The sequence below is a fragment of the Stenotrophomonas sp. DDT-1 genome, from assembly GCF_001580555.1.
Lineage (GTDB): Bacteria > Pseudomonadota > Gammaproteobacteria > Xanthomonadales > Xanthomonadaceae > Stenotrophomonas > Stenotrophomonas sepilia.
Genome location: NZ_LEKR01000035.1, coordinates 1 through 49,599, shown reverse-complemented (window position 1 = coordinate 49,599; position 49,599 = coordinate 1). Strand labels below are relative to the sequence as shown.

43 protein-coding genes and 2 pseudogenes are annotated in these 49,599 nt (G+C 66.4%); 13 read left to right on the top strand and 32 right to left on the bottom strand.

The features are described from left to right. From AB839_RS15670 to AB839_RS15645, 6 genes are all read left to right on the top strand, one after another. Window positions 1-619 (top strand): amidohydrolase family protein (locus tag AB839_RS15670; RefSeq protein ID WP_156476679.1); only part of this gene is annotated, 619 nt, incomplete at its 5' end. Then, complete coding sequence (hutH, locus tag AB839_RS15665; protein WP_061480070.1) at window positions 616-2,157, top strand: histidine ammonia-lyase; 1,542 nt, start codon at window positions 616-618, stop codon at window positions 2,155-2,157. The genes AB839_RS15670 and hutH, both read left to right, overlap by 4 nt. Then, a complete protein-coding gene (gene hutG, locus AB839_RS15660; protein WP_061480069.1) occupies window positions 2,154-3,008 on the top strand; it encodes an N-formylglutamate deformylase in 855 nt (284 codons plus the stop codon). Before hutH ends, hutG begins: the two co-directional genes overlap by 4 nt. After that, window positions 3,005-4,672, top strand: coding sequence for a urocanate hydratase (hutU, locus tag AB839_RS15655; RefSeq protein WP_061480068.1), 1,668 nt, complete (start codon window positions 3,005-3,007; stop codon window positions 4,670-4,672). Before hutG ends, hutU begins: the two co-directional genes overlap by 4 nt. Window positions 4,673-4,835: 163 nt before the next feature. After that, window positions 4,836-6,272, top strand: coding sequence for a serine hydrolase domain-containing protein (locus AB839_RS15650; protein WP_061480067.1), 1,437 nt, complete (start codon window positions 4,836-4,838; stop codon window positions 6,270-6,272). A 191-nt stretch (window positions 6,273-6,463) separates the two neighbouring features. Then, on the top strand, window positions 6,464-8,572 hold the full coding sequence (locus AB839_RS15645) for a TonB-dependent receptor (RefSeq protein WP_061480066.1): 2,109 nt from the start codon (window positions 6,464-6,466) through the stop codon (window positions 8,570-8,572). 46 nt (window positions 8,573-8,618) lie between these two features. Here AB839_RS15645 and AB839_RS15640 read toward each other — a convergent pair whose 3' ends face one another. The 4 genes from AB839_RS15640 to AB839_RS15625 form a co-directional block, all read right to left on the bottom strand. Continuing rightward, entirely contained in the window at window positions 8,619-9,137 is a 519-nt protein-coding gene (locus AB839_RS15640; RefSeq protein WP_061480074.1) for a hypothetical protein, read from the bottom strand. A gap of 195 nt (window positions 9,138-9,332) precedes the next feature. Continuing rightward, a complete protein-coding gene (locus AB839_RS15635) occupies window positions 9,333-10,112 on the bottom strand; it encodes a hypothetical protein (protein WP_061480065.1) in 780 nt (259 codons plus the stop codon). A 153-nt stretch (window positions 10,113-10,265) separates the two neighbouring features. Continuing rightward, window positions 10,266-10,649: a nuclear transport factor 2 family protein gene (locus AB839_RS15630; protein WP_061480064.1), complete on the bottom strand. Its 384-nt coding sequence runs from the start codon at window positions 10,647-10,649 to the stop codon at window positions 10,266-10,268. A 53-nt stretch (window positions 10,650-10,702) separates the two neighbouring features. Continuing rightward, window positions 10,703-11,278: a TetR/AcrR family transcriptional regulator gene (locus tag AB839_RS15625; protein ID WP_061480063.1), complete on the bottom strand. Its 576-nt coding sequence runs from the start codon at window positions 11,276-11,278 to the stop codon at window positions 10,703-10,705. Window positions 11,279-11,347: 69 nt separating this feature from the next. Here AB839_RS15625 and AB839_RS15620 point away from each other — a divergent pair, with 69 nt between their 5' ends. Beyond that, complete coding sequence (locus tag AB839_RS15620; protein WP_061480062.1) at window positions 11,348-11,893, top strand: thioesterase family protein; 546 nt, start codon at window positions 11,348-11,350, stop codon at window positions 11,891-11,893. A 3-nt stretch (window positions 11,894-11,896) separates the two neighbouring features. Here the strand turns inward: AB839_RS15620 and AB839_RS15615 are convergent, their stop codons facing one another. Further along, window positions 11,897-12,574, bottom strand: coding sequence for a hypothetical protein (locus AB839_RS15615; protein ID WP_061480073.1), 678 nt, complete (start codon window positions 12,572-12,574; stop codon window positions 11,897-11,899). 112 nt (window positions 12,575-12,686) lie between these two features. Further along, window positions 12,687-13,817, bottom strand: a complete 1,131-nt coding sequence (locus tag AB839_RS15610; RefSeq protein ID WP_061480061.1) for an agmatine deiminase family protein — start codon at window positions 13,815-13,817, stop codon at window positions 12,687-12,689. A 104-nt stretch (window positions 13,818-13,921) separates the two neighbouring features. On the opposite strand from AB839_RS15610, the gene AB839_RS15605 reads away from it, so the two are divergent. Then, window positions 13,922-14,806, top strand: a complete 885-nt coding sequence (locus AB839_RS15605; RefSeq protein ID WP_061480060.1) for a LysR family transcriptional regulator — start codon at window positions 13,922-13,924, stop codon at window positions 14,804-14,806. Here AB839_RS15605 and AB839_RS15600 read toward each other — a convergent pair. Further along, window positions 14,781-15,563, bottom strand: a pseudogene (locus AB839_RS15600) (SGNH/GDSL hydrolase family protein). The gene AB839_RS15605 and the pseudogene AB839_RS15600 overlap by 26 nt on opposite strands. A gap of 49 nt (window positions 15,564-15,612) precedes the next feature. Continuing rightward, entirely contained in the window at window positions 15,613-16,578 is a 966-nt protein-coding gene (locus AB839_RS15595) for a DUF2268 domain-containing putative Zn-dependent protease (RefSeq protein ID WP_061480059.1), read from the bottom strand. 138 nt (window positions 16,579-16,716) lie between these two features. On the opposite strand from AB839_RS15595, the gene AB839_RS15590 reads away from it, so the two are divergent. Further along, a complete protein-coding gene (locus AB839_RS15590; protein WP_061480072.1) occupies window positions 16,717-17,700 on the top strand; it encodes a hypothetical protein in 984 nt (327 codons plus the stop codon). A 13-nt stretch (window positions 17,701-17,713) separates the two neighbouring features. Here the strand turns inward: AB839_RS15590 and AB839_RS15585 are convergent, their stop codons facing one another. The 11 genes from AB839_RS15585 to AB839_RS15535 all read right to left on the bottom strand — a co-directional run bounded on the left by AB839_RS15585 (window position 17,714) and on the right by AB839_RS15535 (window position 29,429). Further along, the gene (locus AB839_RS15585) at window positions 17,714-18,034 is read right to left on the bottom strand and encodes a hypothetical protein (protein WP_061480058.1); all 321 of its coding nucleotides are present in this window, start codon (window positions 18,032-18,034) and stop codon (window positions 17,714-17,716) included. Window positions 18,035-18,160: 126 nt separating this feature from the next. After that, the gene (locus AB839_RS15580) at window positions 18,161-19,408 is read right to left on the bottom strand and encodes an FtsX-like permease family protein (RefSeq protein ID WP_061480057.1); all 1,248 of its coding nucleotides are present in this window, start codon (window positions 19,406-19,408) and stop codon (window positions 18,161-18,163) included. Then, window positions 19,405-20,721 carry an ABC transporter permease gene (locus tag AB839_RS15575; RefSeq protein WP_229298468.1) on the bottom strand — a complete coding sequence of 439 codons (1,317 nt, stop codon included), beginning with the start codon at window positions 20,719-20,721 and terminating at the stop codon, window positions 19,405-19,407. Before AB839_RS15575 ends, AB839_RS15580 begins: the two co-directional genes overlap by 4 nt. A gap of 10 nt (window positions 20,722-20,731) precedes the next feature. Beyond that, window positions 20,732-21,508: a class I SAM-dependent methyltransferase gene (locus tag AB839_RS21750; RefSeq protein WP_185807429.1), complete on the bottom strand. Its 777-nt coding sequence runs from the start codon at window positions 21,506-21,508 to the stop codon at window positions 20,732-20,734. Further along, on the bottom strand, window positions 21,492-22,364 hold the full coding sequence (locus AB839_RS21745) for a hypothetical protein (protein WP_061480055.1): 873 nt from the start codon (window positions 22,362-22,364) through the stop codon (window positions 21,492-21,494). Before AB839_RS21745 ends, AB839_RS21750 begins: the two co-directional genes overlap by 17 nt. Further along, the gene (locus tag AB839_RS15560; protein ID WP_185807428.1) at window positions 22,361-23,341 is read right to left on the bottom strand and encodes a hypothetical protein; all 981 of its coding nucleotides are present in this window, start codon (window positions 23,339-23,341) and stop codon (window positions 22,361-22,363) included. The genes AB839_RS21745 and AB839_RS15560 overlap by 4 nt, the downstream gene beginning before the upstream one ends. Before the next feature lie 329 nt (window positions 23,342-23,670). Beyond that, the gene (locus AB839_RS15555; protein ID WP_061480053.1) at window positions 23,671-23,973 is read right to left on the bottom strand and encodes a hypothetical protein; all 303 of its coding nucleotides are present in this window, start codon (window positions 23,971-23,973) and stop codon (window positions 23,671-23,673) included. A gap of 22 nt (window positions 23,974-23,995) precedes the next feature. Next, entirely contained in the window at window positions 23,996-24,286 is a 291-nt protein-coding gene (locus AB839_RS15550) for a hypothetical protein (protein ID WP_061480052.1), read from the bottom strand. 205 nt (window positions 24,287-24,491) lie between these two features. Further along, window positions 24,492-24,836, bottom strand: coding sequence for a helix-turn-helix transcriptional regulator (locus tag AB839_RS15545; RefSeq protein WP_061480051.1), 345 nt, complete (start codon window positions 24,834-24,836; stop codon window positions 24,492-24,494). A 132-nt stretch (window positions 24,837-24,968) separates the two neighbouring features. After that, window positions 24,969-26,786, bottom strand: coding sequence for a M3 family metallopeptidase (locus AB839_RS15540; RefSeq protein ID WP_229298568.1), 1,818 nt, complete (start codon window positions 26,784-26,786; stop codon window positions 24,969-24,971). Between the two features lie 180 nt (window positions 26,787-26,966). Further along, the gene (locus AB839_RS15535) at window positions 26,967-29,429 is read right to left on the bottom strand and encodes a prolyl oligopeptidase family serine peptidase (protein ID WP_061480049.1); all 2,463 of its coding nucleotides are present in this window, start codon (window positions 29,427-29,429) and stop codon (window positions 26,967-26,969) included. Window positions 29,430-29,577: 148 nt separating this feature from the next. Here AB839_RS15535 and AB839_RS15530 point away from each other — a divergent pair, with 148 nt between their 5' ends. Beyond that, window positions 29,578-30,351: a DUF6602 domain-containing protein gene (locus AB839_RS15530; protein ID WP_156476678.1), complete on the top strand. Its 774-nt coding sequence runs from the start codon at window positions 29,578-29,580 to the stop codon at window positions 30,349-30,351. A 122-nt stretch (window positions 30,352-30,473) separates the two neighbouring features. On the opposite strand, the gene AB839_RS15525 is transcribed toward AB839_RS15530, so the two are convergent. Continuing rightward, entirely contained in the window at window positions 30,474-30,803 is a 330-nt protein-coding gene (locus tag AB839_RS15525) for a hypothetical protein (protein ID WP_061480047.1), read from the bottom strand. A gap of 240 nt (window positions 30,804-31,043) precedes the next feature. Between AB839_RS15525 and AB839_RS15520 the strand changes: the two genes are divergently transcribed. Further along, window positions 31,044-31,820, top strand: a complete 777-nt coding sequence (locus tag AB839_RS15520) for a HipA family kinase (protein ID WP_061480046.1) — start codon at window positions 31,044-31,046, stop codon at window positions 31,818-31,820. Beyond that, a complete protein-coding gene (locus tag AB839_RS15515; protein ID WP_061480045.1) occupies window positions 31,798-32,205 on the top strand; it encodes a DUF3037 domain-containing protein in 408 nt (135 codons plus the stop codon). The genes AB839_RS15520 and AB839_RS15515 overlap by 23 nt, the downstream gene beginning before the upstream one ends. 294 nt (window positions 32,206-32,499) lie before the next feature. Here AB839_RS15515 and AB839_RS21965 read toward each other — a convergent pair whose 3' ends face one another. The 10 genes from AB839_RS21965 to ligA all read right to left on the bottom strand — a co-directional run bounded on the left by AB839_RS21965 (window position 32,500) and on the right by ligA (window position 45,326). Next, a complete protein-coding gene (locus tag AB839_RS21965; protein ID WP_061480044.1) occupies window positions 32,500-32,784 on the bottom strand; it encodes a hypothetical protein in 285 nt (94 codons plus the stop codon). Window positions 32,785-32,831: 47 nt separating this feature from the next. Continuing rightward, window positions 32,832-33,257 (bottom strand): hypothetical protein, encoded by a 426-nt coding sequence (locus AB839_RS21960; RefSeq protein WP_241776794.1) that lies wholly within the window; start codon window positions 33,255-33,257, stop codon window positions 32,832-32,834. A gap of 81 nt (window positions 33,258-33,338) precedes the next feature. After that, entirely contained in the window at window positions 33,339-33,725 is a 387-nt protein-coding gene (locus AB839_RS21955) for a hypothetical protein (protein ID WP_241776793.1), read from the bottom strand. A gap of 32 nt (window positions 33,726-33,757) precedes the next feature. After that, window positions 33,758-36,286, bottom strand: a complete 2,529-nt coding sequence (locus AB839_RS15500; protein ID WP_061480043.1) for a membrane-bound PQQ-dependent dehydrogenase, glucose/quinate/shikimate family — start codon at window positions 36,284-36,286, stop codon at window positions 33,758-33,760. A 131-nt stretch (window positions 36,287-36,417) separates the two neighbouring features. Continuing rightward, window positions 36,418-39,132, bottom strand: coding sequence for a DNA gyrase subunit A (gene gyrA, locus AB839_RS15495; protein WP_061480042.1), 2,715 nt, complete (start codon window positions 39,130-39,132; stop codon window positions 36,418-36,420). Window positions 39,133-39,393: 261 nt separating this feature from the next. Continuing rightward, window positions 39,394-40,458, bottom strand: coding sequence for an S-methyl-5-thioribose-1-phosphate isomerase (gene mtnA / locus AB839_RS15490; RefSeq protein ID WP_061480041.1), 1,065 nt, complete (start codon window positions 40,456-40,458; stop codon window positions 39,394-39,396). A 47-nt stretch (window positions 40,459-40,505) separates the two neighbouring features. Continuing rightward, on the bottom strand, window positions 40,506-41,234 hold the full coding sequence (locus AB839_RS15485) for a DUF3011 domain-containing protein (protein ID WP_061480040.1): 729 nt from the start codon (window positions 41,232-41,234) through the stop codon (window positions 40,506-40,508). A gap of 138 nt (window positions 41,235-41,372) precedes the next feature. After that, window positions 41,373-42,329 carry an EF-P lysine aminoacylase EpmA gene (epmA, locus tag AB839_RS15480; RefSeq protein ID WP_061480039.1) on the bottom strand — a complete coding sequence of 319 codons (957 nt, stop codon included), beginning with the start codon at window positions 42,327-42,329 and terminating at the stop codon, window positions 41,373-41,375. Further along, the gene (locus AB839_RS15475) at window positions 42,326-42,811 is read right to left on the bottom strand and encodes a GNAT family N-acetyltransferase (protein WP_061480038.1); all 486 of its coding nucleotides are present in this window, start codon (window positions 42,809-42,811) and stop codon (window positions 42,326-42,328) included. The genes epmA and AB839_RS15475 overlap by 4 nt, the downstream gene beginning before the upstream one ends. Window positions 42,812-42,860: 49 nt before the next feature. Then, window positions 42,861-45,326, bottom strand: a complete 2,466-nt coding sequence (gene ligA, locus AB839_RS15470; protein WP_061480037.1) for an NAD-dependent DNA ligase LigA — start codon at window positions 45,324-45,326, stop codon at window positions 42,861-42,863. Between the two features lie 259 nt (window positions 45,327-45,585). Between ligA and AB839_RS15465 the strand changes: the two genes are divergently transcribed. After that, a complete protein-coding gene (locus tag AB839_RS15465) occupies window positions 45,586-46,710 on the top strand; it encodes a pyridoxal phosphate-dependent aminotransferase (protein ID WP_061480036.1) in 1,125 nt (374 codons plus the stop codon). A gap of 93 nt (window positions 46,711-46,803) precedes the next feature. Here the strand turns inward: AB839_RS15465 and zipA are convergent, their stop codons facing one another. Together zipA and AB839_RS15455 are read right to left on the bottom strand one after the other, a co-directional pair. Next, the gene (zipA, locus tag AB839_RS15460; protein ID WP_061480035.1) at window positions 46,804-47,544 is read right to left on the bottom strand and encodes a cell division protein ZipA; all 741 of its coding nucleotides are present in this window, start codon (window positions 47,542-47,544) and stop codon (window positions 46,804-46,806) included. Window positions 47,545-47,590: 46 nt separating this feature from the next. Continuing rightward, a pseudogene (locus AB839_RS15455) lies at window positions 47,591-49,599 on the bottom strand (chromosome segregation protein SMC); the annotation flags it as partial.

Genomic DNA, 49,599 nt, shown 5'->3' with positions numbered 1-49,599 from the left:
CGAAGCGGTGGATGTGTTCTGCGAGAACATCGCCTTCTCGCCGGCGCAGGCGCGGCAGGTCTTCGAAGCGGCACGCGCCAACGGGCTGGCGGTGAAGATCCACGCCGAGCAGCTGAGCAACCAGCATGGCGCCGAACTGGCGGCCAGCTTCGGTGCACTGTCGGCCGACCATATTGAACATCTGGATGACGCCGGCATCGCCGCGATGGCCGCTGCCGGTACCGTCGCCGTGCTGCTGCCCGGTGCTTTCTATTTCACCCGCGATACCACCCTGCCGCCGATCGCCGCGCTGCGTGCGGCCGGCGTGCCGCTGGCGCTGGCCACCGACAGCAACCCGGGCACCTCGCCGCTGACCAGCCCACTGCTGGCGATGAACATGGGCGCCACCCTGTTCCGCCTGACCGTGGATGAGTGCATCGCCGGCTTCACCCGTGAAGCGGCGCGCGCACTGGGCCACGGCGAGCGCATCGGTCGCCTGGCCGTGGGCATGGACTGCGACCTGGCGATCTGGGACATCGATGCGCCCGCCGACCTAGTCTATCGCATTGGATTCAACCCGCTGCACGCGCGCGTGGTGCGCGGGCAGCCCGACCTGCCTGCCTCCTGGAGCAACACATGAGCAACACCCTGGTTCTTCGCCCCGGCCATGTCACTCTCGCCCAGTGGCGGCAGGTCTATCGCGGTGCGCCGCTTGCACTGGACCCGGCCGCGCTGCCGGTGGTGCGCGCCAGCGCTGCGGCGGTGGCCGCCATCGTCGCCAAGGGCGCGCCGGTGTATGGCATCAACACCGGCTTCGGCAAGCTGGCCAGCGTGCGCATCGAGCGCGAAGACCTGGCCACCCTGCAGCGGAATATCGTGCTCTCGCATGCCGCCGGCGTGGGCGAGCCGATGCCGGCCAGCGTGGTGCGCCTGATGATGGCGCTGAAGCTGGTCAGCCTGGCGCAGGGTGCTTCGGGCATCCGCGAGGAAACCCTGCTGCTGCTCGAAGCGATGCTGGTCAAGGGCGTGCTGCCGGTGGTGCCCGCACAGGGCTCGGTGGGTGCCTCGGGTGACCTGGCGCCGCTCTCGCACCTGGCCAGCGTGATGCTGGGCGTCGGCGAAGCCTTCATGGGTGACGAGCGCCTGCCGGCGGTCGATGCACTGGCACGTGCCGGCCTGCAGCCGATCGAACTGGGAGCGAAGGAAGGCCTGGCGCTGCTCAATGGCACCCAGTTCTCCACCGCGTATGCGTTGGCCGGTCTGTTCGAGATCGAGACCGTGTTCCAGGCGGCGCTGATCACCGGCGCGCTGTCGGTGGAAGCAGCCAAGGGCTCCGACACGCCGTTCGACCCGCGCATCCACGCCATCCGCGGCCAGCGCGGGCAGATCGCCACCGCGGCCACCCTGCGCACGCTGATGCAGGGCTCGGACATCCGCGAGTCGCATCGCGACAACGACGTGCGCGTGCAGGATCCGTACTGCCTGCGCTGCCAGCCGCAGGTGATGGGCGCAGCGCTGGACATCCTGCGCCAGGCCGCGACCACGCTGGAAATCGAAGCCAACGGCGTGTCCGACAATCCGCTGGTGTTCACCGATACCGGCGAAGCACTGTCCGGTGGCAACTTCCACGCCGAGCCGGTGGCCTTCGCGGCCGACATGCTGGCGATGGCGGTGTGCGAGATCGGCTCGATCAGCGAGCGCCGCCTGGCGATGCTGGTCGACCCTGCGCTGTCCGGCCTGCCTGCATTCCTGACCCCGCGCCCCGGCCTGAATTCCGGCTTCATGATTCCGCAGGTGACCGCCGCCGCGCTGGTCTCGGAGAACAAGCAGCGCGCCTACCCCGCCAGCGTTGATTCGATCCCGACCTCGGCCAACCAGGAAGACCATGTGTCGATGGCCGCGCATGGCGCGCGCCGCCTGATGCAGATGGCCGAGAACGCCGCCAACGTGATCGGCATCGAGCTGCTGGCCGCTGCGCAGGGCTGCGACTTCCACGCCCCGCTGCGCTCCAGCGCCGCGCTGGAAACCGTGCGCGCCACCCTGCGTGCGCAGGTGCCGACGCTGGAAGAAGACCGCTACTTCCATCCGGACATGGTGACCGCCACGAATCTGGTGCGCAGTGGCGCGCTGGCGCAGGGCCTGACCGACCTGCTGCCAACCGTGGAGCCGCAGGCATGAATACCCATCCCGAATGGCTGACCGTGCACGAGGGCGACGCCCCCCTCATCGTCAGCTTCCCGCATACCGGCAGCGAGCTGCCGCACGACCTGATCGGCGACTACCACTCGCCGTGGCTGGCCCGTCGCGATGCCGACTGGTGGGTGCACGAGCTGTACGACTTTGTGCGCGGCATGGGCGCGACCACGGTGCGCTCGGCGATCTCGCGTTCGGTGATCGACCTCAACCGTGACCCCAGCGGGGTCTCGCTGTACCCTGGCCAGAACACGACCGGCCTGTGCCCGCTGACCACCTTCGACAACCAGCCGCTGTACCACGCCGGACGCGAACCGGATGACGCCGAGATCGCGCGGCGTCGCGACACGTATTTCCTGCCCTACCACGATGCGCTGACCGCGCAGATCACCCGCCTGCGCGCGCAGCACGGTACGGTGGTAGTGTACGACGCGCATTCGATCCGCTCGCATATTCCGCACCTGTTCGACGGCGAGCTGCCGCAGTTCAACCTCGGTACCGCCGGGCCGTCCGGCGCACCCGACACGTCCTGCGACAACGCCTTGAGCGATGTGGTGGAAAACCTGCTGAAGATCAGTGGCATGAGCCAGGTGCGCAACGGCCGCTTCAAGGGCGGCTGGATCACCCGCCACTACAGCAACATCGCCGGCGGCGTGCACAGCCTGCAGATGGAGCTGGCCTGCCGTGGCTACATGCACGAACCCCTGCCGGACCAGGTGGACGAACACAGCTGGCCCACCCCGCTCGACCCCGACCACGCCGCACCGCTGCGCCACACCCTGGCGCAGGTGCTCAATGCCTGCCTTGAATTCGCTACGAACCGGAGCGCCGCATGACCCGCAACGACCCGTCCCGCACCATCGCCGCGCCGACCGGCACCACGCTCAACGCCAAGAGCTGGCTGACCGAAGCGCCGTTGCGCATGCTGATGAACAACCTGCACCCGGACGTGGCCGAGCGGCCGCAGGAGCTGGTGGTGTACGGCGGCATCGGCCGCGCCGCGCGTGACTGGGAGAGCTTCGATGCCATCGTCGAAACGCTCAAGCGCCTGGACGACGACCAGACCCTGCTGGTGCAGTCGGGCAAGCCGGTGGGTGTGTTCCGCACCCATGCCGATGCACCGCGCGTGCTGATCGCCAATTCCAACCTGGTACCGCGCTGGGCCAACTGGGACCACTTCAACGAGCTGGATAGGAAGGGCCTGGCCATGTATGGCCAGATGACCGCCGGCAGCTGGATCTACATCGGCGCGCAGGGCATCGTGCAGGGCACCTACGAAACCTTCGTGGAAATGGGCCGCCAGCATTTCGGTGGTGACCTGACCGGCAAGTGGCTGTTCACCGGTGGCCTCGGCGGCATGGGCGGCGCACAGCCGCTGGCCGCGGTGATGGCCGGCGCCTCCTGCCTGGCCGTCGAGTGCCGCAAGAGCAGCATCGACATGCGCCTGCGCACCGGCTACCTGGATACCTGGACCGACAACCTGGACGAAGCGCTGCGCCTGATCGACGAGTCGTGCAAGGCCGGTACGCCGAAGTCGGTGGGCCTGCTCGGCAACGTCGCCGATGTACTGGCCGAACTGCTCAAGCGCGGCGTGAAGCCGGACCTGCTGACCGACCAGACCTCCGCGCACGACCCGGTGAACGGCTACCTGCCGCAGGGCTGGACCGTCGAGCAGTGGGACGAAAAGCGCGTGTCCGCGCCGAAGGAAGTGGAGAAGGCAGCGCGCGCGTCGATGGCCAACCATATCCGCGCCATGCTCGGCTTCCACGCACTCGGCGTACCGACCGTGGACTACGGAAACAACCTGCGGCAGATGGCGCTGGAAGAAGGCGTGGCCAATGCGTTCGACTTCCCCGGTTTCGTGCCGGCCTACATCCGCCCGTTGTTCTGCCGCGGCATCGGCCCGTTCCGCTGGGCGGCACTGAGCGGCGACCCGGAAGACATCGCCAAGACCGATGCCAAGGTGAAGGAACTGATTCCGGACAACCCGCACCTGCACCGCTGGCTGGACATGGCCGCCGAGAAGATCAAGTTCCAGGGCCTGCCTGCACGCATCTGCTGGGTCGGTCTGGGCGACCGCGATCGATTGGGCCTGGCCTTCAACGAAATGGTCGCCAACGGCGAACTGAAGGCGCCCGTGGTGATCGGCCGTGACCATCTGGACAGCGGCAGCGTCGCTTCGCCGAACCGCGAAACTGAAGCGATGGCCGACGGCTCCGATGCGGTATCCGACTGGCCGCTGCTGAACGCCCTGCTCAACACCGCCAGCGGCGCGACCTGGGTGTCGCTGCACCACGGCGGTGGCGTCGGCATGGGCTTCTCGCAGCACGCCGGCATGGTGATCGTCTGCGACGGCACCGAGGCCGCGGCCAAGCGGATTGGTCGCGTGCTGTGGAACGACCCGGCCACCGGCGTGATGCGCCATGCCGATGCGGGGTATGACATCGCGATCGACTGCGCGAAGGAAAAGGGACTGGATCTGCCGGGGATCCTGGGCTGATCGCAGGGTGCCGGCCAGCGGCCGGCACTACCCGAAAGCACCTGTAGAGCCGAGCCATGCTCGGCTCATTTTTCCGGGTGCATGATGCCTGGCCCGAAGGCAGCCGAGCATGGGCTCGGCTCTACATGCCAAGATGCGCCATCACCGCTGATGGATCACCGCGATGTACCGCACGCTCGCTGCCGCATTGCTCTGCACGCTATGGGTGATTCCGCCTGCTTCGGCGCGTGACGTACCCACCGCTCTCTCTACCCGGCTCGACGCCCAACTGCAGGCCAACCGCGAACGCTACGGCATCGCCGGCCAAGCCGTGCTGGTCGCTCACAACAGTCAGGTGCTGTACCAGGGCGCCAGCGGTGAACGTGATCCCGCTACCCATGCGCCCGCCACCGTCGAGACCATCTTCGCCGCGCAGTCGATGGCCAAGCTGCTGACCAGCACGCTGGTGATGCAACTGGTCGATCAGGGCAAGGTGGATCTTGATGCGCCGGCCAGCCGCTATGTGCCGGACCTGCCGACCGCATGGCAGGCGATCCACGTACGCGACTTTCTCAACCACAGCTCGGGCATCGGCGAATACTACGATCGTGTCGACAACCGTTGGGTTAGCAAGGGCTACCCTGGTGTAGCCCCTGACCTTGGCACTGCGCTGAAGGTGGCCGGCGCTGCACCGATGCAGTTCGCCACCGGCAGCCGCGTGCAGTACACCCAGGCCAACTACCTGGTGCTGACCGCGTTGCTGGAAGCGCATTACCGCAAGCCCTACCCGGCCATCGCGCGCGAACGCATCCTGCAGCCATTGAAGATGGCCAGCACCTCGTGGGGCGTTGCCAGCGTGCCAGCCAAGCGCGCGGCGGTGCCTTACATCGGCAAGGACGGCCAGCTGCAGCCGGCCAATGAAGATCCCTGGCCGGACTACGGCTGGGGCCATGCCGATCTGCAGACCACCGTGGGTGACATGAACCGTTTCCTGCAGGCGCTGGCGACCGGCAAGCTGCTGCACACGGCAACCCTGGAAAAACTCTGGCAGCCGCAGAAACTGAGCGGTGGCGGCAGCAATTTCTTCTCCACCGGCTGGGACACCACCCGCAGCGACGGCTACACCCAGGTCGGCCATGATGGCGGCACCCGTGTACGTGCGCGGCTGGCGTACAAGGGCACGCTGGCCGACGGCTACTGGGTGTTCGTGTACCTGACCAACGGCAGCGCCCGCAATGTCTGGTCCAGCACGCTGGTGGAGAGCACGATGGCGGTCGCGGCGCCGCAGGCGTTTCCGCACGCGGTGCTGTCCGAGCGGCTGGTCGCGTATGCGCTCGATGATGATGCAGGCGCTGCCGAGGCGATACGCAGTTGGTTGCGCGATAACAACCGGGTGACGGGCAGCGAGCTGGAACGAGCGATCAACGCCAGCGGCTATGCCATCCGCGAGAGTCTGGGTGCCAGCAAAGCACTGAAAGTGTTCACGCTCAACACCGAGCTGTATCCGGATTCAGCCAATGTGTGGGACAGCCTGGCCGAGTGTCATGCGGCATTGGGCGAAAGGGAAGCGGCTGATCGGCTGTATGCAAAGGCCAAAGCGCTGGCCAAGCCCTCGCCGTAACCTGCTGTAGAGCCTAGCCCATGCTCGGCTGCTCTTCGTTTCGAGCGAAGGAAACCCGCGCTGCGCGCGATAGCCGAGCATGGGCTCGGCTCTACATGGATGTTGCGGGCGGCCATACGCCGCCGGTGGGTGACGTGGCGCCACCGACCTGTTAACTTGCGCGCCACTTTACTGGTTTACAGCATTTCCGCATGTCGCTCTCGTCGTACCGCCCCATCCCCTCGCTGCTGTCTCTGGCCGTTTCCCTTGGCCTCGCCTCCACTGCCGCTGCAGTCCCGCAGGCCACCACGTTGGATGCCGTACAGGTCACTGCAGCCGATGCCAGCGCGCAGGCGCGCGAGGCGTTGAAGCGGGTGCCCGGCGCCAGCAACGTCATCGACGTGGCCAAGGCCCACAGCCGGCTGTCCAGCAATGCCGATGTGCTGGCCTACCAGCCGGGCATCAGCGCGCAGTCGCCGGGCAACGAGGGCACCAAGATCTCGATCCGTGGGTCGGGCATCAACCGGGGGCCGGGCGCGCATGCCTCGGGCATTGCGGTGTCGATCGACGGCCTGCCGCTGACCGGCCCAGGTGGCACGCCCTACGAGCTGCTGGAACCGCTGTGGCTGTCGCGCGTGGAAGTCCTGCGCGGCGCCAACGGTTTCGAGCGCGGCGCGTTGGCGCTGGGCGGTGCCATCGACTACGTCAGCCGCAGCGGCCGTGATTCGGCGGGCGTGCAGCTGCACTACGAAGCCGGCAGCCGTGGCTACCAGAAACGCGGCATCAGCTGGGGCGGTGTCAACGGAGATCTCGATTACTTCCTGGCCTACACCGATACCGAGTTCGATGGTTATCAGCGCCATGCGCGCGGCGACGGCAAGGGTGCGATGGCCAACATCGGCTGGCAGATCACCCCCGATCTGCAGACGCGCTTTTTCGTGCGCTACCGCGAAACCAATCACGAAACACCCGGTCGCCTGACCCGCGATCAGATCCGCAACGATCCACGTGCCGCGAACGCGGCCAACCTGGCCATCGATGCGCGTCGCCCGCAGCCGGGCAGCACCTGGGTGGGCAATGTCACCACGCTGCAGATCGATGAGGACTCGTCGCTGCAGGCCGGGCTGGTCTACCACTCCTACCCGATGGACTTGAACGAGAGCCTGTACCGCCAGCAGCTGGACTACGCCAACCTCAACGCCACGCTGGACTACCGCCGCCGCCACCGGCTGTTCGGGCTGGACAGCGAGACCACGGTCGGCCTGCGCGTCACCCATGACCTGGATGCCGATGTGCGCGAGTCGCTGCGCTTTGCCAGCAACGGCTACGCTGCCGGCACGCGCACGCGTGACTTCCGCCACCACGGCACCGACAGCACGCTGCACGTCAGCAACACCCTCGCCTTCAATGACCGCCTGCGCATGCAGGCTGGGCTGGCACTGATCAACACCCGCCGCGATGTGCAGGTGACCTGGCCGAGCAGCGGCGGCCGCCTACGCGAGCAGGACTGGGACTATGCGCCGCGACTGGGCTTCACCTGGCAGCACAGCGCGCAGACCCAGTGGTTCGGCAACCTCAGCCGTTCGGTGGAGGCACCGCACCCATGGTCGATGATCTGGGGCTCGAACCAGTACTTCGGGCCGGGCAATGGCCCGTCTACCGGCCGCCAGCGCGCGCCGGTGCCGATGCAGAACCAGACCGCCACCACGCTGGAACTGGGCGCGCGCGGTGACGCGGCGCTGGGCCGCTGGGAACTGACCGGCTACTACGCCCACGTGAACCACGAACTGCTGAGCGTCGAACTGCAACCGGTGCCGAACCTGTTCATCGCCGAGAACAATGCCAGCCCCACCGTGCACCGCGGTATCGAGGCCGGATTGGACAGCACGCTGTGGCAGGCTGCACCGGGCCGCCTGTCGCTGCGCCAGGCGTATACCTTCAGCGATTTCCGCTACCGCCACGATGCACGTTTCGGCAGCAGCCGCCTGCCCGGCCTGCCGCGCCACGCCTACCAGGCCGAGCTGCGCTTCGATCATGCATCCGGCCTGTACGCGGCGCTCAATACCGAATACGCCTCGCGTATCGCCGTGGACTACGCCAACAGCTACTGGGCTGACAGCCATGTGATCTTCGGCAGCCGCATCGGCTACGACGCACCCGGTGGCCGCTGGCAGGCCTGGGCGGAGATGCGCAACCTCGGCAACCGCCGCTACGCCGCCACCGTCACGCCGGGCTATGACGACGCCGGCAAGGATGTCGCGCGTTCGACGCCGGGCGAAGGCCGCGGCGTCTACGCGGGCGTGCGCTGGCGCTTTGAGTGATTGCTGCAGGCGGCGCCGGGTCTGACCCGGCACCGTCGTTCCAGGGTCAGCCGATACGCCAGGGCGGCAGGCGCTCGCTGCGCTTCCAGATGGAAGGCGCGAAGCCGACCAGCACCAGTGCCGCCAGCCACTTCGGCGACGTACTCAGCAGCGTCGAACCGAGCGAGCCGCCGCCGGGTGCGAGCGGCTCCTGCCACGGGTTGTAGCCCAGGTAGACGACGCTGCCAGCCCACCACAACAACGCCAGGCCGATGCCCACCAACAGCAGGGCCAGGGTACGGCAGGTCCAGCGCTGCGAGGTGGTTCCCCACTCGCGGGACACCGCTACCAGCAGACCCACCACCAACAGCGACACCAGTGCCACCAGGCCGATATCGATCTTCGGTCCAATGCGCTCATAGGCGCAGGCACGGCATTGCGTCTCTTCCGCGGCAGTGCCGGCTTCAGCGCCATCGCCCTGCCCGGCTGCCGGCTGCGCCAGTGCTGCAAACGGCAACAACACCGCCAGCAGCGTCACCATGATCCAACGAAACAACGTCCTGTTCCTGCGTGCAGCGACATCCATGCGCTCTTCCTCGTCAGTGGTTGTGTGTCTCAGTGGGCGTTCGGCCATCCAGCGCCCCGGTTCCCGATGCAGTACGACAAGCTCCGGATAGGTGAAACCGCCAGGACACGAATCCTCGGCGACCGCGATCATAGCCCACTGTTCATTGCGGCTGAAAACCGGTCGGGACCGGGCCATATGAAGGAAGCAACCGCATTACAGCCCCTGGATGACCTGCAGCAGATGGCTCGCACCTGGCTCGAGTTCCTGAGCAAGCCAGCCCAGTACCGCGAAGAACAGCAACAGGCCGATCAGCGGCCAGGCCGTGTGCGACACGCATACCCGCCACCATCCCTGCTCGTGCATGCCCTGCATGCGCCGGTACAGGCCGCCGGCGATCGCCGCGTCCACCAGCAGTTCGGCCATCAGCACCGGCGCCGACCACACCACCCACACGCTGGCCAGCAGGACGGTCGCCACCAGCGCGACGATGCCGAGGATGGCCAGCAACGGCAAGCCCGCTTCGTCTTCAGCGAGCCCGGCCAACGGCAGCTCTCCGGCGTCGCCACTGCTCACCGATGCCGGCTCGTTCCACGAGGCCGACGCACCGCCACCGCCGGAACGGCCGCCGGCGCCGCTCCACGGTGATTCCACGGCACTGCCGCGAGGGGATGGGCTGCCACCGCCCACATCCGGCGACAGGCCATCCAGTACGTTGTCCCAACGCCAGCGGATCCAGATCCACATCAGCAGCAGGAACACGCCGTAGGCCAGCACGACGGCCATCGGGTAGCGAAACCACATCGCGTCGATACCGGCCAGGCGCAGCAGGTGCGAGGCAAGGAAACCGGCCGCACCGGTCAGGGCGACGATCAGTGCCATCTGCAGGCGTGGCCAACCGCGCTGCTGCAAGTGCCTGCGCGCACGCACGACTTCGCTGCCGCGGTTCATCGGCAATGTCAGTGGGCTGCGTGAAAAATGGCGCGAGCGCTTCATGCCGCCGCCAGGGGGCGGGAGGCATCGCGGCCAGGGACCTCGGGAACCTGATGCTGCATGCGGACATCCTTGCCGGGCACGCGTAGGCGGTGTTGGGCGGATTCTACCGCGGGCAGCTCCGCTGTCCAGACGGCGGTTCCAAGCGACCGATCCTCAGCTGCGATCAATGATCCGTTCGATGCGGCCACCCGCGAACACGAACTCGCTCTGGCCCTGCAGTTCCAGCTCAGTGCCCGCACGCGGTCCATCGGGAACATCCTGCGCGAACACGCCGCGCCAGCCAATCGTCGCCGTCGCCCGATCACCATCGAGCACCAGCGCCAGCAAGCGCTGTTCGCGCTCGCGGAACAGGCGCGCAGATTGGCGTGCCAGTTCGCCAAAGGCATCGACGCCTTCGGTGACCATCGTCAACTGGCCGCCACTGTGATTCTCGAAGCGTACGTTGTGCGCCAGCACGGCCAGCATGGCGTCGATATCGAAGCGGTTGTAGGCCTGCAGGTAGTGCTCGATCAACTGACGATGGTGCAATTCGTCCATGGCGGCATCCAGTCGTGGGCTGCTGGCGAGTCTGGCCTGCCCGCACCGGCCGATCAAGGCCGCGTGGCCGCCTTCAGCAACTGCGCGGCCACCTGGTCGAACGGGGCAATGTCCTGCAGAGCGCGGCACATCGCCACCGCACCTTCCACGCTGGCGATCACCAGGCTGGCCAGTTCACCCGCCGCTGCCGGGGCATGCCCTTCAGCGACGAACGCCGAGGCGAGATGGCCGTGCCAGCGCGCGAACACCTCGGCCGCCGCCGCGCGGGGTTGGCTGGGCGTCGCCTCCACCGGCTCCTCCACGGCAGCGGCCAGCACCGGGCAGCCGGCGCGGAATTCTGAGCGCAGCAGACGCTCGCGCCACATCGCAAGGAACTGCTGCAGGCCCTGTACCGCCCCATCCTTCAACAGCTCCATCAGCAGCGCCTCCACCTTGTCGCCAGCCATGTGGGTGGCGCGCGCCAGCAACTCCTGCTTGCCGCCGGGAAAGTGGTGATAGGTGGAGCCCAGCGGTGCCTCGGCCAGCTTGGTCACCTCACGGATGCTGGTGGCATTGAGGCCTACCCGCGCCAGCATCTGTGCCGCAGCATCAATCACGCGTTGTGGCGCATCAGAGGGTCGCGGGCTCACGGCGGTCTCCTTGCTAAGACAGTCGTCATAGATTAGCGTACCGGCCGCTCTATAACAGTCGTCATAGTCATGAATCTCTGGTTCCGCCTGCTCCACCTGCTGCTGTGCAGCCTGTTCCGGCCCAAGCTGGAGGCCCCGTTCGGGGTCTCGCGGCTGCAGTTCCGGGTACTGCCCAATGACCTGGACAGCAACCTGCACATGACCAACGGCCGCTACTGGAACATCTTCGACCTGGGCCGGCTGGACCTGATCCTGCGCATGGGCCTGGGCCGGGTGGCGCTGCGCGAGAAGTGGGCACCGATCGTCGGTGCCGGCACCATCCAGTTCCGTCGCGAGCTGAAGCCGTTCCAGCGCTTCACCCTGGAAACGCGCCTGGTGGGCTGGGTCGGCTCGCGCGGCATCATGGAGCAGCGCGTACTGATCGGTGCCGAGCAGAAGATCGCCACGCGCGCGCTGCTGGTCACCGGCATCTACGACCGTCGCGCGCGCAAGTTCCTGAGCATGCCGAAGATGATGGAAGCGATCGGCGTGGTCGCCCCGCCCTCGCCGCCGCTCAGTGCGGCCGCCGAAGCGCTGCTGGCCGCCGACGCAGCGTTGAAGCAGGACGACGCCTGAGCCTCAGGGAGCCGACGCCGGCATCATGTGCTGTCCGCGCGATACGACCTGGGTACGCCCTCCCACGTGCAGCACGTACTCGAAGGACTGCCGCATGCGGCTGTACGCGCCGCCCTCCGGCACGCCGTAGTTGGCACCCACGCTGAGGGTATGCCGGCCCGGCGGCAACGGCTTGAGCATCACCCAGTAGCCGTCGGCGGCGGCCAGCCGTGAGTCTGCGTCATCGGCATCCATGCGGAAGCAGCCTTCACTGCGCACCCGATGCATGCGCATGTCGCCCAGGGGTTGGCCATCCAGCAGCACCACCGCGCTGATCAGGTAATCGTTGTTGACCGCCGCCCCGGCCTGCAGCTCCTTGCAGGACACAGACTCATCCACCTGGTAGTGCGCCATGTTGATGATCGGCAGCAGCAGGTACTTGCCAGCCGGCACCACGCATTCGCGATGTGGCCGGAAACGGCCATTGGTGCCGGCCAGGTTCCAGACCGGGCCTTCCTGGCCCAGATCACACGCACGGCCATCCGGGTCGAGATAGGGCGCGCCGCCCTGGGCGTCGGCCCACCGCCACCAGCGGGCGGTCCATTCGGCCAGTGAAACTCCGCCCACCGGCTCACGCGTCAGCGGCGAAGGCGCCGCCGTGTCTGCACTGAACGCCGGCACGGCCGCCAGCAGCAGTGCCATCGTTGCGCCGCTGCGGCGCAGCCATCCCTGGATTCCCTTCCGCATCACCTACCCCATCGTCCCTGCCGGCCACGCTGCGTGGCCGGCTCCGGGGCCACTTTACCTTGGCTGACTACACCTTCGGCATGTTCTTGGTCACGCAATGGATGCCGCCACCGCCGCCGGCAATCGCATCGATGTCCACCTGCTCGATCACACGACCGGGATACATGTCTTCCAGCAGTTCACGGCAGACGCCATCGGCTTCGTCGTCACCGAACTCCGGCGCGACCACGGCGCCGTTGATCGGCAGGTAGTTGATGTAGCCCATGGCCAGATCGTCGTTGTCGCGGGTATGCACGTTGTCGCGCCCGTCCAGGGGCGGCGGCAGCGTGTGCACCTGCAGGCGACGGCCATCGGCATCGGTGGCCCCGCGCAGGATGTCCAGGTGCTCGCGGGTCAGATCGTAGTCGTAGGACTCCGGATCGTTGTCCAGGTTGGCGATCACCACGCCCGGGCGCACGAAACGGGCATAGAAGTCCACGTGCGCATCGGTGATGTCCTCGCCGGCGATACCGGGCAACCAGATCACCTTGCGCAGGCCAAGGTGATGCTTCAGCTCCGCCTCAACATCCGCACGCGACCAGTCCGGATTGCGATTGCCGTTCACCCAGCAGCTTTCGCTGAGTATGGCGGTGCCATGGCCATCGACTTCGATGCCACCGCCCTCACCTACCAGATCGCTTTCCAACAGCGTGGCGCCGGTCACCTGCGCCAGCCAGGGCGCCACCGCGCCATCGTTGCGTGCGCTCTGCTTGCCACCCCAACCGTTGAAATTGAAGTCGACCAGCCCCAGCCCGCCCCGGTCATTAGTGACGAAGCAACCGCCGTAATCGCGCACCCAGATGTCATCCAGCGGCACCTCGAGGAACTCGATGTTGTCGCGGCCGCAACGGTCCTGCGCCTGCTTCAACTGTGCCGGGCGGCACAGCACGCTGACCGGCTGGTGGCGGGCGATGGTACGGGCCAGCCGCGCCACGGCGGTGTTCACCGCATCAGCGTGCGCGCCCCAGACTCGAGGCTGCGCGGCGAAGGCCAGGAAAACGCGCTCCTGCGGGCCGTGCTCGTCCGGCATGCGCCAGATGCCCGCACCCGGCCCCGCTGCGGACGCGCGGCCCGGCAGCCCGGCCAGGCCCAGTGCGGCCAGCCCGCCAAGACCGGCGGCACCTGCCAGTTGGGTGAGGAAATGACGACGGCTGCTCATGACGGGCTCCAGGGCCTGTGTGGAATGGGGCTATGCTGCGCTTGCCCATCCATAAGAACAAACGATAGATTCGGCCATCAACTGAACAGTTTTACTTATCTGAAATGCTCAAGCACTGGCCCCCGCTGAACGCGCTGCGAGGATTCGAGGCCGCCGCCCGCCTGGGCAGCTTCCACCGGGCGGCGGAGGAACTGCACCTGACCCAGTCGGCCATCAGCCAGCAGATCCGGGGCCTGGAGGCGTCGCTGCAGCAGCCGTTGTTTTTCCGGCAGGGCCGCAGCGTCACCCTCACCGACGCCGGCATCGACCTGCTGGAAACCACCCAGTCGCTGCTGCGGCAGCTGGCCAGCGGCATCCGCCGGCTCGATCAGTACCGCAAGCCGAATCAACTGATCGTCAACACCAGCCCGGCCTTTGCCCGCCATTGGCTGGTGCCGCGCCTGGCCAGCTTCCATCGCCTGCACCCCGGCGCCGACCTGTGGCTGCTGACCAGCGAGGATGCGCCGGACATGACCACCCAGACGCTGGACGTGGCGGTGCGTGACGACCTCGACTCACAGGCGCAGTGCCAGCATCGCGTACTGCTGCAGGACCGTCTCTATCCGGCCTGCCATCCGGCGCTGCTCGCCACACCGGTACAAGAACGCCTGACCCTGCATGGCGAGCGCGAAATGGACTGGAGCCAGTGGCAGGTCCAGGGCGGCGCCGATGTCGGCCAGCGCCGCGAGGGCATGAACTTCTCCGAACCCGGGCAGCTGCTGGATGCCGCCTGCCAAGGGCTGGGTATCGCGCTGGTCAGCGAGCTGCTGGCCGCACGCGCCTGCGAACAAGGGCTGCTGCAACCCCTGGATGATGCACGCGTGCGCGGCCCGCGCTGGAGCTGGCTGGTGCACGAGGACAGCGCGGCGGATCCGCTGGTGATCAGTTTCTGCGAGTGGTTGCTGGCGAGCCTGCCCGCTGACGCTACTTCTGCTGCAGCGCGCGCTTGACCGCCGCCTCGGCCAGCGGCGCCATCACCGCATAGCCCTTCGCCGTGGGATGCACGCCATCCTCGGCCAGCTGCGGATCCAGCCCTCCGGCGGCATTGGCCATCGGCGTGTAGTAGTCCAGATAGACCAGCTGCTTCGCATCGGCATAGCGCTTCAATGCCGCGTTCAATGCGCGCACTTTGGGAGAAGGTGCCGTGCCCGGCAACCACGGGTAATCGCTGACCGGCAGCACCGATGCCAGTACCACGGCGATGCCATGTGCGCGTGCCAGGTCCACCATCGCGTGCAGGTTGTCTTCAATCATCGCCTGCGTGGTCGGGCCGGTGTTGCCGGCGATGTCGTTGGTGCCGGCCAGGATCACCACCACCTACGGCTTCAGTGCCAGCACGTCCTGCGGGAACCGCACCAGCATCTGCGCCGTGGTCTGGCCACTGATGCCGCGGTTGAGCCAGCCCTCGCCGGGAAAGAACGATGCGCTGCCTTCCCTGCCCCAGCCTTCGGTGATGGAATCACCGAAGAACACCACGCGTGGTTGCCCCGGTACCGCCGCAGGCAGCCGCGCGTTGGCTTCACGATAGTGCTGCAGCTGCGGCCAATCGGCCAGACGCTGCTGCATGAAACGCACTTCGTCCGCGCGCAGGCTTTCGACAGGCTCCAGCAGTAACGGGTTGATTGCGGGCATCTCGGCCGCCACCCCGTGGGCGCTCAGCGCGATACCGAGGGCAACCGCGGCCAGGCCGCCGGACAAGGAACGCATGGGGTCTCTCCCTTGAATGTCCGGGCCAGTCTAGCGCGCGGCCCCGCGCTTACCGCGCCGCCGACCGCGCGGCCACGCCGGTCACCTTGGCCGGCATCCACATGCCAGGCGTCCAGCCACTGGCAGCCAGGATTGCCTTCGGGTTGTCCTGCTGGATCAGCGCACGCACTGCATCGCGCTTGTCCTTGGCCTGCAGGTAATAGGCCTTGGCGATGCGGTAGCCCACCCAGTACCCGAGGTCATAGGACTCCTGCGAACCGGGCTTGTAGTTGTACAGCCACGGCGACAGATCGGTACTGTCCACATCCAGCGCAAAGGCGCTTTCAATGTGGACCTCGCGGCCGCGCGTCCACGCCGCATGGCGACTGTTGCCGACGTTGCCGGAAATCAATTCGGCGATGAATTCGGCGATACCTTCGCCCAGCGAAACACGCAGCACCGTCGCATGCGGGTCGCCGGGCTCGAAATCGGTCAGGCCGGTCTGCTGGATGTGCACGTACTCGTGCGCGATCACGTGCACGAAACGGTCCTGCACGTTGGGATTCATGAAATCGGCTGCACACAGCGCTTCCAGGCCGATGATCACCCCACTCTTCGAGGTCAACCCGACCGGCCGACCACGGCCGACCGCGAGGGTCACCGGCGGAAACGCGGCCTGCGGATAGATCGCCTGCAGGTTGCCGAACACCTGCACCAGGCGCTGCTTCACCGCCGGCAGCTCCGCCAGGCAGCTGCGGCCCTGCGCATACACCCCGGGCTGGCTGGCAATGGCTTCGGCCATGCGTTCGGGCGTGACCCGGCGCGCCTTCGCCAGTTCACCCAGGCCCGGACTGCCTTCGGCCAGGTAACCGGCCAGCTGGGCGACGCTGGGCTTGCCGCCGGTGCTGTCGTAGATCGCGTAGAAGCGGCTGGCATTGGTGGTGAGGATCTGCGGCCCCGGCGGAGTACCCGCCGACGCCACCCCAACCGCCCCGGCACAGGCCATGGCAAACAGGCAACGCGGGAAACTGGACATCGCTCCGTCCTTGGTGGAGTGCATGCGAAGCGCGCAATCTATCACTCCGCCCCGGCCACCGCAGCGGGCACATGCAGGCCCTTCGGGGCTGTGCCAGACTCACTCAGGCACCTGCCATGGATGATGGAGCACCGCACGATGATGATCGTTCCCGCGTACTGGGCCGAAGCCCGCCTGCAGGCCCGTTTCCGTGGCCGGCCGGTGGTCGTGCGCCGCTTCGGCTGGTCCGATGAGGGACCTGCCGAGGCCCAGGCCCACGCCGACCGCCGCGCCAACGAAGCCCTCAATGCCATCCTCGCCGGCCAGGTGCTGCCGCGTCGCGAAGTGCGCAGCAACTATGGCGTGGAGGGTGTGCCAATCCGCGAGCAGATCGTGCAGCGCGACGGCGATGTCATCATCACCCGCAACAGCTATGGCGCATTGTGTCTCAACAGCCCCGACGTGCTGTTTGCCGACATCGACCATGCGCAGCCACCGGCCGGATGCGTGATACCGGCCATCGTCGCTGCGATCCTGCTGCTTGCCGGCGCCATCATCGGCCCCCTGCTCTGGCACTGGCTGGTGGGCCTGGCACTGGGCGTGGCGGCAGTGCTGCTGGTCAACGCGGCATTGCTGATGCGGCGGAAGCAGCGCCTGGCCGCCGCCGGCGGTGCTGAAGGGCTTGCGCTTAAACGCGTGGACGCCTTCAGCGAACAGCATCCCGATTGGCACCTGCGTGCCTACCGCACACCCGCCGGGCTGCGCGTGCTGGCGATGCATGCCACGTTCTCACCAGAGGACGAGCAGCTCCAGGCATTCTTCAAGGCACTGGGCACCGACACCCTGTACGCGCGCATGTGCCGGCTGCAGCATTGTTTCCGTGCGCGACTGACACCGAAGCCGTGGCGCGTCGGCCTGAAGTACCGCATCCGGCCGCCGGTGGCCGCGTGGTCAGCCGAACAGGCCAACAATCCGGATCGACTGGCCTGGATTGCCGAGTACGAAAAGAAGAGTGCCGGCTTTGCCGCGTGCACCTACCTGCGCAGCTTCGGCGACACCTCCCGGGTGCATGCCAAGGCCGAGCATGTGCGCGAGCTGCACGATCGGCTGTCGCACGCTCAGGACCGGTTACCGCTGGCCTGAGCGCAACGCGCGCTCAGTCCACGCCCTGCACGAACGGCTGCCCTGCCAGGGTAGTGCCCAGCCGCACCGCGATCTGCTGACCTTCCTTTTCGAAGGTCGTGGCGCATTGCTTGGCGCCCTTCTGGCATCCAACTTCCGGAAAGCCCTCGAGTGACTCAGGCGCGCCCTGGACCGGACTCGCCTGCCACCCTGCCGCATCCATGAGGCGCTTGGCCTTGGCATAAGGCATGCCGGCGACAATGCCCAGCTGCGCCAGTTCGGAGGGGAGTGATTGGCCATGCAGGCTCGGCGTCATCACCAGCGCCAACACTGCGGCAACACGTTTGGACTTCATAGGTGAAACCCATGACAGACAGCAACAGGCCTGCAGCGTATCGCAGCTTCCGCACGCCATGGCACCCGCATCACATATGGTTACGCAACCGCAACGGCCAATGACACGAGGTCGCCCTTCGATCCATCAGGTACTGTTGAGAACCGCCACGGGCGCCTCGCGCGCCGCCCGCCGCGCCGGTACCCAGGCAGCCAGCTGCCCCAGGGTGAACACCAGCCCGACGCCCAGCACCAGGTACTCGGGATCGATGCGAGGTACCTCGTAGTAGCGCGAAACCCAGACATTCAACGCCAATGCCAGCACACTGCCAGCGAGCGCGCCGACGAAGGTCAGCATCAGATTCTCGATCATGAAGTAGCTGGTCACATCGCGCCTGCGGGCACCCAGCGCACGTCGTATGCCGATCTGCGGATAGCGCTTGCGGACCCAGAAGCTGGCCAGCCCATACACGCCCGTGCCGGTCACGATCAACAGCGAGATGCCGGCGCACAGGAAGATGATCGCCATAGTCTGGTCACGCCGGAAGTATTCCGCACGCAGTTCGCTGAAGCGCTGGACCCTGGGCAGCATCCGGTTCGCTTCGCGCGCGGCCAGCGCAGTGCTGGCCGAGTCGAGGACCGCGGAAAGCGCGTCCGGCTCGCTGCGCACCGCGTACATCACCCGGGTGCCATCGGGAATCAGCGGCAGCAGCAGGCTCATGTCGTTGTCTCCATCGGTCCGCAGCACCGGCCTGGACAGGGTGTCGACGACCCCGACGATGCGCAATGGATGGATGCCGTCCGTATACAGGTCGCGGCCCACCGCGTTGGCCGAACCAAACAGATGACGTGCCAGCGCTGCGGAGACGATGGCTTCACTGGCCTTGTAGAGACCGGCGTAATCCTGCGCTGCCTCGGTCTGCACGAATGATGCGGCGGAGAAGTCACGGCCGGCGACAAGATGCATGCCCAGCGCCTGCACTGCGCCGGCAGACATCCCATAGACGGCGGGCTCGGCTTCGACGATGCCTGCCATGTCCTGGCCCTGCACCGGCACGTTGGTGAAACCGACGGTCCAGTTGTGCTGGCTCAACGGCAGCGACTCCGCCGCCACCACGGCCTGGACCCCGGCCACGTTACGCAGCACCTGCATGTCTGCCTTGACCGCGGTGGCGGCATTGGCAGCGGCGCTGCCGACGAACTCGGTTTCGATGATGCCAAGCCCCTGCTCCCGCAGCCCGGTGTCGTAGGCGAGTGTTTCCACGCGCTGCGCAAGCAGGAAGGCGATATTGGTGACGCAGGCGGTGGCGATGATCACCTGCAGCAACAGGATGCCGGCCACCAGCCGGTTCTTCTTCATCGCACGGGCAATCAGCGGAATCTGTGAAACGCTCATTCAGCGGCCTTGATCTGCATGGCGACACGGGTGGATGCCGCCCGCAGTGCGGGCAGGACGGCGGCGAACAGGCTGGCGATGCAGGCCAATACGGGCGTGGCGATCACCATGGTCGGGTCGATGACTGCGAGGCTGGCATAGTCTTCCGGCTGCATCCGTACCAGGAACAGGCCAGCCTGTGCGACCAGCAGGCCCACGCCTCCTCCCAGCAACCCGATCATCAACGCTTCGGTGCATAGCTGCAGGATGATGTCCCTGCGGCGGGCCCCCAACGCGCGGCGGACTGCGATCTCGTGCGTTCGGCGGACGAAACGGGCGAAGATCAGTGCCCCCATGTTGACCAAGCAGACGGCCAGGAAGGCCAGGCACAGCGCCAGCTGCAACCGCACCTCATCCGGAATGATCCGGCGCTGGACCAGATAGCTACGCAGGCCGTCCAGGTGCGGGGGCGTCTGCCGATCGAAGCGCCCGCGCGCGTGCTGGTCCTGCACATAGCTTTGCAGGAAATGCAGGTACGCCTGCTGGCCGGCCGGGTCCGGGATCTCGGCCCAGAGTTGGACCCACGCCGTACTGGCATCCAGCATGTGGTTCGTCGGCGTGTTGCCTGACCAGCCGTACATGCTGTTGGCAACCCGAAGCTGGAGTTCCACCGCGGTCTGCAGCGGAATGAAGACATCGTCGCGCCCCTTGAAGGGTTCCTGCTGGAGGTCGGTGTGGAAGCGCGGCCGGGGCACCCAGTCAGCAATCACGCCGACCACCCTGAAGGCCTGCCCATCCAGCTGCAGGGTCCGTCCAACCAGGGAGCTTCCATGACCGAGCCGCTGCGCCAGCGTGCGGCTGACCACCACGACCCGGGAGCGCTGCAGATCATCGTCCGCGGACCACCAGCGTCCCTGCAGCACCTCCATGTCGAACATCGCCGCTGCGTCCGCGTTGGTGTACTGGCCATCAACGAAGAATGCCGTCGGTGCGCCCGGTTGCGGATCCACCAGCAGCCGGCCCGCGGCCAGTACCGTCTGCCGCTGCGCAGGTGCATTGCGCAGAAGTTCACTGGCATCCGGCCAGGTCATGGCCACCCGCGGATCCAGCCCTCCCTTGATCTGGTACCCGGCCGGCAGCGGGTCCAGGAAGGGATGGAACAGTTGCCCGCTGCGCCCTGGCAGCGGGTCCCAGGACATGGCTCGAACAACGGTGAGCATGGTCACGCTGGCGCCGATGCCCAGCCCCAACGCCAGCACCAGTGCCAGCGTCATGCCTTTGGTTTCCAGCAAGCGGGTTCGTGCGAGCCCGAGGTAGTACGTCAGCATCATCATCCTCGGCAGCTCAATGGAAGAACTCGGCGACGGTGGGAACGACATCCACCGGTTCGATGCTCAACCACGCCGTACTGTTCTGCGCGCGTGCCCGGCCCTCGATGAGGTGCATCAGGCGGAACCGCGAGCGCTGCACCCGATCGATCGCAGCGCTTGCCTCCTGCGGCGCCCAGCAGCGCGCCAGACCCACCGGAATCTTGTTGCAGTTCAGGTCGTCGACGATCCGCTCCAGCGTCAGGTAGCTCAGGCGCTGGGTCGAAGCGCTGTCGATGAACACCGACGCAGTGGACGACAGGCGGGGCAGGAAATGTCCCAGAAGGGCCTGGATGCTGTCTGGAGAATGGTTGAAGTCCGAGAACAGCATGTCGATGCCGCCGTGCAGAGCCGGGGCGGTGGCGATGGCAGCGAAGTCGATGTCCTCGACATGCACCTGCGCGAAGTCCGCGACACCCGCCCAGACCAACATCGCACGCATGAACGAAGGATAGTCCTGCCCTGGTTCGATGAGCGCGCGCAAGGGCCCTTCCAGTTCGGCCAGGAAGCGCCGCGCGGGATCGCTGGCATAGTGCGATCCATTGTCATAGCTGTGCAGGACACCGGTCTCGTTTTCCTTCAGTGCGGCGGCGATCCAGGCCGTAGACACGCCGAAGCCCGTACCGAGTTCCACCACACTTTGTGGCCGGGCACGCTTGACCAGGCTGTACAGCAGCACGCAGAGATCCTCGCTACCGTACAGCCACCCCATGCGCTCGCGGATCTCGGAAAGGCGCTCAATGCACGCGTGCATGTCGGGCATCATCGCTCCTCGCACTGGAATCATCCGCCGCCAGCCACCTGCCCAGCATCTCCACCATGGCCGGCTCATCCGCCACGGAAAGAAGATAGGGCGAGAATGCATGGAACCGCAGCTGTCCGCCCTCTGCGAAGAGCAGCAACTCCCCCGTCTCGGAACGGAAGGCACGACGCGCGGCCTGGTTGATGGCATGCACGCGCTGTAGATCGATCGGCACCGCGTCGCCCCTGGGGAAGAAGATGCCATGCGCCGACTCACCGCAGAAGTAGGACACCAGTGGGACGCCCTGCGGCCGCGAAACGAAGAACTGGTGACGCCGCTTCTCTTCCGGCAGCAGGTTGCGCTCCTGCTTCCAATCGAACAGTGACCACACCGATTTCTGCAGAGGATCGACCAAGCCACGCAGATCCGGCGCCTCATACCCGATCGAATAGACGAAGTCGGGCGTCTGGATATCGGCAAGTACCCGCTTGAGCTCGAACCACTGTACGTTCAGCGGCATCAGTGTGCGCGAGACACCACGCACGCCGGTGTCGTGGCAGACGCTGGCCGCCGATTCGAGCAATGACTGCAGGCGGATGTGCAGCCAACGCGCATCGATTCCACTGCCCCTCAGGAATTCATCCATGCGGGTATTGGCCAATGAGAACACACGGTTGACCACCCGTGCGCCGATGAACTGCTCGCGCATTTCCACGCTGGGCTCGAAATCCAGGACCGCTGGCCAGCTTCCGGCGCGAACCATCGGCAGCAGGTCGTCAAGGTGCAGCAACTCTGCCCCCGCCTGCGCCGCGCGGCACGCGACCGGATCGGCATGATCGGTATACAACACGATGGTCCGGGCCTTCATTGCTGCCTCCCATAGCCATATTCACGCTTCATGTCCGCCTGCATGTCATCCATCATTCTTCCGATGTCGGCATTGAGCGGCTGGGTACTCATCAGCCGGCTGCTGAGATCCTGCTCGATGAGGAATCCAGCAGCGCATACCGCGAGGCGACGGTGGACATGCGCGCGGGCAGCAGCGTCGATGTTGTCAGCCACCGCAAGGTGGCTCTTCAGCAACCGATGGCAGACGTAATAGACGAAAACGGCGTGGATGTAGGACGAGTTGGGAATCGGATTGCCCGACCACGGCGACACGACCCGGTGCTGATAGTCGTTGGCAACGAAGAAGCCATTGGCCAGCTCCCACGCGGCAAGGAAGTTGTGGGTGCTCTCGTGCATGATGCTTTCCATGCAGGCTTCCACGCTCAGTTCGGGGTGATGGATATTGAGCAGGCGCAGCGAACCGGGCTGGCGCGGCACATGTTCCGACCCGAAACGGCGCGCGACATCGGGCGTTGATTCCTCGGACTTACGAACCACGATACGGCGCACGAAGTTGCGGATCACCAGGCCATACAGCGGCTCCGCACGATCAATTCCTGCCAGCGCGCGCGACAGCTTGTCGAGCACGACCGCCTGCTCCGCCTCATCCAGCGCAATGCAGGGTTGGCTGAGCACGCCGGAACGGGGTTCATGGTGCCTGGCGACCTTGCTGTGCAGGTCAACGGCAACGCAATCACCCAGCATCGGCCGTGTTTCCAGCGTCCAACGCCCCTGCACATCCTTGCGGGCGAGCTGATCGCCCACCGGGCTGTCGACCACCCAATCGCGGCTCTCAAGCAGATAGCGCGGAGTGGAGCCAGAGGCCAGGTCCAGCAGTGCCTTTTCTCGCTGCACGAGATCATGGATGGCACACAGATTGCGTGCGCTCTCAGCATCCCATGCCATTGCATCGGCACCGGCCTCCGGCCGCTGCTTGCGAGCGGCGTCAAGCGCCATGTAGCTCTCGCAGAACTCGGAACTGAGCAGTACGCGCGCCTGGCGGTCGGCCGGCAGCGCTTCATAGATGGCATGGATGGAGCGAGCGATGACGCCATGCTCCGCATTCCCCAGTGCTTCCTGCAGGCGTGTCCGCATGCGTCGCAGGCGGGCCCACATGATGCCTTCCATCACGGCATCCATCCGGGCACCTGTGCGGGTGATCTCCATCAGGCACGCCGGGCGTGCCACATCGGCTTCCAGCGGTTTCAGCTGCGCATTCATCGTTGCTCTCCCTGCATCACGCATCAAAGAGCTGCGGGGGACACTGTCCCCCGCAGGCCGACAGGTCAGACGTTGAAGCGCGTGGCTTCCACGTTCAACTCCGGCTCCTTGACGATATCGTGATGATGGTGCGAACCAATCGAATCGTCGTGGTGGCCGGTGGCCAGCGCTTCCAGGTTGTTGGCGCGCGCGTTGGCTTGGAACTCGGCCATGGCCAGGTCGTCCAGGCTCACGATTGCGGTGGCCTGGTCCAGTGCGCTGGAAGCCACCGGAGCCTCGCTTGCCATCACGGCACCGGCCGAAGCGCTTCCGATCACCAGCAGCGTCAGCGCCGACAGCGCCTTGGGCACGTTGCGGTTGTCCTTCATGATGTTGCTCCCTTTGACTGGCTCAGACGTCGAAACGCGCGTTGGACAGGCCCTGGGCCTGCTCCTCGGGCACGGCGTCATGATGATGATGGGAACCGATGGAATCGGAATGGTGCCCGCCGGCGAGCGCAATGCCCTGCAGTTCTGCGAACTCGGACATGCGCAGCGCATCCAGATCGGCGTTGATCGCGGTGGCCGACTGCAGGCCCTGCTCGGCCGGTGCCGGAAGTGCTGCTGCGCCTGCGGTACCCGCAGCGCCGGCAATGATCAGGGTGAGCGAGGAAAGCGCGGTGGTTTTGATGCGATTGCTCATAACTAACCTTTCTCCAGAGTGATGGACTTTCAGGCAACTACGAGTCGCGCTCCGTCCGTCGTGCACGAACGTCGGACCGCGATCGATTAATGCCAGTGTCGGAGAAGGGGAGCAAACGCGCTGCTGTGCGCTGCACAGCAGCGGCGAAGGTACGGGCCTGTCGCACCGCGCGACCGCCTGGCAGCGCGACGCTGCCGGTGCTGGATCAGAGATAGGTTTCGGCGTTTTCCATCAGCGCGACAACGCTCGCAAGGAACGATACCGGCAGGTGCTTGGAGAGCTCGATCATCTTCTCTTCCAGTCTTGCCCTGGACCCCCGCACCGCGGGTTCGGCAGGAGGAGTTTCCCCCTGGGCCAGCCAGGCAAAGGCCACGCCAAGCACCCCGCTCATCCTGTGCAGGTGCTCGATCGTGGGCGTGAATCCTTCCTCACGCTCCCAATGCGCGACGGTGGCGCGGTTCACGCCGAGGCGGCGTGCCATTTCGGTCTGTGACAAACCGCAGTTGGCGCGGGCCAATCTGATTCGTGAAGGGATCGTGCTGACATCCATGGGGCGGCGGAACTCCCTGATCTACCCATGAAGTCCAAGGACGGGCAGGAACCCCGAGTGTCAAACATGATCCAGGGCGAGTCAACGCATATGCATTGCCTTCTGTGAAGCCTGCATCCGTCCGTCGCCTGTTCAGCGACCGCGCTTGCGCTCGATTTCCGCGTGCAGCCCCTGCAGCCGCACCAGGTACTGCTGGAAAACGCCCAGATCTTGCTCGACCAGGCGTGACCAGTCAGGCTTCGCATTCAGCAACTGCTCGACCTGCTGCTGCGGTGGGCGATCAAACCCCTCGCCCAGGACGGCCAGGTAGCGCTCCCTGAATCCCTCCGGATCCTGCTGGTCCTGGGCGAAGAGCTGCACCGCAATCAGTCCGGCATACAGGTAATTGGCCAGGTAAAGCGGATCCTCATACATCAGCCGCTTGGATACCCAGGTGCTGCGCAGCTCGGGATACTGCTCCGATGCGCCCCCATACCGGCCCAGTACCTTCATCGTCAGCGCATCAAGCGCGTCTGCATTGCCAACCCCATCGGCGGCCACTTCCTGATAGATGGACTGTTCCAGATCGGCCTCTTCAGACGAGACGAACAGCTGCAGGATGATGTCATCGAGCAACGACTTCAGGTAATACGCCTTGGCACGTGGATCACTGGCCTGCCGGTAGAGCTGATCGCGGAACTTCAGTTCGTTGTAGATGGCGAAGGCCTCGGTCAACCACTTGTTGCCGTTGCGCTGGAATGATGATGCGCCGCCGCGCTGCATCCACTGGCCATGCATGGCATGGCCGGCTTCGTGAGCGATCTGGACATCCCCCTCCAGATCGCCCTGGCGATGGCCAACGAACAGCAACGAAGGCACACCGGGGGCGCTGATCGAAAACGCATCCATCGCGCGCCGCCCTGCCGATCCGCCCAGATCCATGCGTCCGCCCGCAGGATCGAGCAGCCCGCGCAGCCCTGTCACGTAATGCGGCCCCAGCACCTGCATTGATGCTGCCGCCGCATCACGCAACTGCGCCAGGTCAAGCGGCGGAGGAATATAGCCCGCATCAGGCAGGTCCATGTCCCAGATCTGTGGAGACGCCTGGCCCATGCGCTCAAGATGGGTCAACTGCATCTGCTGGTAGTTCCGCCGCAGCAGCGCGTGGCGCGCTACCGCCGCCAGTGTCGCGTCGACGGCGGCCTGATCCAGGCCCATGTGCCGGTAGCTGCGGTCAGGCGCAGTTCCATCGCCCTGCAGTTCCGACGCATGCTCGTTGAGGCGGACCAGGCCCAGCAGCACCGTTGCCATTTCGCTGCGCCGCGACGCCATTCCCTGCCAGTAGGCACGCCATGCCGCTTCGCGCAGTGAACGGTCCGGCAGGCGGGAAAGGGCTCGCGCGTCGGTGCGGCTGTCGAGCGTGCGGCCTTCATGTTCGAAGCGGGCAAAGGGCGCCGACTGCAACAGCTGCCGGTGCAGGCGCCCGAAGCTGTCCAGCGCCGGGTCAGCCAACGTGTCGACCGCATCCACCAGCGCTGCATTGGCCGGCTGCACATCCTCCCGCAAAGCCCGTTCACGCAGGTCGGCATGCGGCGCGATCCAGGCAGCGTGCGCGGGCGCATCACGCAATGCCTGCTTGGCAATCGCCGCGATGCGTCCACATGTGCTGGCGACTTCGCCCTGGGTGTTGGCCCACCGGGCATCATCGGCATTGCGCGCTGCCTGAAGATGCAGGTAGCCATGGTGGCGGAGGCACTCGCCATACAGCTGTTCGGCCTGCTGGAACCTCACGTCTGGCGGCGCATGAAGTGCCTTGAGGGCATGGGTCCTCCGCTCGAGGTTCTGCCACGCCTCACGTTCCTGGGAGGCGCTGCCAAAGTAGCTGCGGTCATCTGCCCGCAGAGCTTGCGCTTCCACTCCGTGTGTCATCCCGGCCAACAGCGTCGCGATGACAAAAGTGATGGCGCGCATCCCATTGCGATGCATCGATGTCTCCTGGTCTGTTTCCACTCCCAGCTTAGCAGCCCGGGTGGACCCGGATGCCTCATGGCAGGTGGCTTCCCGATTCCCGATTGCGCATCCGGATCCAGGCCGTCTACCCACTCACATCCCGATACAGCAAGGCCGCCCTGGGGCGGCCTTCCCGTCTCCCTACTTGGCGTTCTTCACGTAGGTGTCGAACCAGTTCAGCATTTCCGCCACCAGCTGCTCGTTCGATTCCAGCGCGGTGTACCAGTGCGGTTCGTTCGGCAGCATCACCAGCCGCGTGATGCCGCCGTTGCCTCGGATCGCCTGGTAGAGCTTGCGCGACTGGAACGGCTCAGTGCCCGGGTTGGCGTCGTCCTCGCCGTGGACCAGCAGCAGCGGCAGCTTGATCTTGTCGGCATAGAAGAACGGAGAGGCCTTCAGGTACACGTCCTGCGCCTGCCACACCGAGCGACGCTCGTTCTGGAAGCCGAACGGGGTAAAGGTCTTGTTGTACGAACCGCTGGTCGCCACGCCAGCCTTGAACAGATTGGTATGGGCGATCAGGTTGGCGGTCATCAGGCCGCCATGGCTGTGGCCGGTCACGCCGATGCGGTTGCGATCGACCACGCCCATGTCCACCGCCTTGTCCACCGCCGCCTTGGCGTCAGCTTCCAGCTGCTCCAGGTAGGTGTCGTAGGCGTTCTTCGGATCGCCCACGATCGGGAACGAGGCGTTGTCGATGATCGCGTAGCCGGCCAGCAGCATCAGGCGGTACGGCTGCAGGCGGGTGAAGGTCTGCTGCGAACCGGACACCTGCCCCGCCTGCGCGGCGTTGGCGAAGTCGGCCGGGTAGGCGTACAGGATCGCCGGCACGCGCTGGCCTTCCTTGTAGCCCGGCGGCGTGTACAGGGTGAACGACAGGTCCACGCCATCGGCACGCTTGTAGGTCACCAGCTGCTTCTTGATCTGGCGCACTTCCGGAGTCGGGTCGACCAGCTTGGTCAGCGCGGTCGCGGTGGACGCGAACTGCGCCTCGCCGGTCTTCGCATCGGCCACCGCCTCACCCTGCTGACGGATGAAGGCGTTCGGCGGATCGATCACCGACTGGTGCCAGGTCAGGTAGCGCCCTGGCGTATTGCTGAAACCAAGGAACTGCTCGTAGGCATCGGCGCTGCTGCGGAACAGGCGCTCGCTCTTCAGCGTGCCGAGGTCGAGGCGGTCGAGGAACGGACGGTCGCCCTGCGGCGAGGCACCACGCCCGCTGAGGAAAACATGGTTGCCCTCACGGCGCACGACCTGCGCACCATTCGGCAGGCGGGTGAAGACCAGGTTGCCGGGGTTGCCGTACAGCTCATCGCTGGACATGTCCCACAGCAGGCGGCCTTCCTTCTTCGGCTGGTCCACATCGACGATGCGGGTCTGCATCCAGTGGCGGTTCTCGTCGTTCTCGAACTGGAACGCCACGGCCGGGTCGGCAGTCCATGCGAAGCCTTCGAAGCGTTGTGCGGTGCGGGTGATCTCGACCGGCTTGCCGTTGAACGGCGCCTTCAGCATCAGCACCCGGTCGCGATGCGGCACGCTGACCTTCCAGTCACCCTTGTCCAGCGCTTCGGCATAGACCAGGGTGGCCGGATCGGTGGCACGCCAGTCGAAACCACGCGGGCCTTCCGGTACGCCGTGCACCGGCACGCGGTCGGCCAGCGGCAGGCTGGCGATCGGCGTGGACTTGCCGCTGGCGATATCCAGCACGGCCACGTCGTTGGCGAAGCGCTGGTAGGTCACCGCATGCGAGTACGGCGCCTTGATCGATTCGGTCAGCACGTGCACGCCATCGGGCGCGGCGCTGACTTCGTTGAACAGCGCCGGCTGCCCGACCGGACGCACGCTGTTGGCGGCAGTATCGACCACGGCCAGCTGCGAGACGCCGTAGTAGGCGAACAGCTTTTCGTCATGCACGCTGGTCAGCGTGTCGCGGGCTTCGTAGGTGCTGCTCTCGCCACTGCTGCCCAAGGACTCCTGCGCATCCGGGCCGGTCGGCACGCCACCATTGGACGGCGCCGGGCCCTGGTTGGCCGGAACCAGCTTCACCAGCAGGTTCCGGCTGCCGCCCAGCCACTGCACGGTGTAGCCGAAGATCGGGTTCAGCTGGACGTTCGGCACCTGCTTCACCTGGCCGGTAGCGGCATCGCCTACCCACAGCTGCACGCTGGTATCGACCGCGTTCTGGAACGCAAAGTGGCTGCCATCGGCCGACCACAGCGCGCCGGTGGCGCAGCCCTGCGGCAGGTTGACCTTGGTCTCCTTGCCGCTGCCGATATCGACCAGGGTGAAGTCGGCCACGCAGGCCGGAATGCCGTAGCCACCGGGGGTGTCATGGCGGCTGCGATTCTTCGGCTCCAGGCGCACGCCGGCCAGCTTCAGGTAAGGCTGGGCGACGCGGCTGATTGACGGGTAGGTCTGCGCGGTGGTCAGCAGCAGGCGCTGGCCACCCGGGGCCACGTTCGGCGCCGGCGGCGGCGGCGCCTTCAGCACCTTGAGCAGGTGTTCCGGCGGCTTTGCGTAATCGGCAAGCGCGGGGCCAGCGGCCAGCAGGCCGACGGTGGCAACGGCAACAGCCGCCGCCAGAGAGGTTCGACGGATGAGCATCCTTATCCCCTGGGTGTGAATGGGCGCCCGAGGACGGGCAAGGGCCCGAATCTAGCACCGCAGGGGTTGTCGTGAATGGGCCGGAAGGGCTAGTGGCCGGATGGGGCAAAGTGGAGGCCGCCACGCCATCACTTGGCGCTCAACTATCATGAACTCCCTCCATCCGGCGCTTGACATGGGAACCTCCAAAGCCCCCCCCTATCTTCAATACTGCCGAAGCGCCCTCAAATCACTAGTCTCTCAATACGAGATGAGCAAAGTGATCGGGCACTCTGCCACTGCGGGAACCGTTCGCGAAAGACTGATTCATGACTTTCTCGAATCACACATCCCTGAAATGACCAGTGCTGTGAGCGGCGTCATCATTGACTCGCAAGGAAGACGGTCACGCCAGCAAGATATCGTTCTGATGCTGAAGTCCATGCCGAGGCTTCGCTTCAACAGCGGCCACGACCTAATTTTTCACGAGGGAGTCGTTGCGACGATCGAAGTGAAAACAAGTGTAACCACGTCCGTTCTACTTGGAATCTCAGAGAACATCGCAAGCGTCAAGTGCTTGGAGCCGACAAGCTTCGGGGGCACGAAGTTGGGTGTACTGGACTGGCCCATGCATCGAATCCTGCACTGCGTCGTAGGCTACGGTGGATCGATTCTTCAGGACATATCAAATGCTCTCACCAGTTTTCCTGAAGCGAAGAAGCCGGACATCTATCTAGACCTAACCAAGGGTATGCTTCTTCGGAATGAAGGCATCTTTTCAGAAAGAACTCTTGGCGATGACTATCTAATATTTGATGATCCCGGTGAGGGTCTCGCTAGATTCCTGTCAGCCATGACGGTCGTTACATCTTCATACTCAGTTCGAGATGTGAAGTGGGAGCAGTACCTATTGGACTCCTCTGTGGAGGAGCGAGACCCTTAAGACCAGCCGCGTAATGACTATCCTGAATGGGCCGAAATCATTAGCAGGATAACTTGGCAAAGTGTCGCACTGGCAGCTGCCGCCGCGAAGAGCGGCCGGCATCTGCCAGGCGTGGTCTGTCGTCACTGCTGGGCGTGCAGGTCCCAGGCAGTCAGGTAATCGGGGTCGACCACGATCATGCCACTGTTCCGCATGCGGTACTCGCCGGGCTCGGCGGGCAGGTACTGGTCGAGCATCGGCGGCAGATAGCGCTCATGGCCGTCATTCTCGTCCGCCAGCACCACGCCTTCGTCGGCGCTGATGCGCAGCACCGTACCGGCGTATTGTTCCAGCCCCTGCACCTGGCCGTCACCGCCATAGCGGGTGACGCCCACCAGCACCACCTTGCCGATCATTTCCTCGACCTTGGCATCGTCCAAGGGCGGCAGCATGGGAGTGAATTCATCGCTCATCGGTGCACCTCCGTAGCCTGCTGGACATCGTGGATGAGGTTTCCGCTTCGCAGTGCGCGTCGCTGGCAGCCGAGCAGGTGCCCAGCCCGAAGCCTCGGCATCGAGAGTGCCAGTGCGCCCATGAACCCAAGGGTTCCTGGAGCAAGATGCTGCCATTGCAGGCGGAAGGGACAGGTGAAGGCCGAACTCGGTCCTCGGCGATCAGGGGGGAGTGCACCTGCACCACGCTAGAATGCGCCCATGCGCACCGTACATGCCCTCCGCTACATCACCCCGTTACGGGAAGGTGGCTCCCTGCCCGCCGTGGTCGAGACCGACGACGACGGCATGGCCGTGCTGAAGTTCCGCGGCGCCGGCCAGGGCCCGAAAGCACTGATTGCCGAACTGATCGCCGGCGAAATGGCACGCACGCTGGGCCTGCCGATTCCGGAAATCCTGTTCGTCGAGCTGGATCGTGAGTTCGCCCGCACCGAGCCCGACCCGGAGATCCAGGAGCTGATCCGCGCCAGCGAGGGCCTGAACCTGGGCCTGGATTACCTGCCCGGTGCGATCAATTACGATCCGGCGGCGATGCCGGTCGATGCAGACCTGGCCTCGCGCATCGTCTGGTTCGATGCGTTCACCAGCAATGTCGATCGCACCACGCGCAATCCCAACCTGATGGTGTGGCATCGAAAGCTGTACCTGATCGATCACGGTGCGGCCATGTACTTCCACCACGACTGGGCCAACGCCGGGGATGCCTGCGAAAAGCCGTTCGTGCTGATCCGCGACCATGTGCTGCTGTCGTTCGCCAGCCGCATCGCCGCGGTGGATGCCGAGCTGGCCGCGCGCCTGACCGATGCCGAAATCGAGCGCATCGTTGGCCTGGTGCCGGACAGCTGGCTGGTGGACGAACCGGCGTTCGACAGCCCACAGGCCTATCGCCAGGGCTATATCAACTATCTCAAGCACCGCTTGAAAGTGCGTGCAGTGTTCGTGCAGGAGGCCGTCCGTGCCCACGCTGCACACGTATGACTATGCGGTCATCCGCGTGGTACCGCGGGTGGAACGCGAGGAGTTCATCAACGTCGGAGTGATCGTCTCCTGCCCCGGCGCGCGCCATCTGGAAGCGGCCATCGAGATCGATCCGGCACGCCTGCACGCGTTCGCTCCAGCGCTTGATCAGGATGCGTTGCAACCGTGGCTGGATGCGATCGTGGCCATCTGCCGTGGCGACGCCAGCGCCGGACCCATCGCACAGCTGCCCGCGCGCGCCCGCTTTCATTTCCTCACCGCCAAGCGCAGCTCGGTTGTGCAGATGTCGAGCACGCATGTCGGCCGCACTGCGGACCCGGCGGGTGTGGTGGAACACTTGATGACGAAGATGGTGCGGGTACCGGCACCAACCGAGCAACATTGATTGGGTAGAGTCGACCGCTGGTCGACTGCCGTTCGCGGGAAGCAGGCGCACCGTCTTCGTGGCCGTACCGGTGCTCCCTACCCTCGCCCTGCACCACGAAACCAAGCCATACCAGCCCTTGTTGTTCTGCGCCGTGGTGGCCTGCTGCAGCAATGCAGGTGAGACCAGCGCTCCGCTTTGCAGGCCTGGGCGAGCTTCATCTTGTCCGGCGTTTCAGCGCCCACGATCTGGAACCGCTTCACCTGCTGCAGATTGGCCAGGTCCATGACGGTCGTCACCCCAGCTGCATCCACGCTAGGGACGCTGCCGCAACACCTCGACCGTGACGGCGAACGCCTCGATGCGATGCCATTCGCTCCGCTCATGCGGCAGCGATTCCACGCCCATGCCGATCTGGTACCGCACCGCTTCCTCGGGCGCGGCGAAATCACGCGATTCGTGCTGCGCTGTGGCCAGCACATAGGCAATCTGCCGGTGGTCGGTAATACCGTTGTCGATGCAGGTACGCACGATCATCTCGACCGACTGGTCCCGGGTCAGGCCGAAGCCCGACCCACCTTTTCCATAGCCTTCGCTCATCCTTCAGCTCTCCAGTTCCGGAACGCATCCATTCGTCGGGGGAAGACCTACTTCAGCAGGTCCGATTCGGTAGGGGCCTCGCCCCTGCAGCTGTCATAGCGGCGCTGCAGCAGTGTGCGTGGCCCGGTTCCGCGCAGCTGGATGACCTTGTCCTCGCGCGCGCACGGGCTGACCTTCGCGCGCAGCACAAACCGCCCATTGTCGATATGGTCGATGTCGCGCCCGCCGATGGCCGCTTCCAATGCCTTGGCACGCACATAGCGGTTGACCTTGGCGTCGAACAGGTAGAACGCATGCACCGGAACGTTGTAGACACCGTTGTTGTCCTGCCACACCTGCAGGTCCGGCACGCCATCGCCATTGAAATCCGAAACGGTCAGCAGCACGGCCGCCGCACCCTGGGCATCGGCGCCAGCGCGGGTCAGGCGCGGCTGCACGTCCGTGACCGCCACGTTGCGCCCGCCACGGGTCACGCCCATGCTCCGGGCAACGATTGTCGCGCTGGTGCAGCCATTGCCGCTGCAGATCGCGCAGCACCTGCTGATCACTGGCGGTCAGTGTGGAGCCGCCGCACTGTAGGCGGCGTTGAACGCATCGTCGTGCACCTTGAATTCAGCGTCGACACAACGACGACGGGCCTCCAGTGCGGTGCCCGCAGCCGCCATGCAGGGCGCATACGCACGGCTCAGAAAGCGTGCATCGCCGGCAATCAGTTCGGCACCACTGGGCACCTTGCGTGCGGCGGGCTGGGGCTGCGCCTGAGCGCTTGCCCATAGACAGGGGCCAAGCAGAAGCAGTCCTGCAAGCAACCGGGTGGCACGCCCGGATAGGCGTTCAGAGTCCAGCATGCGTTTCCTTCCCTGGGGGCGTTGGCCGGCCCCGTCCTGTTCCGATGATGGATGCTGCCCGGTCGCCAGCGCAACTTCAGCGACATCGGTCACGGCCCCGTCGCCCATATTCAGGCCGGCAACCGCTATTTCGGCAGCGCAAACGCCATCACGTAATCGCCGTTCGGGGTTTCCATGAAATGGTGGCCGCCGGCCATGATCACCACGAACTGGCGTCCGTCCTGTTCATACACCATCGGCGTAGCCTGCCCGCCCGCGGGCAGCTTGGCATGCCAAAGCTCCTTGCCGGTCTTCAGGTCGATGGCGCGCAGCAGGTCATCGGTGGCGGCCGCGATGAAGATCAGCCCGCTGGCGGTCACCACCGAACCGCCGTTGTTCGGCGTGCCGATCTCGATCGGCAGGCCGGAACGGATGCCGAACGGCCCATTGCCGCGCGCACTGCCAAACGGACGATCCCACAACAGCTTGCCGGTGCGCAGGTCGATGGCGCGGATGCCGCCGTAGGGAGGCTGCTTGCACAGCAGACCCGTGAACGGCAGCCGCCAGCCAGCGTTGACCTGGATACCATACGGCGTTCCCACCTGCGGATCGCCGGCCCCCTCGCCACCGCCCCTGTCGGCACGGATCTTCTCGCGCGGCAGCCAGCCCAGGCGGTCGGCTTCGGCACGTGGCACCAGCCGGTTGTAGTTGGGCATGTCGTTGTAGTTGGCCACGATCACGCCGCGTCGCGTGTCGATGGACACGCTGCCCCAGTCCGAGCCGCCGTTGTAGCCGGGATACTCGATGGAATGGCGATCACTGCTCGGCGGCGTGTAGAAGCCTTCGTAGTAGGCCTTGCGGAACTGGATGCGGCAGATCAGCTGGTCGATCGGGGTGATGCCCCACATGTCGCGCTCGGTCAGGTCATGTTCGCGGCGCAGCGTGTGATACAGCGAAAACAGCTGGGTGGGTGAACGCTGCTCGGGTTCGACGCCGCCGACCGGCACCCTGCGCTCTTCGGCAGCGGTCAGCAGCTGGCCGTTGCGGCGATCGAGGATGTAGAGATCACCCTGCTTGGTCGGCAGCAGGATCGCCGGCACCTTGCCTGCCGCCGTCGGGTAATCGACCAGGCTGGCCTGAGAACCCAGGTCGTAGTCCCACACGTCCTTGCGCACGGCCTGGAAATGCCAGGCCGGCTTGCCAGTGGCCACATCGATCGCCACCAGCGACGTCGCATAGCGGTTCTGGTTTTCCGTACGCGAGCCACTCCAGTAGTCGCCCGCAGAATTGCCCAGCGGCAGATAGACCAGCCCCAGCGCCTCATCACCGGTCGCGGTGGTCCACATGTTCGGCGTGCCGCGCGTGTAGGTCTGCCCATGCGGCGGCAGGCCGCTGCGCTCGGGCTGGTCCATGTCCCACGCCCAGCGCAGCTTGCCGGTGATCGCGTCGTAAGCCTGGATCACGCCCGATGGCGCGTCGCGGCGCTGACCATCCAGCACCTGGTGGCCGGTGACGATCACGCCGCGCACGATGGCCGGGGGCGAGGTGATCGACACGTAGCCTGGTGGCACCTCACCCATACCGAGGGTGATGTCGACCTGGCCGTTGTTGCCGAAATTCGCGCAGGGACGGCCGCTATCTGCATCCACTGCAATGATGCGCCCGTCCAGCGTGCCTTCGATGATGCGAGCCCAGCACGCCGGACGACTGCCCGGTCCAGCGCTGCGGCTCACGCTGGGTGGCGGCTCGGGCAACACCAGATCGGCCGCGGCATCGGCCAGGGTGGCATCGGCCAGGATCGGCGTTGCCGGTTGCTCGTAGTAGCTCACACCACGGCAGGCGGCGGTGTACGGGATCGAGGCGTCCTTCACCTTCGGATCGAAGCGCCACACTTCCTTGCCACTGGCGGCGTCGAGCGCGATCAGGCGGTTACGGGCAGTGCACAGGTACAGGCGGTCGCCGATCTTCAGCGGCGTGGTTTCCGCACCCCAGCGCTTCTTCGGCAGGTCACCGGTGCGGAACTGCCAGGCCAGCTGCAACGTGCCCACGTTGGCCGGGGTGATCTGCTGCAGCGGCGAATAACGGGTGGCAGCATTGCTGCGGCCCCACGCCGGCCAGTCTCCCTCGGCAGGCTGGTCGGCCGGTTGCAGGCCGGTGGTATCCCGCGTGGGTTCCAGCCCGGCACTGACTGCGCCTTCCGGGAACGGCTGGTGCCCGTCCACTTCACCATGCGGTGCGAACGCCAACCCGAAGGCAGCGACGAACACCAGCATCAGGACGCCCGCCACGCTGCGCGACAGGCGCTTTGAAACCGGTTCGCGAAGGGTCGGCGCGAGCAGCGCCAGCACGATGCCGAGCGCGGTCACCAGGCCCAGCCGCGGCACCCAGCGCCAGTAGTCGTTGCCCGATTCCCACCAGGTCCACAGCAACGTGCCGACGAACACCAGCGCATACAGCAGCGCGCCGCTGCGGCGATTGCCGAACAACAACAGGCCACTGGCCAGAAGGCCGGCCCCGGCGATGGCGTAGTACCCCGACCCGCCCAGGCTGAGCAGCCACGCGCCGAGCCCGCCGATGACCAGGCCGAGCACGACCAGCAGCAGCGACAGCACGGTAACGAGAGGATGCCGGGAGGCGCGGACGGGAGCAGGAGCGGACTGCGGCGTGGCGGACATCGTCGATCTCCGGGGGCAGCATGCGCCGTTATCCCACCGCCTGCGTGAAGCGCGCGCGTATGCGTGGCATCCGGATACGACGACGCCGGCACAGGGCCGGCGTCGTCGGGTACCTCAGGCTCGCGGCAGGATCACTCCTGCGCGGCGTCCTCGCTGCTGGTAGCAGCCGGTGCGCCGTCGGTCGTGGCCGGGGCGGCGGCAGCCACCTCGTCCTCGTCCTCGTCGATCGAGGCATCCATGCGCTCCACCGCCTGCAGCTTCTCGTCCTTGGACAGGCGGATCAGGGTCACGCCCTGGGTGTTGCGGCCGACGCGGCTGATTTCCGAGCCACGCGTACGCACCAGCGTACCGCCGTCGGAGATCAGCAGGACTTCGTCGCGGGAGCCCATCAGCACTGCGGCGACCAGCTTGCCGTTGCGCTCGGTGGTCTGGATGCCGATCACGCCCTGCGTGCCACGGCCCTTGCGCGGGTAGTCCGGCAGCGGGGTGCGCTTGCCGTAGCCGTTCTCGGTGGCGGTGAGGATGTACTGCACGCTGCTGTCATCGGCACCGTCAATCACCGCATCGCCCGTGGCGGCGGCCTCCTCGACACCGTTGTCGTCCTCGTTCTCGTCCTCGATGCCACCGGCACTTTCGGCCACGATCAGGCTGACCACTTCCTCGCCGGCCGGCATCCTGATGCCACGCACGCCGGTGGCGGTACGGCCCATCGAGCGGACTTTGTCCTCGCCGAAGCGCACGGTCTTGCCGTTGGAGGCGAACAGCAGGATGTCGCGCTGGCCATCGGTCAGGCCGACGCCGACCAGGGCATCGCCCTCATCGAGGTTGATCGCGATCTTGCCGCGGGCAAGGCGGAAGGCGAACTCGCCCAGCGGGGTCTTCTTGACCGTACCGTTCTTCGTGGCGAAGAACACGAACTGGCCATCGGCGTACTCGCGCACCGGCAGCACGGCCTGCACGCGTTCGCCGGGTTCCAGCGGAATCCAGTTGATGATCGGACGGCCGCGGGCGTTGGAGCCCGCTTCCGGCAGCTGGTAGACCGGCAACCAGAACACCTTGCCCGAACTGGTGAACGTCAGCAGCGTATCGTGCGTGTTGACCAGCCACAGCTGTTCGATGAAATCCTCTTCCTTGGTCGCCGCCGCACTGCGACCACGGCCGCCGCGGCGCTGCGCGCGGTACACGCTGACCGGCTGGCGCTTCACGTAGCCGGCATGCGACACGGTGACCACCACGTCTTCCGGCGCGATCAGGTCGAGGATGTCCAGGTCTTCTTCGCTGTGGCGGATTTCGGTGCGACGTTCGTCGCCGAACTCGGCCTTGACGTTGACCAGCTCCTCGCGGATCACCTGCAGCAGGCGGTCGGGATCTTCCAGGATGTGGATCAGCCCGGCGATCACTTCCAGCAGCTGCTTGTACTCGTCGGTCAGGCGGTCCTGCTCCAGCCCGGTCAGGCGGTGCAGGCGCATTTCCAGGATCTGGGTGGCCTGGATCTCGGTCAGCTGGTAGCCGCCCTCGACCAGGCCGACGCCCTTGGGCAGGTCTTCCGGGCGCGAGGCTTCGGCACCGGCGGCACCCAGCATCGCACCGACCAGGCCCGGCTCCCACACGCGCGCCAGCATGCGCTCGCGGGCTTCGTTCGGGTTCGGCGAGGTCTTGATCAGTTCGATCATCTCGTCGATGTTGGCCAGCGCAACGGTCAGGCCTTCCAGCACGTGGGCACGGGCGCGCGCCTTGCGCAGCTCGAACACGGTGCGGCGGGTGACCACTTCGCGACGGTGGCGGACGAACGCCTCCAGCATCTGCTTGAGGTTCATCAACTGCGGGCGGCCATCGACCAGCGCCACCATGTTGATGCCGAACACCGATTCCATCTGCGTCTGCTGGTACAGGTTGTTCAGCACAACCTCGGCAGATTCGCCGCGCTTGATCTCGATGTAGATGCGCATGCCGTCCTTGTCGGACTCATCGCGCAGCTCGCTGATGCCTTCGATCTTCTTTTCCTTGACCAGCTCGGCGATCTTCTCGATCAGACGCGCCTTGTTCACCTGGTAAGGAATTTCAGTGACGATGATCGACTCGCGGCCGTTATCGGCCACTTCGATGTCGGCCTTTGCACGGATACGCACGCGGCCACGGCCGGTGCGGTAGCCGGCGACGATGCCGGCGGTGCCGTTGATGATGCCGGCGGTCGGGAAATCCGGGCCCGGGATGTACTCCATCAGGCCGTCGACGTCGATCTCCGGGTTGTCGATCAGCGCAATGCAGGCGTTGATCGATTCGCTCAGGTTGTGCGGCGGGATGTTGGTCGCCATGCCCACCGCGATACCGGCCGAACCATTGACCAGCAGGTTCGGGAACCGGGTCGGCATGACCGTCGGCTCCAGTTCCTTTTCGTCGTAGTTGGGCTGGAAATCGACGGTTTCCTTGTCGATATCGGCCATCAGCTCATGCGCCAGGCGCGACATGCGCGCCTCGGTGTATCGCATCGCCGCGGCGGAGTCGCCGTCGATCGAACCAAAGTTACCCTGGCCGTCGACCAGCATGTAGCGCAGCGAGAACGGCTGTGCCAGGCGCACCAGCGTGTCGTACACCGACTGATCGCCATGCGGGTGGTACTTACCGATGACGTCACCGACGATACGCGCCGACTTGAAGTAGGGCTTGTTGCTGTGCGCGTTGAGTTCATTCATCGCGTACAGCACGCGACGATGCACCGGCTTGAGGCCGTCGCGCGCATCCGGCAGCGCGCGGCCCACGATCACGCTCATGGCGTAATCGAGGTAGCTCTTGCGCATCTCGTCTTCCAGGTTGACCTGGATGATTTCCTTGGCGGTTTCTGCCATTCGGGTTCCGTTGTCTGGTAGCGGTCCAGTCCGGCGCAGCCCTCTGCGGGAGGGGGTCGCGCCGGAACCTCGATTCAACCTGTGGATACTACCACAACGGGCTGTTTTCCGCCTGCCTTTACGGGGATTTTACCGGCACAAATCAGGAACTTAGGGCCCCATACCGCCCCTGTAGAGCCGAGCCCATGCTCGGCTGCGGCGGATTCGCTGGCTCAGCCGAGCATGGGCTCGGCTCTACAGACGTCCGCGGTCCTGCCCGCCTCAGCCGCCGAAGGCGGCGCGCATGTTCTCGGCGGTCGGGTTCAGGATCACCCCGCGCTCGGTCACGATGGCGTCGATCAGCTCGCCCGGGGTGACGTCGAACACCGGGTTCCAGGCGGCAATGCCCTCGGCCACGGTGCGGGTACCGCCCACGCCGTACAGTTCGCCCGGATCACGCTGCTCGATCTCGATCTGACTGCCGTCCACGGTCTCCATGTCCACGGTCGAGGACGGCGCCACCACCATGAACTTCACGCCATGGTGGCGCGCGGCAATGGCCAGTTGGTAGGTGCCGATCTTGTTGGCGGTATCACCATTGGCGCAGATGCGGTCTGCGCCCACGATCACCCACTGCACGGCACCGGTCTTCATCAGGTGCGAGGCCGCCGAGTCGGCGATCAGGGTGGCATCGATACCGTCCTGCTGCAGCTCCCACACGGTCAGGCGCGCGCCCTGCAGCCACGGCCGGGTCTCGCCGGCGAACACGCGGGCAATGCGGTGCTGGGCCATGCCGGCGCGAATGACGCCCAGCGCGGTACCGAAGCCGGCGGTGGCCAGCGAGCCGGTATTGCAGTGGGTCAGCACACCGCTGCCGGCCTCGATCAAGCCAGCGCCCAGTGCGCCCATGTGGCGGTTGGCGGCCAGGTCTTCCTCGGCGATGGCCTGCGCTTCGGCCTCCAGCAGTGCCTTCCAGTCGGCGCCGGCGGCGTGCAGGCAACGGCGCATGCGCGCCAGCGCCCAGGCCAGATTGACCGCAGTGGGGCGCGATGCGTTCAGGCGCTGCAGTGCCGGTTCCAGCTGCTGCAGGGCGTGCGCACCGTCGGCGGCCTGCACCTCGCGCGCGGCCAGCACCACGCCCCAGGCGGCGGCGATGCCGATCGCCGGCGCGCCGCGCACGGTCAACGCATGGATGGCGCTGGCAACCTCGTCGCTGTCGTGGCAGACCACATGCTCGACCACGAACGGCAGCTTGCGCTGGTCCAGCAGTTGCAGGGCATCGCCGGTCCACAGGATCGGGCGGATGTGGTCATAACGGGCGTAGTCGATGTCGGGGGCAGTGTTCATGGGCCCATTGTAGGGCCACGCCCGGCAGCGTTGGAGCCCGCCCGGGCTCAATTCACCGAGAATTCGGCGCGGCAGCCGCCGTCCACCCAGATCCCGTTGCGGTTCCAACCCCAGGTGCTGCCTTCCTCGCAGGGCGTGCTCGATAGCTGCTCGGAAACGACCGCGCCAACGGAGATGCTGGCGCCGCAGAAACGCCGCTTCTTCGACTTCGATTCGCAGGTCAGGCGGCGCGGCACATCGACGAAGCGGCCATCCTCGTCGGCCACCTCGAAATCGCCCTGGCAACCACGGCTGGTCCAGATCTCATTGCGCTTGTAGCCCCAGCCCTGCCCCTCGCGGCATGGCAGCACCGACAGCTGGCGCAGCAGGCGCACGGGGGCGCCATCCAGGCGCACCGGGCAGCTCTGCGGACGGCCATTGGATTCGCAGCGCACCACGCGGCGCACCAGGCGCTTGCCTTCCGTTGCCGCAGGTGCCGCACCCTGCGCACGGCGCGCACGGAATTCGGCGCGGCAGCCAAGGGTGACCCACACGCCGCTGCGGTCGGTGCCCCACTCGCTGCCGCGGATGCAGCTGTTGCTCGACAGCTGGCGCACCAGATCGACGCCGTTGGCCACATCGATGTCGCAGTGCACCCAGCCCATGTCGCGGGACTCGCAGGTCACCACTTCATCGTCGTAGCCCACCTGCTGGGCCGACGCCGGCGACGGCAGCCAGGCACCCCAGAGCGCAATGGAGTACATCGGTGCAGCGACAACCGCAAACCACTTGACCAAAGCCTTCCCCAGCAGGAATGGATGAACTGCATGCCAGTGTCCGGCATTGGCCGTGATAAAAGCATCATCCCGCTTGCCGACGCAAGCGCGCAGAACCCGCGTTTCGTTCAGCCTGGGATGTTCAGCAACGCGTGATGGTCACGCGTGGGCGAAGTCGTAGGCCAACACATCTGCAATGCGGGGTGTGCGGTTCATCGCCATCAGCAGGCGGTCGATCCCCAGCGCAACGCCGGCACAGGCCGGCAACGCCGGCAACGCCGCCAGCAGCGCCTCATCCAGTGGCGGCTGCACCTGCCCACGTTCGTGGCGGCGCTGCTGGTCGCGCTGGAAGCGGGCGCGCTGCTCGTCGGCGTCGTTCAGTTCGTGATAGCCGTTGGCCAGTTCCACTGCACCCAGGTACAGCTCGAAACGCTCGGCCAGCGGCGGCGTGCCGGCGCGGATGCGTGCCAGCGCGGCCTGGCTGGCTGGCCAGTCATGCACCACGGTCATGACCGCGTCATCGAAATGCGGCTGGATACGATGGGTCATCAGCAGGTCGAGCCAGTCATCACGGGTCAATCCGACCGGGTCAATGTGCACCTCGCCCAACGCGGCACGCAGCGTGGACTCATCCGCCTCGAACGGATCCACGCCAAGGTGCTGCTGGAACAGCTCGCGGTAACTCAGCACGCGCAGGGTCGCACGGTGTCCCACCAGGGCCAGCGCCTGCCCGATCAGCTCGGCGGTCTCCTGTACCAGCCGATGGTGGTCCCAACCGACCCGATACCATTCCAGCATGGTGAATTCCGGGTTGTGGCGGCCGCCGGCCTCACCGTTGCGGAATACCCGACCCAGTTCGTAGCAGTCGCCCACACCGGCCGCCAGCAGGCGCTTGAGCGGATACTCCGGCGAGGTGCGCAGCCAGCGGCGGCGTCCGCCGGCATCGACATGCCCGGTGAAGTCGGTATGGAAGCTGTCGATGTTCGGCTCGGTGTTGCCCGCGACCGACAGGATCGGCGTCTCCACCTCGAGCACATCGCGCTCTGCAAAGAAGCGGCGCACCAGCGCGTTGAGCGCAGCGCGCTGCTGCAGCGCGCGCAGCAGGGCCTCGCTCACAGGATGCCCTCCGGGCGCGGATGGTCGAGCGGCAGGGTCAGCAGATCGCGCGTATCGTCGATGTAGCCGCTGGCCAGGTACAGGCGTCGGGCCAGTTCGTTGTGGTGGTTCACTTCCAGGCGAAGGCGGCTGACGCCACGACCACGAGCGCGCTGTTCGCAGATGGCCAGCGCCTGCTTGCCGCGGCCACGACCGCGCGCGCGATGGCTCAGGTACAGCTCGTCCAGCAGCATGAAGTGGCCGCCCTGCTCCAGGCTGAATCCCATCGCGATCACCGCGTAGCCGACCACCTCGCCCGCCTCGTCCAGCCACAACAGCACTTCGCCATTGCGCGGATCGGCCAGCAGCGCGTCCACGCCGCGACGCACGCGCCCGTCATCGAAGTCGATCCTGTCTTCGGCGTAGAACTCGCGCATCAGCGCGATCAACAGCTCCTCGTCGGCACGGGTGGCCAGGCGGAAATCCAGCGGGGCGGTCTGCATCGGTGTTCCTTTGTGTTTCATGCCGGGAGCCATGCACCCGGCGGGGTCATCATTCGTGTTCGGCCAGATAAGCCAGCAGGCGGTCTTCGTCCCATACCGGCACGCCCAGCGATTGCGCCTTGTCCAACTTGGAGCCGGCCTCGGTACCGGCGACCACGAAGCTGGTCTTCTTCGAGACGCTGCCGGAGACCTTTGCACCGAGGGCCTCCAGGCGCTCCTTGGCGGCATCGCGGGTGAGCTGGGCCAGGGTGCCGGTCAGCACCACGGTCTGCCCATCCAGCGGGCCGGCCACGATCTCGGCCAGCGCCGGTGCCTTGGCCAGGATCTGCTGCATCGCCTTCTCGGCCGCCAGCAGCATCGCGCCGTGGCCCTCGCTGTCCAGCCACTGGGCCAGGCCACGCGCGGTGTCGTCGGGCAACCCGGCGTTGACGAACTGCCCTTGCTCGGCGTCGAGCACCGCCTGGGCACCGGGCAACGCGGCCACCAGTTTTTCCGCGCGCAGGCGGGTGATGCCGGGAATCTCTGATTCGACCAACAGCTGCGCCAGGTCCAGCCCCTCGCGCAGCCTGGCGCTGGGCGCGTGCACATCGCTGATGCGGACCTGGCCGACCTGCAGCAGGTCATCGATGGCCTGCTGGTTGCCCTGCTGTTCGAAGAAGTGGCCGAGCGAGCGCGCCACTTCGCCACCGATGTCCGGCACGCGCTTGAACAACGGCCACGGCAGGTGGCGGATCAGTTCCAGGTCACCGAACCACTGCGCCAGCGCCTTGGCCGTGCTCTCGCCCACGTGCTCGATGCCCAGCGCGAACAGCAGCCGTTCCAGCGTGGCGGCACGACTGGCGTCGATGGCCGCGATCAGGTTGTCGGCCCACTTGGTCGCGATCTTCTTCGTGTTCCATTCGAAGCGGGCCGGCTGCGCCAGCGCCTGCGCGCGCCAGCCCGGATCGTTGCCGTCCAGCCTGAGCACTGCATTGAGCACCGCGCCACTGCCTTCGGCCGGCAGGTGCAGCTTCAGTGCGGCGGCCAGCGCCGAGGGATCTTCAGCGTCCAGCACCAGCTTCAGGTGCAGCAGCTGGTCACGAGTGAGCCGGTACAGGTCGGCCACGCTCTTGACGATGCCAGCGTCGACCAGGGTTTCAATGTATTTGTCGCCCAGGCCGTCGATGTCCATCGCGCGGCGAGAGGCGAAATGGGCGATGGCTTCCTTGCGTTGCGCCGGGCAGGACAGCTCGCCCGAGCAGCGCCATGCGGCCGCCCCTTCCTCGCGCACGATCTCCGAGCCGCACACCGGGCAGCGCGTCGGCATCTGCCAGGGCGTGGTGCCCTGCGGGCGGCGATCGAGGATGACGCTGACCACTTCCGGGATCACGTCGCCGGCGCGGCGCACGATCACGCTGTCGCCGACGCGCACGTCGAGGCGTGCGATCTGGTCGGCGTTGTGCAGCGTGGCGTTGGACACGATCACGCCAGCCACGGCCACCGGTGCCAAGCGCGCGACCGGTGTGGCCGCACCGGTGCGGCCGATCTGGATCTCGATCGCCTCCACGGTAGTGCTCTGTTCCTGTGCAGGGAACTTGTGCGCGATGGCCCAGCGTGGCGCGCGCGAGACGAAGCCCATCGCCTGCTGGCCGGCACGGTCATCCAGCTTGTAGACCACGCCATCGATATCGAACGGCAGGCTGTCGCGGCGCTCGCCGATATCGCGGTAGTAGCCGAGCAGGCCGTCGGTGCCTTCCACCACCTTGCACAGCGCGCTGACCGGGAAACCCCAGGCGCCGAGCTGCGCCAGCGTGCCCGAATGGGTATCGGGCAGCTCGCCGCCCTGCACTTCACCGGTACCGTAGGCGAAGAAGCTCAACCTGCGCTGCGCACTGATCTTCGGGTCGAGCTGGCGCAGCGATCCAGCCGCCGCGTTGCGCGGGTTGGCCAGCACCTTGCCGCCGTGCAGGCGCGCACGTTCGTTGTAGGCCTCGAAATCGGCACGCGCCATGTAGACCTCGCCGCGCACCTCCAGCACGTCCGGCCAGTCCTTGCCGTGCAGCCGCTTGGGAACATCGCCGATCTCGCGCAGGTTGGCGGTCACGTCCTCGCCGGTGCTGCCATCGCCGCGGGTCGCGCCGAGCACGAAATGACCATCCTCGTAGCGCAGGCTGATCGCCAGGCCGTCCATCTTCGGCTCGGCCGAGAACTGCAGGCTGCGGCGGCCCAGGCGTTCGTCAATGCGGCGTACGAAATCCGCCACTTCCTCATCTCTGAAGGCGTTGGACAGCGACAACATCGGCACCGCATGGCGGACTTCGGGGAAACGGCCGGAGGGACGCGCGCCGACCTGCTGGGTCGGGCTGTCGGCCCGGGCCAGTTCCGGATGTTCGCGCTCCAGTGCTTCCAGCTCGCGCACCATCCGGTCGTAGTCGATGTCGGGGATCTCCGGGGCATCCAGCTCATGGTAGGCGCGGTTGGCCTGGGCGATCTGCCGGCGGAGATCTTCGGCGCGTTCGGCGGGGCTGGAGCTCATCGGAATCCGGTGGTTCTGGGATGGCCGGGGATTCTACCGCGCCCGGCCGTCAGGCCCTGTAATGCCCCCCCTTCGCAGCGCCGAGCCATGCTCGACGGGCGCTCCCTGCCCTGGTGGCCAACCTTCTCCCCGCCCCGGCAGATGCCAACCTTGGTTGGCACGGCTGCAGCCGAGCATGGCTCGGCACTACAAAAAGCGGGCTTGCCGCCCACCGCAACCAGCGCTAGCGTGCGACGGTCTGCCCTTCGGAATCGTGCCCGTGACCCTGCCTGCTTCCCGTCGACGCTTCCTGCAACTGGCCGGTGCTGGCCTCGCCGTCGCTGGCAGCGGGCTGCCGCAGCTTGGCCATACCCAACCCGCGACGGCCGCCGCTCCTGCCCCCGCCGAAGGTGCGGTGCTGCTGAATTTCAACGAATGCCCCTACGGCCCCTCGCCCGCAGCCCAGCAGGCGGCACGCGACAGCATCGCCGGTTGCGGCCGCTACCGCTTCGCCCTGGCCGGACAGGTGCGCGATGCCTTCATCGAACAGGCACGCATTCCGGCTGATCACGTGAGGTTGTATCCGGGTTCCAGCGAACCGCTGAACCGCGCCGCCGTGCTGTGGACCAGCCCGCAGGCGGGACTGGTGGTGGCCGACCCGACCTTCGAGACCCTGGGCGAGGTCGCCGCCGCACACGGTGCATACGTGCAGAAGGTGCCGCTGCGCGACGACGGCGCGCATGACCTGCGTGCAATGGTCGCCGCCGCGCACGCACGCCCGACCGGGCTGCTGTACGTGTGCAATCCGAACAACCCGACCGGTTCGATCAGCCCACCGGATGAGCTCGCCTGGCTGCTGGCCCACAAGCCCGCCTCCACCCGCGTGCTGGTCGACGAGGCCTACCTGCAGTACAGCGAGCAGCCGAGCCTGATCACCCAGGTGACGCAGCGCGATGACCTGATCGTGCTGCGCACGTTCTCCAAGCTGTACGGCATGGCCGGCCTGCGCCTGGGCATGGCGGCCGCACACCCTGACCGCCTGCGCGAACTGGCCAGCCTGGGCGACAACCCGCTGCCCGTGCCAGCACTGGCCGCGGCACTGGCCAGCCTGCAGGATCCCCAGTTGATCGCGCAGCGGCGCCTGCAGAATTCCAAGGTGCGGCAGACCACCATCGCGTGGCTGGGCAAGCGTGGCTTCAGCTGCGTGCCGTCGGAAGCGAACTGCTTCGTGGTGGATGTGCAGCGCGACGGTGCCGCTTTTGCCAAGGCGATGGCAGACAACGGCGTGATCATTGGCCGCAGCTGGCCGATCTGGCCACAGCGCGTGCGCGTGACCGTCGGCACCGAAGACGAGATGGCCGCATTCCGCCGTGCGTTCGCCAAGGTGGCCGGCGTACCGGCCTGACCCTGTCGGTGGGGGCGAACCTTGGTTCGCTCCATCCACGCATGGCGTGGATCTACCGGGGTGGGTGCCGACCGTTGGCCGGCACAACAGGCTTTACCAGCGCGGGGTTTTGGTCAGCGGCGGTGCCTGGTGCTGGCGGTCGTAGGCACGCAGCTCGTCGCGGATGTGCGCGATGCGCTGGCGGCCCAAGGCATTGCGGCTGTCGTCCAGCACCACGCCATCGAGCAGCTCGGCCATGCGCTGCACGGTCGGCAGCATCTTCTCCCAGGCATCAAGCGCGGTCAGCGGCGCCGGCAGGGTCAGGAAGAAGGCGATGGCCGGGGTTTCCATGGCACGGATGTTGGCCATGTCGAAGCTGCCCGGCTTCATGATGCTGGCCATCGAGAAGATCGGGCCGCGCTCGGGGTGGCCTTCCACCAGGCGGTGGAACACGTTCATGTGGCCGAATACCAGGCCGGTCTTCTCGGCCGCCACCACGATGTCTTCGCCGCGCAGCTGCTCGCCGGCACGGGCGGCCACGAACAGCGAGACGATCTTGTCGAAATCCTGGGTAGTGCGCTTGCCGAGGTCGTTGGCCGCGCCCGGGTCAGTGTCGGCCAGGCCAAGTTCGGCCTGCTCGCCTTCCCCGCGCATGCCCGGTTCGACGCGGCCCTCAGCCACCACGACGCCGTCCTCGCCCAGGACCGGTTCGCGGCGCTCGCCACTGGCCGGTTCCGTGTTCTCCACGCGACGGCCCTGGGGCTTCTTCTTCGGACGGCCAAACAGGAAGATCGCGGCGATCAACAGCAGGCCGGCGGCCAGGATGCCGATGCGCAACAGTGCCGTGTCGGACATTCGATAGGTTCTCCGGCTAATTCATTCAGGTAACTAGGATGGCACGTCAGGCCGCGCCCGCCAATCGCGCCGCTTCTTCCAGGTCCACGCTGACCAGGCGGCTGACGCCCGGCTCACGCATGGTCACGCCCGACAGCTGGTGCGCGGCCTCCATCGTCGCCTTGTTGTGGCTGACGAACAGGAACTGCACCTTCTCGCTCATTTCCTTGACCATGTTGGCCAGGCGGCCGACGTTGGCTTCGTCCAGCGGGGCGTCCACCTCGTCCAGCAGGCAGAACGGGGCGGGATTCAACTGGAAGATGGCGAACACCAGCGCCACTGCGGTCATCGCCTTCTCGCCGCCGGACAGCAGCGAGATGCTGGACACGCGCTTGCCCGGCGGGCGCGCCATGATGGTCACACCCGTGTCGAGCAGGTCTTCTCCGGTCAGTTCCAGGTAGGCGTGGCCACCACCGAACAGGCGCGGATACAGCGCCTGGACGCCGGCGTTGACGCGGTCGAAGGTGTCCTTGAAGCGCCCGCGGGTCTCGCGATCGATCTTGCGGATGGCATCCTCAAGTGTTTCCAGCGCCGTGGTCAGGTCGGCGTGCTGCGAATCCAGGTAGTCCGAACGCTGCGAAGCCTCGCCGTACTCGTGGATGGCGGCCAGGTTGACCGGCTCCAGCCGGCGCATGCGTGCGTCGATCTGGTGCACGGCCTGCTCCCAGTCGCCCAGGCGGGCGTCCTCGGGTAGTGCATTGAGCACGTCCTGCAGCACGAAGCCGGCCTTTTCCACCGCCGCCTGCAGGGTGTCGGCGCTGAGCACCAAGGCCTGCTGGTCGAGCTTTCGCTGCGAAATGCGCTCGCGCTGGGCCAACGCCTGTTCGTCGCGCTGGTGGCGGGTCTGCTCGTAGTTGCGCAGCTCGGCGTCGATGCCGTCAAGCAGCGTGCGTGCCTCGGTCAGCACGCGATCGGCGCGCACGCGCTCTTCCAGCGCGTTCTGGTGTTCGGCCTGCAGCGATTCGACCGGCGAATCCCCTTCGTCCAGCTGCGAATGCAGCTCGCCCAGCCGCGCGTCCAGCTGCCCGCGCTGGGTGCCCATGCGCTCCAGCGCCTGGCTCAACGAGGCCAGCTGCGCACGCTGCGATTCCAGGGTCAGGGCCAGCGAATGCGCGCGCTCGCGTACCGCGCGGGCGGCATCGCGGGCCAGGTCGCGGGCCTCGGTCAACTGCCGACGTTCGCCCTCCAGCCGCTGCCGGGTCGATTCCAGGTCGCCCATGCTGCTGACCGCACTCTCCAGCCGCGAGCGCGCTTCACGCGCCTGCTCGTTGTTGGCTTCCAGCGTTTCCTGCAACTGCTTCAGCTCGCCCTCGATGCGGTCGATGCGGGTGCGTGCCGCTTCCACCTTGCCCTGCTGGCCCTGCAGCTGGCCGGCCAGCTCGGACACCGCGCGGTGGGCCTGGTAGAGCGCGCGCTGCGCATCCTCGCGCTGCTGCTCGGCCGCCTGCAGCTGCTCACGGAAACCGCTCAGCTGCTCTTCCAGCTCGGCCTCGCGGTCCTGCAGCTGCTCGATCTGCTCACGCAGTTCGTTGATTTCACGCTCGCGCAGCAGCGCGCCCTGCTCGGCGGCACCGGAGCGCGACACGCGCAGCCAGCCCTGGCCCAGCCGCTCGCCGCCCTGGGTGATGATCGAATCGCCTTCCGGCAGGCTGGCCTGCAGGGCCTTCGCCTCGGACAGGTCCTTTGCACCATGCAGGTGCGCCAGCAGCCGACGGATCGCTGCCGGGCCGCGCACGCGTGCCGCCAGCGAGGTCGGCGCCACCTTCAGTTCAGCAGCATCGTCGGCGACCAGCGCAATGTGGCCTTCGCCAAGTTCGCCCAGCGCGCCGACCAGGCTGGCCGGGTCATCGACCAGCACGCCTTCGATCAGCTGGCCGAGCGCACTTTCCACCGCGTTTTCCCAGCCGGCATCCACGTCCAGGCGTTCGCCGACGCGCGCCGCCGAATCCAGCCCGCGCGCCTTCAGCCAAGCCACGGCTGCACCCTGCTCCTGGCCCAGCGCGGCCTGCTGCAGGG

Coding starts and splice junctions, on each gene's coding strand:
- hutH (WP_061480070.1), top strand. CDS start 616: ATGAGCAACACCCTGGTTCTTCGCCCCGGCCATGTCACTCTCGCCCAG.
- hutG (WP_061480069.1), top strand. CDS start 2,154: ATGAATACCCATCCCGAATGGCTGACCGTGCACGAGGGCGACGCCCCC.
- hutU (WP_061480068.1), top strand. CDS start 3,005: ATGACCCGCAACGACCCGTCCCGCACCATCGCCGCGCCGACCGGCACC.
- AB839_RS15650 (WP_061480067.1), top strand. CDS start 4,836: ATGTACCGCACGCTCGCTGCCGCATTGCTCTGCACGCTATGGGTGATT.
- AB839_RS15645 (WP_061480066.1), top strand. CDS start 6,464: ATGTCGCTCTCGTCGTACCGCCCCATCCCCTCGCTGCTGTCTCTGGCC.
- AB839_RS15640 (WP_061480074.1), bottom strand. CDS start 9,137: ATGGATGTCGCTGCACGCAGGAACAGGACGTTGTTTCGTTGGATCATG.
- AB839_RS15635 (WP_061480065.1), bottom strand. CDS start 10,112: ATGAAGCGCTCGCGCCATTTTTCACGCAGCCCACTGACATTGCCGATG.
- AB839_RS15630 (WP_061480064.1), bottom strand. CDS start 10,649: ATGGACGAATTGCACCATCGTCAGTTGATCGAGCACTACCTGCAGGCC.
- AB839_RS15620 (WP_061480062.1), top strand. CDS start 11,348: ATGAATCTCTGGTTCCGCCTGCTCCACCTGCTGCTGTGCAGCCTGTTC.
- AB839_RS15615 (WP_061480073.1), bottom strand. CDS start 12,574: ATGGCACTGCTGCTGGCGGCCGTGCCGGCGTTCAGTGCAGACACGGCG.
- AB839_RS15610 (WP_061480061.1), bottom strand. CDS start 13,817: ATGAGCAGCCGTCGTCATTTCCTCACCCAACTGGCAGGTGCCGCCGGT.
- AB839_RS15605 (WP_061480060.1), top strand. CDS start 13,922: ATGCTCAAGCACTGGCCCCCGCTGAACGCGCTGCGAGGATTCGAGGCC.
- AB839_RS15595 (WP_061480059.1), bottom strand. CDS start 16,578: ATGTCCAGTTTCCCGCGTTGCCTGTTTGCCATGGCCTGTGCCGGGGCG.
- AB839_RS15590 (WP_061480072.1), top strand. CDS start 16,717: ATGATGATCGTTCCCGCGTACTGGGCCGAAGCCCGCCTGCAGGCCCGT.
- AB839_RS15585 (WP_061480058.1), bottom strand. CDS start 18,034: ATGAAGTCCAAACGTGTTGCCGCAGTGTTGGCGCTGGTGATGACGCCG.
- AB839_RS15580 (WP_061480057.1), bottom strand. CDS start 19,408: ATGAGCGTTTCACAGATTCCGCTGATTGCCCGTGCGATGAAGAAGAAC.
- AB839_RS15575 (WP_229298468.1), bottom strand. CDS start 20,721: ATGATGATGCTGACGTACTACCTCGGGCTCGCACGAACCCGCTTGCTG.
- AB839_RS21750 (WP_185807429.1), bottom strand. CDS start 21,508: ATGCACGCGTGCATTGAGCGCCTTTCCGAGATCCGCGAGCGCATGGGG.
- AB839_RS21745 (WP_061480055.1), bottom strand. CDS start 22,364: ATGAAGGCCCGGACCATCGTGTTGTATACCGATCATGCCGATCCGGTC.
- AB839_RS15560 (WP_185807428.1), bottom strand. CDS start 23,341: ATGGCGCTTGACGCCGCTCGCAAGCAGCGGCCGGAGGCCGGTGCCGAT.
- AB839_RS15555 (WP_061480053.1), bottom strand. CDS start 23,973: ATGAAGGACAACCGCAACGTGCCCAAGGCGCTGTCGGCGCTGACGCTG.
- AB839_RS15550 (WP_061480052.1), bottom strand. CDS start 24,286: ATGAGCAATCGCATCAAAACCACCGCGCTTTCCTCGCTCACCCTGATC.
- AB839_RS15545 (WP_061480051.1), bottom strand. CDS start 24,836: ATGGATGTCAGCACGATCCCTTCACGAATCAGATTGGCCCGCGCCAAC.
- AB839_RS15540 (WP_229298568.1), bottom strand. CDS start 26,786: ATGCGCGCCATCACTTTTGTCATCGCGACGCTGTTGGCCGGGATGACA.
- AB839_RS15535 (WP_061480049.1), bottom strand. CDS start 29,429: ATGCTCATCCGTCGAACCTCTCTGGCGGCGGCTGTTGCCGTTGCCACC.
- AB839_RS15530 (WP_156476678.1), top strand. CDS start 29,578: ATGAACTCCCTCCATCCGGCGCTTGACATGGGAACCTCCAAAGCCCCC.
- AB839_RS15525 (WP_061480047.1), bottom strand. CDS start 30,803: ATGAGCGATGAATTCACTCCCATGCTGCCGCCCTTGGACGATGCCAAG.
- AB839_RS15520 (WP_061480046.1), top strand. CDS start 31,044: ATGCGCACCGTACATGCCCTCCGCTACATCACCCCGTTACGGGAAGGT.
- AB839_RS21965 (WP_061480044.1), bottom strand. CDS start 32,784: ATGAGCGAAGGCTATGGAAAAGGTGGGTCGGGCTTCGGCCTGACCCGG.
- AB839_RS15500 (WP_061480043.1), bottom strand. CDS start 36,286: ATGTCCGCCACGCCGCAGTCCGCTCCTGCTCCCGTCCGCGCCTCCCGG.
- gyrA (WP_061480042.1), bottom strand. CDS start 39,132: ATGGCAGAAACCGCCAAGGAAATCATCCAGGTCAACCTGGAAGACGAG.
- mtnA (WP_061480041.1), bottom strand. CDS start 40,458: ATGAACACTGCCCCCGACATCGACTACGCCCGTTATGACCACATCCGC.
- AB839_RS15475 (WP_061480038.1), bottom strand. CDS start 42,811: ATGCAGACCGCCCCGCTGGATTTCCGCCTGGCCACCCGTGCCGACGAG.
- ligA (WP_061480037.1), bottom strand. CDS start 45,326: ATGAGCTCCAGCCCCGCCGAACGCGCCGAAGATCTCCGCCGGCAGATC.
- zipA (WP_061480035.1), bottom strand. CDS start 47,544: ATGTCCGACACGGCACTGTTGCGCATCGGCATCCTGGCCGCCGGCCTG.